This is a genomic window from Stenotrophomonas chelatiphaga, from assembly GCF_001431535.1.
Taxonomy (GTDB): Bacteria; Pseudomonadota; Gammaproteobacteria; order Xanthomonadales; family Xanthomonadaceae; genus Stenotrophomonas; species Stenotrophomonas chelatiphaga.
Genome location: NZ_LDJK01000009.1, coordinates 1 through 57,671, shown reverse-complemented (window position 1 = coordinate 57,671; position 57,671 = coordinate 1). Strand labels below are relative to the sequence as shown.

The 57,671-nt window shown below is 67.4% G+C and carries 49 protein-coding genes (1 of these 49 running past the window's edge); 33 read left to right on the top strand and 16 right to left on the bottom strand.

Annotated elements, in window-relative coordinates:
* The 3 genes from ABB28_RS03650 to ABB28_RS03640 form a co-directional block, all read left to right on the top strand.
* A protein-coding gene (locus tag ABB28_RS03650; protein WP_425479509.1) for a hybrid sensor histidine kinase/response regulator crosses the window boundary here: on the top strand, positions 1–1,096 show its 3' end. 1,826 nt of this gene lie to the left of the window's left edge; only the last 1,096 of its 2,922 coding nucleotides appear in the window; its start codon lies beyond the left edge, outside the window; it ends in the stop codon at positions 1,094–1,096.
* Between the two features lie 103 nt (positions 1,097–1,199).
* On the top strand, positions 1,200–1,562 hold the full coding sequence (locus ABB28_RS03645; protein ID WP_057507321.1) for a glycine zipper 2TM domain-containing protein: 363 nt from the start codon (positions 1,200–1,202) through the stop codon (positions 1,560–1,562).
* 106 nt (positions 1,563–1,668) lie between these two features.
* A complete protein-coding gene (locus ABB28_RS03640) occupies positions 1,669–3,033 on the top strand; it encodes a hypothetical protein (protein WP_152983371.1) in 1,365 nt (454 codons plus the stop codon).
* Between the two features lie 54 nt (positions 3,034–3,087).
* Here the strand turns inward: ABB28_RS03640 and ABB28_RS03635 are convergent, their stop codons facing one another.
* Entirely contained in the window at positions 3,088–4,143 is a 1,056-nt protein-coding gene (locus ABB28_RS03635; protein ID WP_057507338.1) for a threonine aldolase family protein, read from the bottom strand.
* Positions 4,144–4,548: 405 nt separating this feature from the next.
* Between ABB28_RS03635 and ABB28_RS03630 the strand changes: the two genes are divergently transcribed.
* Positions 4,549–7,146, top strand: coding sequence for a TonB-dependent receptor (locus tag ABB28_RS03630; protein WP_152983373.1), 2,598 nt, complete (start codon positions 4,549–4,551; stop codon positions 7,144–7,146).
* 178 nt (positions 7,147–7,324) lie between these two features.
* Here the strand turns inward: ABB28_RS03630 and ABB28_RS03625 are convergent, their stop codons facing one another.
* The 5 genes from ABB28_RS03625 to ABB28_RS03605 form a co-directional block, all read right to left on the bottom strand.
* A complete protein-coding gene (locus tag ABB28_RS03625; RefSeq protein WP_057507319.1) occupies positions 7,325–8,428 on the bottom strand; it encodes a metallophosphoesterase in 1,104 nt (367 codons plus the stop codon).
* A gap of 64 nt (positions 8,429–8,492) precedes the next feature.
* On the bottom strand, positions 8,493–10,751 hold the full coding sequence (locus ABB28_RS03620; protein ID WP_057507318.1) for a TonB-dependent siderophore receptor: 2,259 nt from the start codon (positions 10,749–10,751) through the stop codon (positions 8,493–8,495).
* Positions 10,752–10,767: 16 nt separating this feature from the next.
* Positions 10,768–11,064 carry a DUF3325 family protein gene (locus ABB28_RS03615; protein WP_057507317.1) on the bottom strand — a complete coding sequence of 99 codons (297 nt, stop codon included), beginning with the start codon at positions 11,062–11,064 and terminating at the stop codon, positions 10,768–10,770.
* Positions 11,061–12,638 (bottom strand): PepSY-associated TM helix domain-containing protein, encoded by a 1,578-nt coding sequence (locus tag ABB28_RS03610; protein ID WP_057507316.1) that lies wholly within the window; start codon positions 12,636–12,638, stop codon positions 11,061–11,063. Before ABB28_RS03610 ends, ABB28_RS03615 begins: the two co-directional genes overlap by 4 nt.
* Entirely contained in the window at positions 12,635–12,970 is a 336-nt protein-coding gene (locus ABB28_RS03605) for a hypothetical protein (protein WP_211260356.1), read from the bottom strand. The genes ABB28_RS03610 and ABB28_RS03605 overlap by 4 nt, the downstream gene beginning before the upstream one ends.
* 243 nt (positions 12,971–13,213) lie before the next feature.
* Between ABB28_RS03605 and ABB28_RS03600 the strand changes: the two genes are divergently transcribed.
* Together ABB28_RS03600 and gpmA are read left to right on the top strand one after the other, a co-directional pair.
* Entirely contained in the window at positions 13,214–14,185 is a 972-nt protein-coding gene (locus ABB28_RS03600) for a cation diffusion facilitator family transporter (protein WP_057507315.1), read from the top strand.
* Positions 14,186–14,251: 66 nt separating this feature from the next.
* Positions 14,252–15,001, top strand: coding sequence for a 2,3-diphosphoglycerate-dependent phosphoglycerate mutase (gene gpmA / locus ABB28_RS03595; RefSeq protein ID WP_057507314.1), 750 nt, complete (start codon positions 14,252–14,254; stop codon positions 14,999–15,001).
* Between the two features lie 30 nt (positions 15,002–15,031).
* Here gpmA and ABB28_RS03590 read toward each other — a convergent pair whose 3' ends face one another.
* Positions 15,032–15,472, bottom strand: a complete 441-nt coding sequence (locus tag ABB28_RS03590) for a DUF4262 domain-containing protein (RefSeq protein ID WP_057507313.1) — start codon at positions 15,470–15,472, stop codon at positions 15,032–15,034.
* A 171-nt stretch (positions 15,473–15,643) separates the two neighbouring features.
* Here ABB28_RS03590 and ABB28_RS03585 point away from each other — a divergent pair, with 171 nt between their 5' ends.
* Entirely contained in the window at positions 15,644–17,740 is a 2,097-nt protein-coding gene (locus ABB28_RS03585; protein WP_057507312.1) for a M13 family metallopeptidase, read from the top strand.
* Between the two features lie 186 nt (positions 17,741–17,926).
* Here ABB28_RS03585 and mfd read toward each other — a convergent pair whose 3' ends face one another.
* From mfd to ABB28_RS03570, 3 genes are all read right to left on the bottom strand, one after another.
* Positions 17,927–21,391: a transcription-repair coupling factor gene (gene mfd / locus ABB28_RS03580; RefSeq protein ID WP_057507311.1), complete on the bottom strand. Its 3,465-nt coding sequence runs from the start codon at positions 21,389–21,391 to the stop codon at positions 17,927–17,929.
* A gap of 151 nt (positions 21,392–21,542) precedes the next feature.
* A complete protein-coding gene (locus tag ABB28_RS03575; protein ID WP_057507310.1) occupies positions 21,543–22,088 on the bottom strand; it encodes a GNAT family N-acetyltransferase in 546 nt (181 codons plus the stop codon).
* 94 nt (positions 22,089–22,182) lie between these two features.
* Entirely contained in the window at positions 22,183–23,040 is an 858-nt protein-coding gene (locus tag ABB28_RS03570) for a 23S rRNA (adenine(2030)-N(6))-methyltransferase RlmJ (protein WP_057507309.1), read from the bottom strand.
* Positions 23,041–23,087: 47 nt separating this feature from the next.
* Here ABB28_RS03570 and creB point away from each other — a divergent pair, with 47 nt between their 5' ends.
* From creB to ABB28_RS03540, 6 genes are all read left to right on the top strand, one after another.
* Positions 23,088–23,807, top strand: coding sequence for a two-component system response regulator CreB (gene creB, locus ABB28_RS03565; RefSeq protein ID WP_211260354.1), 720 nt, complete (start codon positions 23,088–23,090; stop codon positions 23,805–23,807).
* Between the two features lie 2 nt (positions 23,808–23,809).
* On the top strand, positions 23,810–25,243 hold the full coding sequence (gene creC, locus ABB28_RS03560) for a two-component system sensor histidine kinase CreC (RefSeq protein ID WP_057507308.1): 1,434 nt from the start codon (positions 23,810–23,812) through the stop codon (positions 25,241–25,243).
* A gap of 87 nt (positions 25,244–25,330) precedes the next feature.
* The gene (creD, locus tag ABB28_RS03555; protein WP_057507307.1) at positions 25,331–26,686 is read left to right on the top strand and encodes a cell envelope integrity protein CreD; all 1,356 of its coding nucleotides are present in this window, start codon (positions 25,331–25,333) and stop codon (positions 26,684–26,686) included.
* A gap of 156 nt (positions 26,687–26,842) precedes the next feature.
* Complete coding sequence (locus tag ABB28_RS03550) at positions 26,843–28,459, top strand: M20/M25/M40 family metallo-hydrolase (RefSeq protein WP_057507306.1); 1,617 nt, start codon at positions 26,843–26,845, stop codon at positions 28,457–28,459.
* Between the two features lie 104 nt (positions 28,460–28,563).
* Entirely contained in the window at positions 28,564–29,970 is a 1,407-nt protein-coding gene (gltX, locus tag ABB28_RS03545) for a glutamate--tRNA ligase (RefSeq protein ID WP_057507305.1), read from the top strand.
* A 25-nt stretch (positions 29,971–29,995) separates the two neighbouring features.
* Positions 29,996–30,481 (top strand): Fur family transcriptional regulator, encoded by a 486-nt coding sequence (locus ABB28_RS03540; protein ID WP_042612667.1) that lies wholly within the window; start codon positions 29,996–29,998, stop codon positions 30,479–30,481.
* 520 nt (positions 30,482–31,001) lie between these two features.
* Here the strand turns inward: ABB28_RS03540 and ABB28_RS03535 are convergent.
* The 4 genes from ABB28_RS03535 to ABB28_RS03520 form a co-directional block, all read right to left on the bottom strand.
* Complete coding sequence (locus tag ABB28_RS03535; protein WP_057507304.1) at positions 31,002–32,195, bottom strand: HlyD family secretion protein; 1,194 nt, start codon at positions 32,193–32,195, stop codon at positions 31,002–31,004.
* A 9-nt stretch (positions 32,196–32,204) separates the two neighbouring features.
* Positions 32,205–33,887: an MFS transporter gene (locus ABB28_RS03530; RefSeq protein ID WP_057507335.1), complete on the bottom strand. Its 1,683-nt coding sequence runs from the start codon at positions 33,885–33,887 to the stop codon at positions 32,205–32,207.
* Positions 33,884–34,450 (bottom strand): TetR/AcrR family transcriptional regulator, encoded by a 567-nt coding sequence (locus tag ABB28_RS03525; protein ID WP_057507303.1) that lies wholly within the window; start codon positions 34,448–34,450, stop codon positions 33,884–33,886. Before ABB28_RS03525 ends, ABB28_RS03530 begins: the two co-directional genes overlap by 4 nt.
* Before the next feature lie 418 nt (positions 34,451–34,868).
* The gene (locus ABB28_RS03520) at positions 34,869–37,058 is read right to left on the bottom strand and encodes a TonB-dependent receptor (protein ID WP_057507302.1); all 2,190 of its coding nucleotides are present in this window, start codon (positions 37,056–37,058) and stop codon (positions 34,869–34,871) included.
* Positions 37,059–37,211: 153 nt separating this feature from the next.
* On the opposite strand from ABB28_RS03520, the gene ABB28_RS03515 reads away from it, so the two are divergent.
* Entirely contained in the window at positions 37,212–37,625 is a 414-nt protein-coding gene (locus ABB28_RS03515; protein ID WP_057507301.1) for a MerC domain-containing protein, read from the top strand.
* A gap of 111 nt (positions 37,626–37,736) precedes the next feature.
* Entirely contained in the window at positions 37,737–37,919 is a 183-nt protein-coding gene (locus ABB28_RS03510; RefSeq protein ID WP_042615275.1) for a 30S ribosomal protein THX, read from the top strand.
* 241 nt (positions 37,920–38,160) lie between these two features.
* Here the strand turns inward: ABB28_RS03510 and ABB28_RS03505 are convergent, their stop codons facing one another.
* Complete coding sequence (locus ABB28_RS03505; RefSeq protein WP_057507300.1) at positions 38,161–40,224, bottom strand: 3-hydroxyacyl-CoA dehydrogenase NAD-binding domain-containing protein; 2,064 nt, start codon at positions 40,222–40,224, stop codon at positions 38,161–38,163.
* Between the two features lie 235 nt (positions 40,225–40,459).
* On the opposite strand from ABB28_RS03505, the gene rpoE reads away from it, so the two are divergent.
* The 9 genes from rpoE (at position 40,460) to recO (ending at position 49,252) form a co-directional block, all read left to right on the top strand.
* Positions 40,460–41,080, top strand: a complete 621-nt coding sequence (gene rpoE, locus ABB28_RS03500; protein WP_057507299.1) for an RNA polymerase sigma factor RpoE — start codon at positions 40,460–40,462, stop codon at positions 41,078–41,080.
* Positions 41,077–41,925, top strand: coding sequence for a sigma-E factor negative regulatory protein (locus ABB28_RS03495; protein WP_057507298.1), 849 nt, complete (start codon positions 41,077–41,079; stop codon positions 41,923–41,925). Before rpoE ends, ABB28_RS03495 begins: the two co-directional genes overlap by 4 nt.
* Before the next feature lie 87 nt (positions 41,926–42,012).
* A complete protein-coding gene (locus ABB28_RS03490) occupies positions 42,013–43,572 on the top strand; it encodes a DegQ family serine endoprotease (protein WP_057507297.1) in 1,560 nt (519 codons plus the stop codon).
* A 306-nt stretch (positions 43,573–43,878) separates the two neighbouring features.
* Positions 43,879–45,672 (top strand): translation elongation factor 4, encoded by a 1,794-nt coding sequence (gene lepA, locus ABB28_RS03485; RefSeq protein WP_057507334.1) that lies wholly within the window; start codon positions 43,879–43,881, stop codon positions 45,670–45,672.
* Positions 45,673–45,730: 58 nt separating this feature from the next.
* A complete protein-coding gene (lepB, locus tag ABB28_RS03480; RefSeq protein ID WP_057507296.1) occupies positions 45,731–46,525 on the top strand; it encodes a signal peptidase I in 795 nt (264 codons plus the stop codon).
* A gap of 30 nt (positions 46,526–46,555) precedes the next feature.
* Positions 46,556–46,939 (top strand): DUF4845 domain-containing protein, encoded by a 384-nt coding sequence (locus ABB28_RS03475; RefSeq protein WP_042615281.1) that lies wholly within the window; start codon positions 46,556–46,558, stop codon positions 46,937–46,939.
* A complete protein-coding gene (gene rnc / locus ABB28_RS03470) occupies positions 46,929–47,612 on the top strand; it encodes a ribonuclease III (RefSeq protein ID WP_057507295.1) in 684 nt (227 codons plus the stop codon). The genes ABB28_RS03475 and rnc overlap by 11 nt, the downstream gene beginning before the upstream one ends.
* On the top strand, positions 47,609–48,505 hold the full coding sequence (gene era, locus ABB28_RS03465; protein WP_057507294.1) for a GTPase Era: 897 nt from the start codon (positions 47,609–47,611) through the stop codon (positions 48,503–48,505). The genes rnc and era overlap by 4 nt, the downstream gene beginning before the upstream one ends.
* Before the next feature lie 24 nt (positions 48,506–48,529).
* Complete coding sequence (gene recO / locus ABB28_RS03460; RefSeq protein WP_057507293.1) at positions 48,530–49,252, top strand: DNA repair protein RecO; 723 nt, start codon at positions 48,530–48,532, stop codon at positions 49,250–49,252.
* A 4-nt stretch (positions 49,253–49,256) separates the two neighbouring features.
* Here the strand turns inward: recO and ABB28_RS03455 are convergent, their stop codons facing one another.
* The gene (locus ABB28_RS03455; protein ID WP_057507292.1) at positions 49,257–49,991 is read right to left on the bottom strand and encodes an Hpt domain-containing response regulator; all 735 of its coding nucleotides are present in this window, start codon (positions 49,989–49,991) and stop codon (positions 49,257–49,259) included.
* 126 nt (positions 49,992–50,117) lie between these two features.
* Here ABB28_RS03455 and rlmD point away from each other — a divergent pair, with 126 nt between their 5' ends.
* The 9 genes from rlmD (at position 50,118) to ABB28_RS03410 (ending at position 57,351) form a co-directional block, all read left to right on the top strand.
* The gene (gene rlmD / locus ABB28_RS03450; RefSeq protein ID WP_057507291.1) at positions 50,118–51,452 is read left to right on the top strand and encodes a 23S rRNA (uracil(1939)-C(5))-methyltransferase RlmD; all 1,335 of its coding nucleotides are present in this window, start codon (positions 50,118–50,120) and stop codon (positions 51,450–51,452) included.
* 138 nt (positions 51,453–51,590) lie between these two features.
* Entirely contained in the window at positions 51,591–52,106 is a 516-nt protein-coding gene (locus ABB28_RS03445) for a CYTH domain-containing protein (protein ID WP_057507290.1), read from the top strand.
* Between the two features lie 88 nt (positions 52,107–52,194).
* Positions 52,195–52,896, top strand: coding sequence for a DsbA family oxidoreductase (locus tag ABB28_RS03440; protein ID WP_057507289.1), 702 nt, complete (start codon positions 52,195–52,197; stop codon positions 52,894–52,896).
* A gap of 67 nt (positions 52,897–52,963) precedes the next feature.
* Positions 52,964–53,971, top strand: coding sequence for a beta-N-acetylhexosaminidase (gene nagZ, locus ABB28_RS03435; protein WP_057507288.1), 1,008 nt, complete (start codon positions 52,964–52,966; stop codon positions 53,969–53,971).
* Positions 53,971–54,528: a hypoxanthine-guanine phosphoribosyltransferase gene (locus tag ABB28_RS03430; RefSeq protein WP_057507287.1), complete on the top strand. Its 558-nt coding sequence runs from the start codon at positions 53,971–53,973 to the stop codon at positions 54,526–54,528. The genes nagZ and ABB28_RS03430 overlap by 1 nt, the downstream gene beginning before the upstream one ends.
* Positions 54,528–55,274 carry an S-methyl-5'-thioinosine phosphorylase gene (locus ABB28_RS03425; protein WP_057507286.1) on the top strand — a complete coding sequence of 249 codons (747 nt, stop codon included), beginning with the start codon at positions 54,528–54,530 and terminating at the stop codon, positions 55,272–55,274. Before ABB28_RS03430 ends, ABB28_RS03425 begins: the two co-directional genes overlap by 1 nt.
* An 89-nt stretch (positions 55,275–55,363) precedes the next feature.
* Positions 55,364–55,567: a cold-shock protein gene (locus tag ABB28_RS03420; RefSeq protein WP_042614976.1), complete on the top strand. Its 204-nt coding sequence runs from the start codon at positions 55,364–55,366 to the stop codon at positions 55,565–55,567.
* Positions 55,568–55,648: 81 nt separating this feature from the next.
* Positions 55,649–56,911: an FAD-dependent oxidoreductase gene (locus ABB28_RS03415; protein WP_057507285.1), complete on the top strand. Its 1,263-nt coding sequence runs from the start codon at positions 55,649–55,651 to the stop codon at positions 56,909–56,911.
* A gap of 173 nt (positions 56,912–57,084) precedes the next feature.
* On the top strand, positions 57,085–57,351 hold the full coding sequence (locus ABB28_RS03410) for a hypothetical protein (RefSeq protein ID WP_042614974.1): 267 nt from the start codon (positions 57,085–57,087) through the stop codon (positions 57,349–57,351).
* The last annotated feature ends 320 nt before the right edge of the window (positions 57,352–57,671 follow it).

Genomic DNA, 57,671 nt, shown 5'->3' with positions numbered 1-57,671 from the left:
ACTGCTGGAGATGCGGGTTGCGCAGGGGCGTATCGACGACCTGGGCCGCTACGTGGAGATGGCGCGTTCCGGTGCCGACCGCGCCGCGGCGTTGACCCAGCGCCTGCTCGCGTTCTCGCGCCGGCAGACCCTGGCCCCTACCGGGGTGGTCGTGGAGCAGATGGTGCTGGGGATGATGGAGATCATCTCGCGCTCGCTGGGGCCGTCGATCACCATCGGCACCCACTTCGCCGATGGCAGTGCCGCCGTGCAGGTCGATGGGCCGCAGCTGGAGAACGCGCTGTTGAACCTGTGCATCAACGCGCGCGATGCGATGCCGGGCGGGGGTGCGCTGGATATCAGCAGCGACGTGGTAGAGCTGGCGGGCAGCGAGGCGGTGGCACTGGAGCTGCCGCCCGGGCCGTATGTGCGGCTGTCGGTGCGCGACACCGGCACCGGCATGGAAGCCGACGTGGTAGCGAAGGTGTTCGAGCCGTTCTTCACCACCAAGCCGATCGGCCAGGGAACCGGTCTGGGCCTGTCGATGATCTACGGATTCACCCGTCAGTCCGGCGGCCAGGTGCAGGTGGAGTCCCGGCCGGGCGAGGGCACCACGATGCACCTGTATCTGCCGCGGCTGGTCGAAGGCATGCAGGCAGCGGACGCTGCGCCGGCGGTGGCGCTGGACAGCGATGTCCTGCGCGGCCCGATGCGCACGGTGCTGCTGGTCGAAGACGAAACCGCGGTGCGCGTGCTGGTCAGCGAGGTGCTGGTGTCGGCGGGGTACCGGGTGATCGAAGCCTCCGAAGGTCCCCCCGCGCTGGATGTGCTGCGGTCCGTGGAAGCGATCGACCTGCTGGTGACCGATGTGGGACTGACCGGCCCGTTGAACGGCAGGCAGGTGGCCGACGCCGGGCGACAGTGCCGACCCGGCTTGCCGGTCCTGTTCATCACCGGCTACGCCGCTACCGCGGCGGTGGGCGCGGGGCATCTGGAAGCGGGCATGGAAGTGCTGGCCAAGCCGTTCGCCGCCGCCGAGCTGGTGCGACGCGCGAACGCGTTGCTGGACCCCCGCCAGCACGCCGGACGGCCGTCTGGTCAGCACACCGCTGGCTGAACGGGGCAGGCGACCTGCACGGTATCTCCACGCGAATTCACCCGGGTTTGCCATCGTCGCGGGAAGACTGGCGACATACACCCGGAACGCCAAGGAGTCCCCGATGAAGATGTCCATCCCCCTGCTCTGTGCTGGCGCCTTGTTGGCCGCCTCCTCGGCCGCGTCCGCACAGTCCTACGGCCCGCGCGATGAAGGCCGCCGCTTCGACGATGGCAGCCGCGTGGTGTGCCGCAACGTGGAAGTGCAGCGCAACAGCAAAGACTCCAACCGTATTGCCGGTACTGCCACCGGTGCAGTGGTCGGTGGCCTGCTCGGCAACCAGGTCGGCGGCGGCAACGGCAAGAAGCTGGCCACCGTGGCCGGTGCGGTAGCCGGCGGTGCGGCAGGCCGCAACATCCAGGGCCGCCACCAGCAGAAGACCGGTGATCGCGTGGTTGAACGCCGCTGCGAGCGCGAATACAGGTAACCGTAGGCCCTGCCGGCTCGCCCGGCAGTGGGCGCATCAGGAAGGCGGCTTCGGCCGCCTTCCTGCGTTTGTGGCATATTCCGGCGACTGCCAAGGATGACCCGCCGTGAACGAATCGCAAGCGCCTGCCACGCCGCCGCCGCACGCCATGGTCGATGGCAGCGAGCGCCTCTCCCGCGTCCGTGACCGTACCGACGAACTGGAGCTTTTCATCTCCGGCCTGCTGGCCTTCACCCTGCTCGCCGTGCCCGGGCGCATCTTCGATGCGTGGGCGACAAACACCGTGCATACCGAAGGCATCCATGCGCACGCGCTGTGGTTCGGCTTCAGCATCGCCGTCGGCCTGTGCTACGTGGTGGCCATCGCCCTGATCGCGCATCTGGCGATCCGCGGCTACTGGGTCGGCCTGATCGGATTGAAGACCCACTTCCCGCAGGGCATCCGCTGGGACCGCATTCCGCTGCTGGGCGGGGTGTCCCGCGACCACTACCAGCGCATGGTGTCCACCCTGGAGCAGTCCATCGCCGGTGCTGATCGGCTGGCGTCGGTGCTGTTTTCGACCACGCTGCTGTTCGCCTTGACGATGGTCTGGACCGGGCTGCTGACCGCCGTGCTGCTGGCGATCGCAGGCGTGGTCGGCGCACTGCTGGGGGCTCCGGACCAGGTCGCCCTCACCGTACTGGGCGTGGCCTACGTTCTGTTCACGGTGACCAGCGTGCTGCCGCTGGTGCTGGAACGCGCGGTGCTGCGCCGGCGTGCGCGCGGGCTTCCAAGCGAACGGCTGGAGCGCGCGGTGCGCGTGGTGCTGCGCGGCATGGGCTTCGTGCTGCCCTTGCGCCTGCTGCTTCCGGTGCAGCTGACCCTGCAGAGCAATCTCTACGCGCGCAATTTCTACGTGGTCTACTTCGGCGCGGTGATGCTGGCGATGGTGATCGGCGGGGTGCAGACCTTCAACTCGACCCGCTTCGCCCTGTTCAACCGCTACGCCGTCGTCACCGACGAAGCCGTGGACCATGGCATGGCCAGCGCGCACTACGAATCCCTGCGCTCCGAACATGATCGGCTGCTGCGCTACCCGATGATCCCCGCCGACCAGATCAGCGAATCACAGCTGCGGCTGTTCATCCCGCATCAGCCACAGCGCGACAATTCGGTGGCACGCCGGCTGTGTACCGATACCTTGCCCAAGGGCGCCAACGTGGCCGAAGGTGAGCAGGCCGCGCGCACGGCGGTGGCCTGCCTGGCGCGGCTGTGGACGATTACCCTCGACGGCGCGCCGGTCGCGCTGGATGCCTTCGTGCCGATGGAGCGACGCGACCTGGAAATGCGCGGGCTGGTCGGCTATCTGCCGCTGCAGGGACTCCCGCCCGGACGCCACGACCTGCGCCTGGTGTGGAATGCGCAGAGCACGGCCAAGGGACGGGAGCGACGTCGCGAGTTCCAGATTCCGTTCTGGTACGCGCCGGACTGACGGCGCGGCGATCCCGGATCGTCCGCTCCGCCACCTCCGGCCTCGTGGCTGGCCTCAGCGGCCCAGCACCGCGGCGAACGCATCCAGCTGCTGGTCGCTGCTCGACCACGCCGTGACGAAGCGCACCGGCACCTCATCAGCGCCCAGCGGCATCGACGCAGGCAGGCTGTCCGGGTACCAGTCGTAACACTGCACGCCGGCAGCGAGCAGGCGCTCCAGCAGCGCCTTGGGCATCACCACGAACACTTCGTTGGCCTGCACCGGCCAGGCCAGGCGGATGTCCGCATGCGCCTGCAGGGTGGCGGCCAGCACCTGCGCGGCGTGGTTGGCCTGGCCGGCGAGTTCCAGCCAGTGGTCGTCCTGCAGCCATGCGTTGAACTGGGCGCCGAACAAGCGTCCCTTGGACACCAGCTGGCCCGCGCGCTTGCGCCGGTAGTCGAAACCTTCGGCGAGCGCCGGCGTGAAGAAGACCACCGCCTCGGCGGCCAGCGCGCCGTCCTTGGAGGCGCCGAAGGACAGCACGTCGATGCCAGCGTGCACGGTCATTTCGGCCGGCGTGCAGCCCAGCGCCGCCACCGCGTTGGCGAAGCGCGCGCCGTCCATGTGCACGTGCAGGCCATGCTCATGGGCCACCTCGGACAGTGCCTTCAGTTCGGCGGGCGTGTAGACCAGGCCGTTCTCCGTGGCCTGTGCCAGCGACAATGCCGAAGGCTTGACGCTGTGCGGCCGCGCATCGGGCAGCCGCTTGAGCGTAGCGCGCAGCGCCGCTGGGGTGATCTTGCCGCTGTCGGTGGCGATCGGCAGCAGGCGCGCACCCCCGGTGAAGAATTCCGGTGCAGTGGATTCATCGCTGATCAGGTGCGCCTGTGCGTGGCACAGGATGGCATTCCACGGCTGCGCCAGTGCGGACAACGCCAAGCAGTTGGCGGCGGTACCGGTGGCCACGAAGAAGGCCTTGACGTCGTGGTCGAACACGCGCGCGATGGCCTGTTCGGCCTGTTGTGTCCAGGTGTCGTTGCCGTACGGCGCGGCGGTTCCCGAGGACGCTGCCACCAGCGCGTCGAGGATGCGTGGCGATACGCCGGACTGGTTGTCGCTGCCGAAATTCATGTGCTGCCCTGCGATGGATGACATCGTCCAAGCGTACATCCTGCGGCCGCGCGCCGGCGCTTTTGTGCACGCAATGCGCTGGATCTGAAAGCAGCGGCCGGGCGCGCCGAACAATTCGATCACCCATGCAGAACGGAAAATTAAGTTTTCGATTGCTCTAATGCGCACGACCGATCTGTCGTGATCGGCACACAATTCGCACCCTCTGCCAGCGCCGCCGCGTTGCGCGTGTTCCCCCTGGATTGACCTGTGCGCCGCTCGGCTGCGGGCTGGGCAGGTGCATGCCTTCGTCCGGCGGCGCGTCTCCCAAGGACCACCCCCTGCATGCTCCAGCCTGCCACGTCGATCCGCCCGCGCCACCGCGTTGCTGCCTCCCTCCTGCTGCGCCGCGCGCTGCTTCCTTCGATGATCGCCGGCATGGTGGGCGTGGCCCAGGCACAGGATCCTTCACCGGCGCCAGCGCCAGCGCCGGCCGCGCCGGCGGCCACCCAGGAACTGGATTCAGTGCAGGTGCGTGGCGTGCGCGGCAGCGCAACCGGGGCCGTGGATGCCAAACAGGCGAAGGCGGAAATCAGTGATTCGGTGGTCGCCGAAGACATCGGAAAGCTGCCTGACAACAGCGTGGCCGCCGCACTGCAGCGGGTCACCGGCGTGCAGGTGGCGCGCGGCGGCGCGGAAGTCGGCACGGTGCTGGTGCGCGGGCTGCCGGACGTGGTGACCACCTTCGATGGCCGCAATGTGTTCACTGCCAGCGGACGCGGCATTGCCCTGCAGGATATACCCGCCGACCTGCTGCAGAGCGTGGACGTGTACAAGACCGGCAGCGCGAAGTTCCTGGAAGGCGGCATCGGCGGCAGCATCGACGTGCACCTGCGCAAGCCCTTCGACCTGGACAAGGACACCACGCTGGCCGGCAGCATCAGCGCCGTGCAGGGCGACCAGGCCGGTGAAACCAAGCCCAATGGAAGCCTGACCGCCGCGCACAACTGGGACAGCGGACACGGGCGGATGGGCGTGCTGGGCAGCATCTCGTTGCAGCAGCGCCCGTACCAGGAAAGCAACAGTTTCCATGGCACCTACGACCGTGTCGCCAATCCGGCTGATCCCTCGCAGGAGATCTTCGTGCCGTACAACGCCGGCGGGCTGGTGGCCAACAACACGCACAAGCGCCGCTCGGCCAACTTCACCTTCCAATGGGCGCCCACGGACAACAGCGAGGTGTACCTCGATACGTTCTACGTCAATTACGAGGGCCGCAACAACGTCAACTACTGGATGCCGTTCCCCGGCCTGGTGAACCCGGACAACGTGGACACTGTCAGCCTGCGCCCCGGCAGCAACGTGATGGACGGTTTCGTGGCGCGCGACCTGTACACGCTGTCCAGCACGCAGGCCCACAAGCAGACCTCCGATACCTTCCAGGCCGCGTTGGGCGGCAAGTGGCACAACGACACCGTCAGCCTGTCCACCGAACTGGCTTATACGTGGAGCACCAACAAGCACCGTGCCATGACCCTGGACATGGGCATGGACGCGCCGTTGATGCACATGCGCGATGCCGGTGGCGTGCCCGATACCTGGGTCACCCAGGCCGATGGTTCGGCCTACGATGTGACCAACCCGGCCAACTGGTACCTCAGCCAGTACTACGACAGCTGGGATGAGCAGAAGGGCGAGGAGTGGGCGTGGCGCGGCGACAGCACGTTCCAGTTCGACGCCGGTCCGTTCAGTTCACTCGATGCGGGCCTGCGGCTGAGCCGTCGCACCGCGTCCAACCATGGCGGCGGTCCGGGAGCGATGGACAACATCAGCGGCCGCCGCGTGCTTGCCAGCGATGTCCCCGGGCTGGCCGCGGTATCACCGGGTGGGATGCTCGATGGTGCGCGCGCGTTCTCCACCGACCGCTGGGCCGTCGCCAACGCGGCCTACCTGCTGCAGCAGACCGCGCAGCTGCGCCAGGTCATGGGCCAGTCACCGGATGCACCGCCCGAGCTGGCCTCGCTGTTCTTCGACAACCGCGAAGACAACTACGCCGCCTACCTGCAGCTCAACTGGGGCACCACGCTGGGCAGCATCCCGGTGGATGGCCGCATCGGCGTGCGCGCCACGCGGCTGGAGTCCGAGCTCAGTGGTACGCGCAGCGTCGATGGGCTGGACGTGCCCAGCCAGATCGAGACATCGCAGACCAGGTTCCTGCCCAATGCCAGCGCCAACGTCTCGTTGCGCGAAGACCTGATCCTGCGGCTGTCCGGCAGCCAGACCATCGCTCGACCGAACTTCGCCGACCTCAATCCACAGCTGAGCCTGTATGAGTCCACCGACAGCCTGCCGGCGCGTGGAAACGGCGGTAATCCGGACCTGCAGGCGGTGGAATCGAAGAACCTCGATGCGTCGCTGGAGTGGTATTTCCAGCCCGGCTCGCTGCTGTCGGCCGCGGTGTTCCATCGCAGGCTGGACGGCTACGTGCAGAGCTATGCCGATGACGAAGTGATCGCTGGCACCACGTATTCGATCACCCGCCCGCGCAATACCGGCGAAGGTACCCTGAAGGGATTCGAGGTGGGCTACAGCCAGTTCTACGACTTCCTGCCGGGCTGGTTGTCCGGCTTCGGCACCCAGCTCAACTACACCCGCATCAGTGCCGAAGCCGAATCGCCGACAGGTCAACTGCAGCCGCTGACCAACGTATCCAAGCATGCGTTCAACGCGGTGCTGATGTACCAGTACGAGCGCTTCTCCGCGCGGCTGGCGTGGAACCGACGCACCGATTACGCGACCAGCTTCAACAGTTCCGGCGACCAGCCCAGCGATATCCGCCAGGGCGACGAGGACTGGCTGGACGTGGCGCTGAACTACGACATCAACGAGCACATCACCGTGTTCGCCGAAGCGACCAACCTGCTCGGCGGTTCGACCCGCAACTACTTCGGCAGTCCTGCGTTCCCGCGCGACTTCGCCTCACCCGAGCGCACCTACACGGTGGGGGCGCGCTTCCGCCTGTAACCGCCGCCGCAATCGTTGCTGAGTACGTGTGATGCGCCTCTCAGCTGGGCCGTCGACGGCGCGGCGCGTTTTGCGTTGACCGGTGACAGCGGGCGGTTCGCCAGCCATGGCGGCTGGCGGCATTCGCGGATACGCCGCGAAGAGGGCTGAACAGGCCGGCCGCGCCGGATGGGATGACTCAGTCGTCCCGTCCGGTCACACCCGCTGCCAGCGCTACGCGGGTGCCATCCAGCAGGCCACGGCTCAGCCGGCCCTCTTCGATGAACAGCAGTTCGCCGTTCTCGCCGTTCTTGATGCTGCTGTCCACCGCGATGATGCGGTCGCCATGGAAGCTGCTGACGTGCGGCATCGAGGTGTGGCCGACCACGATGCGTTTCAGCCCGAGGCGATCGAGCACCGCCTGCACGCCATCGGTATCCAGCCGGCCGTCGAAGTAGCCGCGGTACCAGATCGGGCTGGTCTTGCCGTCATACAGGGGTGCGGTGGCCGGGTCGGCTTTCACCTGGTCGCGCGGGGTGCCCAGCGATGCGCGGTAGGCCGCGTTGGTGGCCGCCGGGTCCAGTGCCAGCGCGAGCGCGTCCGGTGAGATGCCGCCGTGCAGGAACAGGGCGTCTCCGATGCGCAGCAGCACCGGCCGGGTGCGCAGCCATTGGCCTATCACCGAGTCCGGACCGTACAGCTGCGGGTAGCTGCGACCGAGCAGCTGCGCACTGCGCAGGTACTTCGGATTGACGTAACGCAGGTCGTCGTACAGCACCATTGTTTCGTGGTTGCCCAGTACGAAGTGCACCGCGCCGCCGGCGGCGCTGGCCTGTTGCTGCAGGCCGTACAGCAGCCAGAACGCTTCGGTCACCTTCGGCCCGCGATCGAACACATCGCCTGCCACGACCAGCGTATCGGTGCCCCGAGCCCAGCGGTCCTGTGCATCGATGATGCCGTTGGCGCGCAGCAACCGTACCAGCAGGTCGTACTGGCCGTGGATGTCGGACAGCACGACGATGCGCGGCGCGGCGGGCAGCACGTCCATCGGCGGGACTGCCGCGGGGGCGATGTCCACGGGATGCGGATAGCCACAGACCGGCGCGATGCGGCGGGCCGTCTGCTCGTGGCTGACCACCTTGTCATCGCAGATCCAGCGCGCCTGCAACGTCTCGCCGTCACGCACCACGTAGGGGCCGTCGGCATCGACGTGGGCGGCCGGAGCGGGCACATCGCGTGCACCGGATGCGCTGCTGGCCAGCAGGCCGACCAGCAGCAGGAAGGGCAGGGAGCGGTGGATCATGGCAGTGGGTCCGGAAGGAGACGGGCGGGGCGCCGTGGCCCCGACCGTGATCCTACGCGCCCGGTCAGAACTTCGCGCGGACGTTGAACAACACCCGCCGCGGCTCGCCCCAGTAACCTGAGTTGAAGAAACCGACGTTGCGGTAATAGACCTTGTCCAGCAGGTTGGTGACGGTCACCCCGACGCTGACGTTGTCGTTGATGCGATAGCGGCCCATCAGGTCGAACAGCACATAGCCCCCCTGGCGGACCTGGCCCTCGGCGGTGATCGGCGTGCCAGTGGCGTTGAAACGGCCGGTGGGAATCGGCTGGGCCTGGGAAATATCGCTCTGCACGGTGAAGCCACCGCCAACGGTCCAGTCGCCCAGGCGGTACGTGGTGTTGAAGCGCGCCAGGTGCATCGGGCTGGTGGAGGCGAAGCGGCTTCCATCCGGATTGCTGCTGTAGGCGTAGGTGTAGCCGCCGGTCATGTTCCAGCGCTCGCTGAGGGATCCGGAGACTTCGAACTCGCCGCCCTGGGTCCTGATGCCCGCGCGCGCAATGTACGGCGTGCTGCCATCGGGCAACCTGATGTCACCGGCCGCCGGATCGTTCTCCGATACGTTGTCCTGCTCCATGTAGAAACCATTGAGCGCGGCGTACAAACGGCCGCCGAAGAACTCGCCCTTGAGGCCGTATTCGTAGTTGCCGCCGGTGGTCGGGTCCAGCAACCGGTTGTCGATGTCGCGCCGCGCGGTGGCCTGGAACACATCCGAATAGCTGGCGAAGGCGCTGATGCTCGAGCTGAGGTCATGGATGACGCCCACGTACGGGGTGGCGACGTGCGCGGTGGTGCGTGCGGTCTGGCCGGTGAACACCCCATCCACGTTGTAGCCGTCGGTGGTGGTTTCATAGTCGGAGTAGCGCACGCCGGCGATGACCTTCAACGGGTCGATCGGGTTCAGGCGCACGGCGGCGTAGTAGCCGGTTTCGGTGGTGTTGGTGATGCTGGAGGGGATGCCGGCATTGAAGGTGGTTGGCTTGCCGATGTTGCCGTCCCACGTGAAGATGCTGGGGAAGGCGGTGGTGCTGTACGGACGCGAGGTGATGCCGGCGCGGATGGTATCCAGGTCGCGATCGTAGTGGTTCACGCCGAGTACCAGCTCATGCTGGCGGCCGAACAGCTGGAACGGGCCCGAGGCGTAGAGGTCGAAGGCGTCTTCGCGGGTTTCCGACACCGAATAGGTATCCGACACCGCCAGGCCCAGGCCGGTGATGGGATCGGCAAAGCCGGTGCCACGCGCGGCGTTGTAGCTGTTCGACCCGGCCAGCAGCAGCGAATCGGTATCGGTGGCACGGTGGTTGTAGGCGATGCGGCCGCTCCAGCCCGCCCCCATCTGCTGTTCCAGCGTGGCGAAGTAGTTGGTGCTCTCCCGGTTCCACTCGTTCCAGCGCGCCGCAGCGCTGTAGGAGCGCGGCAGCTTCGCGCGCGTGCCATCGCGGAAGAACAGCGGTGATGCGCTCCACGCGCCACCGTCTGATCCGGTCTTCAGGTAGTCGATGCCGGCGCGCAGGCGGGTGCTGTCGGTCAGGTCGGCCTCGACCACGCCATACAGGCTGGGAGAGGTGTCGTTCTGGAAGCGCACCCAGCTTTCCTTGTCGGTGTAGGCGCCGACCAGTCGGCCGCGCACGCGGCCGCCCTTCGTCAGCGGGCCGGATACATCCAGCTCGGCGCGCTTGTAGTCCCACGAACCGGCACTCAGGCTGGTGCTGGCCTGGAAGGTATCGGTCGGACGCTTGCGCACCATGTTGACCGTGGCCGACGGATTGCCCGAACCGGTGACCAGCCCACTGGCGCCGCGCACGATCTCGATCCGTTCGTATACCGAGGTATCGCTGAGGATGGAGTTGCCGCCGGCACCGGTGGTGTAGTTGGTGGGAATGCCATCGAACATGAAGTTGTTGATGGTGAAGCCGCGTGCGTTGAACAGCGTGCGGTTGCTGTCGTAGGACTGCACGGTGACGCCGGGGGTCTGCTGCAGCACCTCGGCGATGGTGATCAGGTTGAAGTCTTCGATGCGCTGGCGGGTGAAGACGGTGAGCGACTGTGGCGTCTCACGCAGGGTCAGCGGCAGCTTGGTGGCAGTGTTGGTGCCATACACCTGATAGCCCTCGGTGCGCTGGGTGACCAGCACCCGGTCCAGGTCGGTGGCATCGGTGGCGCCGTTGGTGGCCGCAGTGGCGTTTGCCTGTGCGCAGGCCAGTGGCGCAGCCAGCAGCCAGGCGACGGCCATCGACACGGCAAGGGCGTTCCGGCACGGGGCGCCGGAGGACAGCATTTTCATCAGCGGGATCTCGGTATCAGGAACGGGAAGACGGGCGTGCCGGCATGGCCGGGCTGCGGAAACTGAGCCAGAGCACCACTGCCCCGGCGGCGGCGGCGAGCACGCCGCACCCGCCGACCACGCCCCACGCCACGCCCCAGGCGCCGATGCTGGCCGTCAGGCTGGCGACGAGGCCAGCGCAGCCCAGCAGGCGCAGAAGGCGCCGACGCGCCATGGCAGGCGCCTGCCCGGTGACATCGCGGTGGTGGCGTTCCATCGCCAGCGCCAGGCAGGCGAAGGCAGCGATGGCCAGCAGCAGGGCGAGCACGATCACGGGTTGGCTCCGGCGGTCGATGAAGTGCGTTGCGTGCGCGGCCTGCGCGCGCCGGGGACGAAGCGATGGACCTTGCGTGCGCTCCACAGCAGGCCGCCGCCGATCAGCAGCAGACCGATGTCGATGCCCGCCTTGGCGCCGTCACCGTCGGCCGCTGCGCTGAACATACCGCCGTTCCAGGCGATGAGGTTGTAGAGCGGAAGCCCCAGCGCGAGCACGCCGGCAAGCGACAGCTGTTCCACCCAGCCGCGGCGTGGCAGGCGCAGCATCGCGTGCAGCAGGCAGGCCGCCCAGGCACAGAAGAACACCCGGACTTCGGCATCGCTGCGGTTGCCGATGTCCAGTGGCAGCAGCCGGTTGCCCCACAGGAAGGCCAGCATCGCCACGGGCAGGCCGGCCACGAAGCCGATGTTGAGGCATTCGACGATACGGAAACCGAGGTGCGGACGTGCTGGATCGGGCAGTTGCGCGCGCCGCTTGACCGTCCACAGCACCAGGCCGGTGGCGACCATCAGCGTGCCGGCGATGCCTGACAGGAAGAACAGCCAGCGCATCGCCACCGGCGCGAACCGCCCCGCATGCAGGCCGATCATGCCGTCGCGGGTGACAACGGCGGCCGAGCGCGCGCCGGGCTGGTCGACCAGGCGGCCACTCACGTCGAAGGTGAGCGGCTGGTCGGCATCGGCGATGCGATCACCCGATTGGCGGCGCACCGTGATGCGCATCGCCGCATCCGCGGGGTTGTCCACCTGTACCGCACCGCCGCGGCCATCGCGCCACTGCAGTTCCGCGCGACGCAACACCTGCTTCAGCTCCGGCGGGGCGGCGATGACGTGGCTGGGCTGTACCTTCTGCGCACGCGGGAACAGCTCGGCGAAGAAGGCATCGCGACCGCCGCTGAAATTGGCGTCCACCGCCCACGGCATGTACAGCGTCATCAAGGTGATCAGGCCGGTATAGGTGATCATCAGGTGGAAGGGCAGGGACAGCACGGCCAACGCATTGTGGCCGTCCAGCCAGCTGCGTTGTCCCTTGCCGCGGCGCAGGCTGAAGAAGTCGGTGAAGATCTTCTTGTGGGTGATCACGCCGCTGACGATCGCCACCAGCATGAACATCGTGCAGAAGCAGACGAACCAGCGTGCCCACAGCACGGGGACGTAATGCAGGTCGAAATGCAGCCGATAGAAGAAATCGCCACCGCGGGTTTCGCGGACCTGGACCGGATTGCCGTCGGCACCCAGCGTGGCCTGGTAAGGGTTGCGCTGGCCACGCCGGCGTTCAGGCGCGTCCTGCGGCTGCCAGCTGACGGTGGTGGCGCTGCTGCGGTGGCCGGGCAGTTCGATGGACCAGCGCTGGGCATCCGGCGCGGTGCGCGCCAGGAAGCGCTGCGCCTGCTCCAGCGCAACCGGCGCGGTGGCGGGCAGCCCGGCTTCGGGTTGCATCCAGCGCGTGAGTTCAACGCGCCAATAGGCGGCGGTGCCGGCGATGAAGATAAGGAACAGCACCCAGCCGACCAGCAGGCCGGACCAGGTGTGCAGCACCGATTGCGATTGGCGGAGTCCGCCCAGGCTCATGCCGCGCCTCCGCGCAGCAGCCAGGCGATGGTTAGCCCGAGTGCTCCCGCGATCAGCAGCCCGAATGCGGCGCGTGCGCTGCTGCGCGCGGCGAACGACCAGATCGCCGCCCCGGTGTAGACCACGAAGGAGAGCATCGTGGCGACCAGCGCGGTGTCAGCGGCCGCCCCGGGCAGCAGGCGTGCCAACGCCGCTGCCCACGCCGCAGCGACCGCATAGCCGGCGAGCAGGGCCAGCCCGCCACGCAGCCACAGCACGCCGTGGCCGCCGCCCCGCGTTGAGCGCTTGGCCGCCACGCTGACCGGCGGAGAGGAAGAAGAAGGCGTCGGCATTCGAAAGATGAATGAGAACCGTATGCAATTGCGAGCAGATGCTATTTGACCGCATCGACGCTGTCGACCCCTCGATCGGGGGATGCGGATCAGCCCGGATCGAGCTTGACCACCGTGCTGTCGGCGGTAACCGTGGCGCTGCGCTGCGCTGCAGCTGAGCGCGAAGAAGGCGATGTTATAACCGGTGTGATGGTATCCCCCGCACGCGCGGCGTAGCCTGCGGGCACCACACAGGAGACCCCGATGGGCCACGACCACAACCATCTTCCCGCAGAAATCCGCCACGAAAAGCCGCTGTGGTGGGCGCTGGGGCTGACCGCCGCGTTCCTGCTGGTGGAAATCGTCGGCGCGTTCGTCACCAACAGCCTGGCGCTGCTGTCCGATGCCGCGCACATGGCCACCGACACCTTGGCGCTGATGATCGCGCTGGTCGCGGTGCGGCTGAGCCGGCGTCCGCCGGATGCGCGCCGCACCTACGGCTACGCACGGCTGGAAGCACTCGGCGCGATGTTCAACGGCGGCATGCTGTTCGTGGTGGCCGGCTACATCCTGTGGGAGGCCGTCGCCCGGTTCCGCCAGCCGCAGGAGATCGCGTCCACCGGCATGCTGGTGATCGCCGCGGTGGGGCTGGCGGTGAACCTGGTATCGATGCGCCTGCTGAAGGCTGGCAGCGGCGAAAGCCTCAACGTGAAAGGTGCCTACCTGGAGGTCTGGGCGGACATGCTGGGATCAGTGGCGGTGATCATCGGTGCGCTGCTGATCCGCTGGACCGGCTGGAAGGTGATCGATCCGATCCTGGCCGTGCTGATCGGCCTGTGGGTGCTGCCGCGCACCTGGGTGCTGATGCGCGAGGCGATCAACGTGCTGCTGGAGGGCGTGCCGAAAGGCATCGTGCTGGCCGACGTGCGCAGCAGCCTGTGCAGCCACGCGGCGGTGGTGGACGTGCATGACCTGCACGTGTGGGCGCTGGCCTCCAGCACGCCGGCGCTGAGCGCCCACGTGGTGCTGCGCGACGGGGCCGACGCGGACCAGGTGCGGCGCGCGCTGGCCGATGCCCTGCATGAGCGCCACGACATCGACCATGTGACCCTGCAACTGGAGGCAGAGCATTGTGGCGATGCCTGTGCGGTGGGGCCGGCGCCGGCGGCACACGACCACGACCGGCACGGCCACGAACGGGACCGGCACGGCCACCACGGCCACGTCCACCACTGAGCCGGCATCCGGCGTTCCTTCGCCGCTACAATGACCGCCTGCCTTCCCGATGTTGGAGACCCTGCAGTGACTCGTAAACTCGTACTGTTGCGCCACGGCCAGAGCCAGTGGAACCTGGACAACCGCTTCACCGGTTGGGTCGACGTGGAGCTCACCGACAAGGGGCGCCAGGAAGCGGCTGCCGCCGGTCGCCTGATGCGCGAAGAAGGCCTGCAGTTCGATGTGGCGCACACCTCGGTGCTCAAGCGCGCCATCCACACCCTGCAGGGTGCGCTGGCCGAAATGGACCAGGACTGGCTGCCGGTCAGCAAGAGCTGGCGCTTGAACGAACGCCATTACGGCGGCCTGCAGGGCCTGGACAAGGCGGAAACCGCGGCCAAGCACGGCGAGGACCAGGTCAAGATCTGGCGCCGTTCCTACGACATCCCGCCGCCGGCGATGGACATCGAGGATCCGGGCCACCCGATCCACGACCGTCGCTATGCCACGCTGGACCGCAACGCGCTGCCGGGTACCGAATCACTGGCTACCACGCTGGACCGCGTGCTGCCGTACTGGTTCGATTCGATCGCCCCGCAGTTGAAGGATGGCAAGACCGTGCTGGTCACCGCGCATGGCAATTCGCTGCGCGCGCTGTACAAGTACCTCAACAACGTATCGCGCGAGCAGATCCTCGAACTGAACATCCCGACCGGCATCCCGTTGCTGTTCGAGCTCAACGATGACCTGACCGTGCAGTCGTTCCGCTACCTGGGCGACCCGGAAGCGGCGCGCAAGGCTGCCGAAGCGGTGGCCAACCAGGGCAAGGCGAAGTAACGCCGAAGCGGCTGCCGACGAGGGTCGGTGCTACGGGGCGCTGGTCAGCACGATGGCCAGCGCTTCATCGGACGGCGCATCGTCGTAACCGGGGTGCCAGGCGAAGCGGTGTGCTTTGTCCGGCAGGAACATCACCACGGCATGCAGGGGCTGTTCGCCGTAATGGCGCACCGCCGTGCCCAGGTAATCGTCATGGCAGTCCGTACGCACCGGTCGGAAGATCACCTTGTAGCCGCCATCGAGCACATCGGCATCCTCCACGTCGGTATGGATCTGGTGGCCGCCGGCCAGCAACTGCGCGCATTCACTGAGCAGCGCCTGGGCCTTGGACCGCTGCAGGCCGAACACCATCACTTCCGGCGCGTTGTAGGTCGCCTGGAAGCCGATCGAGTAGGAGAAGCCAGCCTCGCCATCCGGTCCGGGCAGCACGTGCAGGCAATGCCAGCCGTGGTCGCGGATATCGTCGATCACGCGGCGGTCCTGGGGTCTATCCGCTGTTGTCATATGAACACGCTGGCCAGTTGATCGGGAGGGACACCCGCAGTGTCACACGTGTGGGGATCGCGCGCGCGGCGTGACCTTTGGCGGTCCCCTGCGCCCTGCGTCCGGGCTACGCTCGGGGATTACCTGTCGGAGAGTCCCATGAACTTGCGCACCCTGGCCCCGTTGGGCCTGACCGTTGCCATCGCCGCCTCGCTGGCGGCCTGCGGCAAGACTGAAACCGCGCCGGCGGCCAGCGCCGATGCCGCCAAGCCGGCCTTCGACCCGTCGCTGATCAAGACGCCGCTGATTTCGCTCAACAGCGCCGACCTGGATACCGCCATCTCGGCCTGTACCGACCTCAATGGCTTCGTCAACAGCAAGTGGTTGAAGGCCAACCCGGTGCCGGGCGACCAGACCACCTGGGGCAGCTTCGAGATCCTGCGCGAGCGTTCGCTGGAAGTGCAGCACGCACTGGTTCAGCAGGCCGCTGCCAGCGAGGCCAAGGCCGGCAGCGTGGAAGCCAAGATCGGTGACATCTGGAAGACCGGCAGCGACGAAGCGAAGATCGATGCCGCCGGGCTGGCGCCGCTGCAGCCGCAGCTGGACAAGATCGCCGCGCTGGCCGACACCGCCGCCATCACCCAGTACCTGCGCGACAGCCAGGCGCAGGGCCAGGGCGTGCTGTTCTCGCTGTTTGCCAACGCCGACTACAAGGATTCGGCCAACGTCATCGCCTACGTCGGCCAGGGTGGCCTGGGCCTGCCGGAAAAGGGCTACTACTTCGATGCATCGCAGGCCAAGATCCGCGATGCCTACGTCGCTTACATTGCCCAGGTGTTGACCCTGTCCGGTGTGGACGCTGCGCAGGCGGCCGACCAGGCCAAGGCTGTGCTGGCCTTCGAAACCCGCCTGGCCAACGCCTCGCTTTCGCGGATCGAAATGCGTGATCCGTCCAAGCGCTACAACCCGGTCAGCGCGGCAGATGCGGACAAGCTGACGCCGAACTTCAGCTGGACCGCGCTGTTCGACACGCTGAAGGTGCCGGCCGCGCAGAAGTTCTCGCTGGCCCAGCCGCAGTTCTTCACCGAAGTGGACAAGATGCTGGCCGATGTCCCGGCCGCCACCTGGCAGGCCTACCTGCGCTTCCACACCATCGACGATGCCGCGCCGTACCTGAGCAGCAACGTGGAGAAGGCCAACTTCGATTTCTATGGCAAGACCCTGCGCGGCCAGCAGGAGATGCAGCCGCGCTGGAAGCGTGTGCTGGATTCGGTCAACAACGGCATGGGTGAAGCGCTCGGACAGCTGTACGTGGACGCGGTGTTCCCGGCTGAAAGCAAGGAGCAGATGCAGCACCTGGTGGAGAACCTGTCCGAAGCGCTCAAGGCCCGCCTGGAGAAGCTGGAGTGGATGGGCGAAGACACCCGCAAGAAAGCGCTGGAGAAGTGGGCCAGCTTCACCCCGAAGATCGGCTACCCGGACAAGTGGCGTGACTGGTCGGGCCTGCAGACCAATGGCGACAGCTTCCTGGGCAACATGCAGGCCGCGCGTGCGTACAACTACCGCTACATGCTGGACAAGATCGGCAAGCCGGTGGACAAGACCGAGTGGGGCATGACCCCGCAGACCGTCAACGCGTACTACAACGCCACCAAGAACGAGATCGTGTTCCCGGCGGCGATCCTGCAGGCGCCGTTCTTCGACGCCAAGGCCGATCCGGCGCTGAACTACGGCGGCATCGGTGCGGTGATCGGCCACGAGATGATGCACGGCTACGACGACTCGGGCAGCCAGTTCGCCGCCAACGGCAACTTCGACAACTGGTGGACCGACGCGGACCGCAGTGCCTTCACCCAGCGCACCGACCAGCTGGTGGCGCAGTTCGATGGCTACGAGGCAGTGCCGGGCGTCAACGTGAAGGGCAAGCTGACGTTGGGCGAGAACATCGGCGACCTGGGTGGGCTGACCGTGGCCTACGACGCGCTGCAGATGGCGCTGAAGGAAGAACCGTCGAAGAACGTGCCGGTGGATGGCTACACGCAGGACCAGCGCTTCTTCATGAACTGGGCCACCGTGTGGCGCCGCAACTTCACCGATGGTGAACTGCGCGTGCGCCTGAACACCGACCCGCATGCCCCGGCGAACTTCCGTGCCAACGGCGCGCCGTCGAACATGCCGTCCTTCGCGGCGGCGTTCGAGTGCAAGGCCGGCCAGCCGATGGTGCGTGCCGACGACAAGCGCGTCGTGATCTGGTGATCGCCCGCAGCTGGTGAGTACTGAAAAACCCGGCGCCAGCCGGGTTTTTTTTTGCCCCGGTAGCGCCGACCCATGGTCGGCGAGCGCAGCCGTGCGTGCGGCCAGGGAGCCCGCCGAGCATGGCTCGGCGCTACCGAGAGCAGGAGGCCCGTGGTAGCGCCGACCCAGGGTCGGCGAGCGCAGCGGTCAGCCCGGCGCCAGCGTCGTCAGCAGCGCACGCGCCGCATTGAAACGGTCCTCAGGCAGCGGCAGCGGGTGCTTGATGCGCAGCTTGTCCGGGCCGTCCATGCTGTACAGGTTCGACTGCTTCTGGATCAGCTGGATCACCGACATCGGATCGATGTTCGGCTTGGCCTCGAACACGATGCGGCCACCGGCCTCGCCGAGGTCGACCTTGCGGATGCCCAGCTCGTTGGCCTGCAGCTTCAGTTCGGCGATCGCGAACAGATGCTTGGCCGCGTCCGGCAGCAGGCCGAAGCGGTCGATCATCTCCACCTGCAGCTCGCGCAGGGACGCACTGTCGCGCGCGCTGGAAATGCGCTTGTACAGCGTCAGGCGGGTGTGCACGTCGGGCAGGTAGTCGTTGGGGATCAGCGAGGGCACGTGCAGCTCCACTTCGGCCCCGCGGGCTTCCTCGCCGGCATCCAGGTCGGGCAGCTTGCCCAGCCGGATGCTGCGCACGGCACGCTCCAGCAGTTCGGTGTACAGGCTGAAGCCCACTTCGGCCATCTGCCCGCTCTGGTCTTCGCCCAGCAGTTCGCCGGCGCCGCGGATTTCCAGGTCGTGGGTGGCCAGGGTGAAGCCCGCGCCCAGTTCATCCATCGAGGCGATGGCTTCCAGGCGCTTCTCCGCATCCGGGGTGATCGAGCGGCGGTCCGGTACCACCAGATAGGCGTAGGCACGATGGTGCGAACGTCCCACGCGTCCACGCAGCTGGTGCAGCTGGGCCAGGCCGAAACGGTCGGCGCGGTTGATGATGATGGTGTTGGCGTTGGGGATGTCGATGCCCGATTCGATGATCGTGGTCGACAGCAGCACGTTGAAGCGCTGCTTCTGGAACTCCAGCATCACCCGTTCCAGCTCGCGCTCGGGCATCTGTCCGTGGGCGATGCCGATGCGGGCTTCGGGGACCAGCTCGGACAGCTCGCGCTGCATGCGGCCGATGCTTTCCACGTCGTTGTGCAGGAAGTAGAGCTGGCCGCCGCGGGCCAGTTCGCGCTGGAAGGCTTCGCGCAGCAGGGCATCGTCCCACTGGCTGATGAAGGTCTGCACCGCCAGTCGGTTCGGCGGCGGCGTGGCGATGATCGACAGGTCGCGCAGCCCGGCCATGGCCATGTTGAGCGTGCGCGGAATCGGCGTCGCGGTCAGGGTCAGCAGGTGCACGTTGGCACGCATCGCCTTCAGCGCCTCTTTCTGGCGCACGCCGAAACGCTGCTCCTCATCGACCACGACCAGGCCGAGGTCCTTGAATTTCACGTCCGGCTGCAGCAGCCGGTGGGTGCCGATGATGACGTCGATGGTGCCATCGGCGACCTTCTCCAGCTCGGCCTTGATCTCCTTGGTGGACTTGAAGCGCGACAGCACTTCCACCTTCATCGGGTAATCGGCGAAGCGGTCGCGGAAGTTGCGGTAATGCTGTTCGGCCAGCAGCGTGGTCGGCACCAGCACGGCGACCTGCTTGCCGGCACTGGCCGCAGCGAACGCCGCGCGGACGGCCACTTCGGTCTTGCCGAAGCCGACGTCACCACAGACCACGCGGTCCATCGGCTGGCTGCTGGCAAGGTCGCGCAGGGTCGCATCGATCGCGGCCAGCTGGTCCTGGGTTTCCTCGAACGGGAAACCGGCGGCGAACGGTTCGTACATCGCCCGGTCCACGTCCAGCGCCAGCCCGGCGCGGGCGCGACGGCGCGCCTGGATTTCCAGCAATTCGGCGGCCACGTCGCGGACTTTTTCGGCGGCCTTGCGCTTGGCCTTGGTCCACTGCTCGCCACCCAGCGAATGCAGCGGAGCGGTTTCCGCCGATGCGCCGGAGTAGCGGCTGATCAGGTGCAACTGGGCCACCGGCACGTACAGCCGGTCACCCTTGGCGTATTCGATTTCAAGGAACTCGCCGGGCATGCCGCCGACATCCATCGCGATCAGGCCGCGGTAACGGCCCACGCCATGGTCTTCATGGACGATCGGCGCGCCTTCGGTCAGTTCGCCGAGGTCGCGGATGATCGCCTCGGGCTCGCGACCGGCACGGCGCGAGCGCCGCTGGTGCGCTGCGCGTTCGGGGAACAACTGGCGTTCGGTCAGCACCGCGATGCGCGGATCGTCCAGCGCGAAGCCGTCTTCCAGCGGCGCCACGGTGATCGCGAAGCGCTCGCTGCCGGCCAGGAATGTCGGCAGGTCGGCCACCACCGGCGGGCGCAGGGAGGCGGCCTGCAGGACTTCCAGCAGCGCCTCACGGCGACCGGCGGTATCGGCGGCGATCAGCACGCGGCCGGGATACTGTTCGATGAACGTGGCCAGCGCCTGGCCTGCGGCGGCATCGCGCGCAGCCACCGGCAGTGGCGGCAACGCGGTGTCTCCCAGCGCGTGGGCCTGTTCGATGCGCGCATGCCCGGGCGGCCAGACTTCCACGCGGGGCAGGTCGTTGAGGCGCTCGCGCAGCAGTTCCGGCGACAGGTACAGCTGCCCCGGCGGCAGCAGCGGCCGTTCGACGTCGTGTCGGCGCTGTTCGTAGCGCTGGCCGGTCTGCGCCCAGAACGCCGCGGCGGCTTCGCCGACGCCTGCAGCCATCACCGGCAGCACGTCGGCGGAAAAGTAATCGAACAGCGTGGCGGTGTGGTCGAAGAACAAGGGCAGGTAGTACTCGATGCCCGCCGGTGCCAGCCGCGATTTCAGGTCCTGGTACAGCGAACTGCGGCGCGTGTCGACATCGAAGCGTTCGCGCAGGGCGTCCATCACCCGCGAGATGCTGGCATCGTCCATCGGGACTTCGCGACCGGGCAGCATGTGCACGGCCTGTACCTTCTCCAGTGAACGCTGGGTTTCCGGATCGAAGGCGCGGATGGTATCGATGTCCTGGTCCAGCAGTTCCACGCGCAGTGGTTCGCTGGCACCCATCGGGTACACATCCAGCAGGCCGCCGCGCACGGCGAAATCACCCGGGTCCATCACCTGTGGCACGTTGCGGTAGCCGGCGCTTTCCAGTCGCCGCTTTTCTGCATCCAGGTCCAGGCGCTGGCCGACTTCCAGATCGAAACTGCCACCGATCACATACTGTTTCGGCGCCAGCTGCTGCATCAGCGTCTGCACCGGCACCACCACCAGCCCACGCTTCAGGCCGGGCAGGCGATGCAGGGCGGAAAGGCGTTGGGAAATGATGTCCGGGTGCGGACTGAAGCGATCGTAGGGCAGGGTTTCCCAGTCCGGGAACGCCACCACCGGCAGCGACGGATCATCGCCAAGCAGGGTGCGCAGATCGGATTCGATCTGGTTGGCACCGTGGTTGTCCGGCGCGACGACCAGCACCGGGCCATCGTGTGCCTGCGCCGCGCGGGCGAGGTACCAGGCCAGCGCGGTGGGCGAGCTGGGAGCGCGCCACCAGGCGCGGAGCTGGCCGGGACGGGGCAGCGGCGGAAGGGGATAAGGAGAGCGCGACATTGGCCGACGATTCTACCAGAGCCGCCTGTGCAGGCCCGGACAACGATCCGTCAAGCGAGGCGGGCGCGGCACCACGCCGGGTAGCGCCGAGCCATGCTCGGCGAGCGCAGCGGCCAGGCAAGCATCGCCGGGCAGCGCCCGGCGCATCCGCTCAGTTATCCAGTTCCAGCACCATGCGCACCAGCCCGGGCGTACCCTGCGGATGCGGCACCGGCTTGAAGCCCAGCGAGTCTGCCAGCTGCTTCATCGGTTCGTTTTCTTCGGCGATGTCGCCGTACAGGCGATCCAGGTACTTGCCGCGTGCCCACTTCACCAGCTTGCGCATCAGCTGCCGGCCAAGGCCCTGGCCGATCAGGAAGCGGCTGATCAGGATCGCGTACTCCGCTTCGCGTGTGCCCTGGATGATCGAGGCACGCGCGACAGCACCGACCACCGCTTCGCCGGCCGGCAGCGACTCGGCGGCGACCAGGGTGATCTCGGTCTTGGGATTGGGATGGGTCAGCCGCTGGGTGGTCTCCGGCGACAGTTCAGTCACCGCCTGCAGGAAGCGGTCGCGGATCTCTTCCGGGCCGAACAGGCTGAAGGCCGCCTGCAACGGCGGGCCGTCTTCGGGCCGGATGGGACGGATCAGCAGTTCATGGCCACTGGGGGCCTTGAAGATCTCGTGCCAGGGCGGCATGCGGTTGCGAGTGGCCATACCGGGTAGTTCCTTGGTGGTCCAGCGATTGTGGCATCCCCATGGGTGCATTCCGTGAACGGAAGGTTCACGGGACGCAGTGGCCACGGGGGCCTTATTCGGCGGTCTTCAACCAGTCCAGGCGGGTGCTGGCGCCGGGCTCGCCCAGGTGCTGCTTGAGCGCGGGCAGGGCCGGGCCGATCACCCGGTCGAACTGGAACGGGGCGTTGAGGATCAGCATCCCGCTGCCATTGAGGCGCAGGGGCGACTCATCCGGCCGCACCAGCAGCTCGATGGTCATCGCCGACTTGTAGGGCAGGGCGGTGGCCTTGCGCAGGAAATGCAGGATGGTGCGGCGCTGCTTGATCGGGAACCAGACCGCGCAGGTGGCCTGCGGCCAGCGCTCGAAGGTTTCCTTCAGGGCAGCAAGGATGCGGATGTACTCGGCGTCCTGGCCCTCGTAAGGCGGATCGATCAACACCAGGCCGCGGCCGATCTTGGCACCGTTTGCCTTCGGTGGGACCAGCGCCCGTATTTTTTCGTAGCCGTCGCCTTCATACACGCCGACCCGGGCATCACCGGCGAACAGCTTCTTCAGCGCGGCGGCTTCTTCGGGCTGCAGCTCACAGGCGGCCAGGCGGTCCTGCGGGCGCATCGCCTGGGCGGTCAGCAGCGGCGAGCCGGGGTAGGTGATCATCGCCCCGACCGGATTGTCGGCCTGCACGGCCTTGAGGTAGCGCTCCACCACTTCGGGCAGCTTGGGCTGGGACATCAGCTTCATGACCCCGTCCTCGGCTTCCAGGGTCTTGCGGCTCTCTTCGCTGGCCAGCAGGTAGCGGCCGCGGCCGGCATGGGTGTCCAGCACGAAGAACGGGCTGTCCTTGCGCTTGAAGCTGTCGATCAGGGCCAGCTGCACGATGTGCTTGAGGACATCGGCATGGTTGCCGGCATGGAAGGCGTGGCGGTAGTTCATGGGGCGCAGTGTACGGGTCGGCAGGCGCAGCGGCTATCGCAGCGGCTATGCTGCCGCCCATGACAGAACCCGTTGCCCGCGTGCTGGTGGTCGAAGACGAGGCCGCCATCGCTGAAACCGTGCTGTATGCGCTGCGCAGCGAAGGCTTCGCGGCCACCCATTGCCTGCTCGGCGGGCAGGCCCTGCAGCAGCTGCAGGACGGCGCGTTCGATCTGGTGATGCTCGATGTGGGCCTGCCCGACCTGGGCGGCTTCGAGGTCTGCCGTCGCCTGCGCGCGCTGCCGGGCGCCGTGGGGCAGCTGCCGGTGATCTTCCTGACCGCGCGCAACGACGAGGTCGACCGGGTGATGGGGCTGGAACTGGGCGCCGATGATTACGTCACCAAGCCGTTCTCGCCGCGCGAACTGGTGGCGCGCGTGCGGGCCCGGCTGCGCCGCAGCGGCGTGGCCGGGGCCACGTCCGATGGCCGCTGGCAGCAGCAGGGTAGGTTCCATATCGATCGGCAGGGCCACCGCATCCGCTATGGCGAACAGCTGCTCGACCTGACGCGCTACGAATATGCGCTGCTGGCTGCCCTGCTGCAGCGCCCCGGTGCCATCCTCAGCCGTGCCCAGTTGATGGATCGCGGCTGGGACGCCAGCGCCGACAGCGCCGACCGCACCGTGGACACCCACATCAAGACGCTGCGTGCCAAGCTGCGCAGTGCCGGTGCCACCGATGACCCGATCCGCACCCATCGCGGTGTCGGCTATGCGCTGGAGGCCTGAGCATGCGGCTGGGACTGAAACTGTTCCTGGGCTTTTTCCTGATCGTCGGGCTGGCCGCCTTCTTCGTGATGCGTGTGTTCGTGGAGGAAGTGAAGCCGGGGGTACGCCAGGCGATGGAATCCACCTTGGTGGATGCAGCGAACGTGCTGGCCGAACTGGCCGCGCCGGAGCTCAAGGCCGGCACCCTGGCCCGCGGTGGCTTCACCGCCAGCCTGGCCCGTGCGCAGCGCCGCGACCCCAAGGCGATGGTCTGGCGCTTCCCCAAGCGCGCGCTGGACTACCGGGTGACCATCACCGATGCCAAGGGCATCGTGCTGTACGACTCGCTGGGCCGTGACGTCGGCCGCGACAACTCGCGCTGGAACGATGTCCATCGCACCCTGCGCGGCGAGTACGGCGCGCGCTCCAGCCCGGAAGTGCCCGGCGATGCCACCCACACGGTGATGCACGTGGCGGCGCCGGTGTACGACCCGGCCGATGGCCGCACCCTGATCGGCGTGTTGTCGCTGTCCCAGCCCAACCGCAGCATCGATCCTTTCATCACCGCCAGCCAGCGCCAGATCATGCTTCGCGGTGCGTGGCTGATCGGCCTGTCGGCGCTGATCGGCATCCTGATGACGGCGTGGCTGATGACCGGTGTGCGGCGGCTCAACCGCTATGCGCAGGCGGTCAGTGCCGGTGAGCCGGTGGCCCCGCCGAAGCCGCGGCGCGATGAGATCGGCGACCTCGGCCGCGCGCTGGAAACCATGCGTCGCAAGCTGGAAGGCAAGGCCTACGTGGAGCAGTACGTACAGTCGCTGACCCATGAAATGAAGAGCCCGCTGGCGGCGATCCGCGGCGCGGCCGAGCTGTTGCAGGAGCCGATGCCGGCCGAAGACCGCGAGCGCTTCGCGCGCAGCATCGTCGACCAGCAGCAGCGGCTGACCCAGACCATCGACAAGCTGCTGGCGCTGGCCGAAGTGGAGCAGCACGGCTGGCTGCAGTCGCGTGACACGTTGTCGGTGGCCACGTTGTTGGCCGCGGTGGAGCAGGACGTGCAGCTGCGTGCGCAGGCCGCCGGCGTAGAGCTGCAGGTGCAGCCCGCCGGCACGATGACGCTGCAGGGCGATGGCTACCTGCTGCGCCAGGCGCTGGGCAACCTGCTGGACAACGCAATCGATTTTTCGCCGGCCGGCAGCCGCATCCAGCTGGTCGCCGGCGCGGAGGGCGCCGGCATCGCGCTGCAGGTGATCGACCAGGGCACCGGCATTCCGGAGTTCGCGCGCGGGCGCGTGTTCGAACGCTTCTATTCGCTGGCACGCCCGGCCACCGGCGCACGAAGCTCCGGTCTGGGCCTGCCGTTCGTTGGTGAGGTGGCACGCCTGCACGGTGGGCGCGCCCGCGTGGAAGCGGGTGCGTCCGGCGGTACCCGCGCGGTGCTGTGGCTGCCGCGCTAGCGGCCACTTCACATTCGCTTCAAACTCGCCTCAAACCCCGCACATCCGGGGTGTCCATCCTGCAGGCCTCTCCAACGAGGATGGACCATGAAATCCCTGCACCTGTTCCTGCGCTTCGCCATTGTCGGCGGGCTGATCCTGCTGTTGCTGGTTCCACTGATGCTGATCCGTGGCGTCATCACCGACCGCAGCGAGTACCGCGAAGAAGCATTCCGCCGGGTGGCCGAAAGCCGTGCCGGCACCCAGCAGCTGGTCGGCCCGGTGCGGGTGGTGCCGTGGATCGAGCGCACCACCGTGGCGGTGGTCGACAAAGCCGGCAAGACCAGCACCGAAGTGCAGACCACGCAGGGTCACTGGCTGCAGATGCCGCAGCAGCTGAGCGTGGACGGACGGCTGCTGCCGGACCAGCGCTCGGTCGGCCTGTTCAAGGTGCCGGTCTACAGCTGGCAGGGCAACATCAGCGCGGCGTTCGCTGCCGATGACTATCCGGTAAAGGAAGGACGCAGCTACGGCACGCCGTACCTGGCGATCGGCCTGAGTGACGTACGCGGGCTGGTGGGGACGCCGGACCTGCGCGTCAATGGCGCACCGTTGCGGCTGCAGCCGGGCGTCGGCGTGGCCGATGAACTGGGCCGCGGACTGCATGCCGACCTCGGCGGATTCGCCGATGCCCGCGGTGGCGTGCTGGCCGCCAGCCGGATCGAGCTGGACCTGCAGGTGGATGGCAGCCGCTCGCTGGCGGTGGTACCGGTAGGTGATGACAACCAGATCGCCCTGCGGTCGCGCTGGCCGCATCCTTCCTTCGCCGGCGCCTTCCTGCCCAACGAGCGCCGCGTCGACGCGCAGGGCTTCGAAGCACGCTGGGCGGTGTCCTCGCTGGCCTCCGATGCCCAGCGCCAGCTGCGCGCCGGGGATCCGTCCACGCAGGCGGTGCAGGTCTCGCTGGTGGATCCGGTGGACGTGTATACCCAGGCCGATCGTGCGTCCAAGTACGGCGTGCTGTTCGTGCTGCTCACCTTCGTCGGCTTCCTGTTGTTCGAACTGATCCGCCAGCTGCGCATCCATCCGCTGCAGTACCTGATGGTCGGCCTGGCGCTGGCGATCTTCTTCCTGCTGCTGATCAGCCTGTCCGAGCACATCGCCTTCTGGCAGGCCTACCTGGTATCGGCGCTGGCCTGCATCGGCCTGCAGGCGGTGTACCTGGCCAACGTGCTGGGCCACTGGAAGCGCGGCGCGGGCTTCGCGCTGATGCTGACGGTGCTGTACGGGGCGCTGTATGGCCTGCTGGTGTCGGAGAACAACGCACTGCTGATGGGCTCGCTGCTGCTGTTCGGGATCCTCGCGCTGGTGATGTGGGTGACCCGCCGGGTGGACTGGTATGCGCTGGGCATGGGTACGCCGCCCGCGCTGCCCACCGACGGCCAGCCGCGCACCCTGGGCTGACCTGCTCCGGCATGCTCCGGCATGCATGCCGAGGCGCCACATTCCCGATCGGAATGTGGCGCCGTTGCGTTGTGTGACCTTAGGCATCTGTCGTGCGCGGCCCTTCGCCCTACACTCGGGGATTGATCTGTGACGGCGCGAGCCGGAGGCTGGACGATGGGGAAGTGGGGTGTGCTGGCAATCGCGCTGGCGTTGAGCAATCCGGCATGGGCGCAGCGCGCCGAGCCGGTCGACCTGGACATGGTCAGCAAGATCCGCCAGGAAGCGTTCCATCGCTCGCAGGTGATGGATACCTTCAGCCATCTCACCGAAAGCATCGGCCCCCGGCTGACCAATTCGCCGGCGATGGCCCAGGCCAACGCGTGGACGCGCGGCAAGTTCAACGAATGGGGCCTGGTCAACGTGCACGATGAAGCGTTCGAGGACTTCGGGCGCGGCTGGGAGTTCACTTCGGCATCGGTGCTGATGCTGGGCAGCGGTACCCAGGGCGATCGCATGCAGCCGCTGCACGCGCTGCCCAAGGCCTGGACCCCGGGCACCCATGGCCCGGTGGAGGGCGAGCTGGTGCAGGTGGACATCAAGAAGCTGGCCGACCTGGAAAAGTACAAGGGCAAGCTGCGCGGCAAGATCCTGCTGCTGGGCGAAGCGCGGGAGTACAAGCGTGGCACCGAGCCGGATTCGCATCGCCACGATGCCACCTCGCTGGAGGGCCTGCAGGCGTTCACGGTGCCGAAGAACGCGGCGGCCGACAAGGAAAAGCGGGTCAAGGAATACACCGAGCGGCAGGAGCTGGCCAAGGCGGTCAATGCCTTCTTCGTGGAAGAGGGCGCATTGGCGGCGATCAGCATCAGCGGCTGGGACAACGGCATCATCCGGGTGGCCGGCGGCGGTTCGCGCAGGGCCGGCGAATCAGCCGGCATCCCGGAGCTGGCGATGATCTCCGAACACTTCAATCCGCTGGTGCGCGCACTGGCGGCCAAGCAGCCGGTGAAGCTGCGCGTGGACGTGGCTGCGCGCTTCACCGATGACGGCAACCAGCCCGGTTACAACACGCTGGCCGAAATCCGCGGCAGCGGCAAGGCCGATGAAGTGGTGATGCTCGGCGCGCACATGGATTCCTGGCATACCGGCACCGGCGCAGCCGACAATGCCGCCGGCGTGGCGGTGATGATGGAAGCCATGCGCATCCTCAAGGCGGTGGGTGCCAAGCCCAAGCGCACCATCCGGGTCGCGCTGTGGAGCGGTGAGGAACAGGGGTTGATCGGCTCGCAGGCCTACGTGGCCAAGCACTTCGCACAGTTCCCCGAACCCACCGATGCGGCGCAGAAGGCGTTGCCAGCGTCGCTGCGCGAGCCAACCGGTGCCCTGGTCAAGCGCCGCGATTACGAAAAGTTCTCGGTGTACTTCAACATGGACAACGGCTCGGGTCGTTTCCGCGGCATCCATGCCCAGGAAAACCTGGCGGCAATGCCGCTGTTCGAGGCCTGGCTGAAGCCGTTCAACGACGTCGGCGCGACCACCGTGGCCACCCGCAACACCGGCTCCACCGACCACATCAGCTTCGACCGCGTCGGCCTGCCGGGCTTCCAGTTCATCCAGGACAAGCTGGACTACTTCAGCAACGTCCACCACAGCCACCTGGACACCTGGGACCACGCCGAACCGGAGGACCTGAAGCAGGCCGCCGCGATCGTGGCCTCGTTCGTCTACAACGCCGCCACCCGCGACGCCCTGTTCCCGCGCAAGGCGCTGGATGGCGACGGCGGGGAGTAAGTCGTAGACGGCGCCGCAGGGGCGTGAAGGGGCGGGGGGGCGCGACGTCATCCCCTCCGCCCCCTTTTGCTAAAATCGGCGGATATTCGTTCCCCGAGCGTCCCATGACCTGCCGCACCCGCTTTGCCCCCAGTCCTACCGGCTACCTGCACATCGGCGGCGCCCGCACGGCGCTGTACTGCTGGCTGGAGGCCCGTCACCGTGGCGGCGAGTTCGTGCTGCGCATCGAAGACACCGACCGCGAGCGCAGCACGCAGGGCGCCATCGACGCGATCCTGGAGGCGATGGAGTGGTTGGGACTGGACTACGACGAAGGTCCGATCTACCAGACCCAGCGCGTGGCCCGCTACCTGGAAGTGGCCCAACAGCTGGTCGCCGACGGCAAGGCCTACTACGCCTACGAGACCCGCGAAGAGCTGGACGCGATGCGCGAGGCGGCCATGGCAAAGCAGGAAAAGCCGCGTTACAACGGTGCCGCGCGCGAGCAGAACCTGCCTTATCGCGATGACCCGAACCGGGTGATCCGCTTCAAGAACCCGCTCGACGGTACGGTGGTGTTCGATGACCTGATCAAGGGTCCCATCGAGATCGCCAACAGCGAGCTCGATGACATGGTGATCTTCCGCCCGGACGGCTACCCGACCTACAACTTCGCCGTGGTGGTGGACGACTGGGACATGGGCATCACCGAGGTGATCCGCGGCGATGACCACATCAACAACACCCCGCGCCAGATCAACCTGTATCTGGGCATCGGCGCACCGGTGCCGAAGTTCGGCCACATGCCGATGATCCTGGACGAGCAGGGCGCCAAGCTGTCCAAGCGCACCGGCGCGGCCGACGTGATGCAGTACAAGGACGCCGGCTACCTGCCGGAGGCGCTGCTGAGCTACCTGGCCCGTCTGGGCTGGTCGCACGGTGACCAGGAGATCTTCAGCCGCCAGGAGCTGATCGACCTGTTCGACGTGACCAACTGTAATTCCAAGGCGGCCCGCCTGGACATGGCCAAGCTGGGCTGGGTCAACCAGCATTTCCTGAAGACCGAAGCCGCTGCGTCCATCGCGCCGGCGCTGGTGTACCAGCTGGAGAAGCTGGGCCTGGACCTGAACGCTGGCCCGTCGGCGGAAGATGTCGTGGTCGCCCTGCGCGAGCGCGTGCAGACGCTGAAGGAAATGGCCGAGAAGGCGGTGGTCTGGTACCAGCCGCTGGAAACCTACGACGAAGCGGCCGTGGCCAAGCACCTGAAGCCCGGCGCCGAACTGCCGCTGGGCAAGGCGCGCGAGCTGCTGGCGGCATTGCCGGCGTGGACCGCTGAAAGCGTGGGGGTGGCGCTGCATGATGCCGCCGCGGCGCTGGAGATCGGCATGGGCAAGGTCGCCCAGCCGCTGCGCGTGGCCATCACCGGTACCCAGGTGAGCCCGGACATTTCGCAGACGGTGTACCTTGCCGGTCGCGATGAGGCCTTGAAACGCATCGATGTTGCCATTACCAAGGTAGTGGCAGCGGCCTGAAATCCGCCCGAACTGGAGAACCCGCATGTCCGCCAAGCACGCCTGCACGGCCCCGCACCACCACGTCCACGACGCGTCGGACTTCGTGGGGGTGGTCGAGCGCGTGTGCCGCGAGCGCGGACTGCGGCTCACGCCCATCCGCGCCAACGTGCTGCGGCTGATCGCCGAGGCCGGCAAGCCGGTCAAGGCGTATGAGCTGCTGGAATGGGTACGCAGCGGCAAGGGCGTGGGCGCCGACGCCCCGCCGACGGTGTACCGCGCGCTGGACTTCCTGATGGCCAACGGGTTCGTGCACAAACTGGAATCGGTGAATGCCTTCGTGGCCTGCCACCATCCCAGCAGCGCGGCGCATTCGGTGCCGTTCCTGATCTGCAACAGCTGCCACAGCGCGGTGGAGCTGGAAGACCGCGAGATCGTCAGCCAGCTGGAAAAGCGCGCCAAGGAACTGGGGTTCCAGCCGCAGGCGCAGACGCTGGAAGTACACGGACTCTGCGCCCGCTGCGCGGGCTGAGTTGTTTTTGTTGCCGGGCCTGCGGCCCGGCGGCCTGCTTTTTTTCAATCAACGGCAACGGCAACGGCAACGGCAACAGCTGCGGGGCTGCGTGTTGGCGGGGCGGGGTGGCTGTGCAGGACACGCCGTGAATCCGTCCATGGAGGCTCGCTTTTCGCATCCATGCGAAAAGACGGTCCTGCACAGCCACCCTGCCCCCCCTTCGACAAATCCATGACCATCCTGGTAGCGCCGACCCATGGTCGGCGGATGTTTGGGGAAGTAGGGGGCTGATGGATCCCGCCGACCATGGGTCGGCGCTACCGCTTTTCTTTGTCTTTTTTGCGCGGGTGGCGGCCACCGGAACCTGTCAGGGGCCGGGCGGTGGGGCTGTGCGGGGGCGTTGAGCGCCATGGATGGCGCGAAACGAGGCCCGCATGGACGCAGCTTCTGCCGTCCCCCGCACAGCCCCACCGCCCGGCCCAAAGCACGTAGCCACAAACCAAGCCACCCGCGAGGAGGTCTCACCCGTTCGACCCACTCACCGCTCGCGCGGCGTGGACGCAGGCTCAACCGACGTATCCACTTTGGCCACCACCGACATCCCCGGCCGCAGCCGCGCCGCCAGCGGTTGATCGGCATCGATCGCAATCCGTACCGGCAACCGCTGCACCACCTTGGTGAAGTTGCCGCTGGCATTGTCCGGCCGCAGCACGCTGAACTCCGAACCGGTGGCCGGGGCGATCTCCTCTACGTGGCCGCGCAGTACTTCGCCCTGGAATGCATCCACCGCGAACGTGGCCGGCTGGCCGATGCGCATCTGCCAGGTCTGGCCTTCCTTGAAGTTGGCCACCACCCACAGCGCATCGGGCACCAGGAACAGCAGCTGCGAACCGGCCGTCACGTACTGGCCGACACGCGCGCTGGCTTCGCTGACCTGACCGTCGCGCGGGGCATGCACCACCGTGTTGGCCAGGTCGATGCGCGCCAGCTCCAGCGCCGCCTGCGCACTTTCCACCTGGGCTTCCAGCCCTTTGCGCGCCACCCGGGTGGAGACCAGGGTTTCCTCGGCAATCTGGATCTGCGCCTGCGACTGCTGCACGCCGGCCTGCGCGGAGGCCTGGCTGGTGCGGAACTTGTCACGGTCGTTCAACGCTACCAGCCGCTGTTCGGCCAGCTGCTCGTAGCGCGCCAGCTCCGCACGCGAACGCTGCAGTTCGGATTGCCCGGCCGACAGCGTGGCCTTGGCCGAAGCGATCTGCGCGCGGTTCTGCGCCTGCGACTGGTCCGAATTGGCCAGCGCGGCCTTCGCGCTGTCCAGCGCGGCCTCGGCCTGCGCCACGCGCTGGTGGTAGATGCGATCGTCGATGCGCAGCAGTACATCGCCCTGTTTGACGTGCTGGAAATCCTTGACCCGCACGTCGGTGACATAGCCATTGACCTGCGGCGCCAGCACGGTGATCTGCCCGCGCACATAGGCGTTGTCGGTGCTGGCGATGGCGCTGGTGAACGGCCACAGCTGCCAGCCGCGCAGGATCAGCGCGATGCCCACCAGGGCGACCACCACCATGATCACCACCGCCCGGTTGCTGGGCTTGAGGTACTTCGGCGCGCCCGTGGGCGTCACCGGGGCGGCCGCCGGCGGAGGCGGCGCAGGGGCGGGTGCGGCATCGGTGGGAGGCGCCGGATTGACGTTGTCGGGGGCGTCGTCATCACGGGGAGGTTGCTGGGACATGGGGTCTACTCAACGCGGTGCGGCAGCCGCATCGGGCGCCGCGGGGGAGGAAGGGGAGGGACGGCGCTTGCGCCATTGCTTCATCGCGGCGATCCACACCTGCAGCGACAGCAGCCAGCCCAGGAAGCCCAGCGCCAGCCAGCCGCTGAGCGTGAATACATCGTTGAAGCCGCGCACGTTGGCTTCGCGGCGCGCGATCTGCGCCAGCTGCGCGGTGCCCTGCGCGCTGCGCTGTACCGGGTCGGTGATCTGTGCGGCATAGAGCTGCTGCTGCAGGCGCAGCCGCTGCGCCACCACCGGATCCGCCGGGTCCAGCTGGCTGACCAGTGCGCTGGAATACAGCTGCTCGCGATGCAGCTGCACCGTGCCCAGCACGGCCGAACCGGCCAGCCCGCCCAGCGTCTGGGTGATCGACAGGGTGACCAGGAAGGTGATCATGTGGTCCACGCCCTGCTTCAGCACGGCGGTGATGCCGAGCATGATCAGCGGCCCCATGAACATGCCCGAGCCGACCGAGGCCAGGAACTGGCTGACGTAGAAATCGTGCGGCCGGTCCAGGCTGGTGCGGTGCTGGTCGAGCAGGGCGGCGCTGCCCAGCAGCAGGATCGCCATCAGCACCTGCGGGATCAGCCGCTTCGGCCCGAAGGTCAGCGAGCTGGCGGCGATGCCGGTGACCACCCCGGCCAGGATCACCGCGAACAGCGGCCGCATCTGGTCCGGGCCCATGCCGAGCGTGCGCATCAGCCCGACCACGCCGTACGACTGTTCGGTGGTGAGGAAGCGCAGCAGGAAGGCGCCGACGATGAAGTGCAGCACCGGCAGGCTGGCCAGCCAGCGCACCTGCAGCAGCGGATTGCGCCGGTAGTGTTCAATCACGAAGGCTGCCGTGGCCAGGGTGATCGAGGCGACCAGTGCCCATCCCAGCCACGGGGTGTCGGTCCACCAGCGCACGTAGCCCTGCGCCAGCACCACCACCAGCAGGCCAACGGCCGGTGCCAGCAGCGCGAAGGTGAGGAAATCCAGCGGTTCGAACGCCTTGATCTGCACGCCCGGTGGCAGCTTCAGCAGCACCACCGCCGCGAACGCACACAGCGCCAGTCCGGCTTCGAAGAAGTACAGCAGATGCCATTGGCCGGTACCCACCAGGCTCGGCGAAACCACCCAGGCCAGCGGCACCGCCAGCTGGGACAGGCCCACGCCGATCACCAGCAGGTTGCCGGTGTAGCGGCGCGGCAACGACTGCAGCATGTACAGCGTGCCCAACGTGGAGCAGGCCGCGCCGGCAAAACCGCTGGCCGCACGCAGCAGCACGGTGGTTTCGAAACTGCCGACGGCCAGGTGCAACAGGGCCAGTGCGGCGTACAACCCCAGACCGATTTCGGCGAACAGGCGGATGCCGTACTGCTGGCGGAACTTGAAGGCGAGCAGGTTGGCGGTGACGTTGACCATCACGTAGGACGCCACCAGCCAGGTGCCCTGCACCGGGGTCAGCCCGAGCTGTCCCTGCAGGAAGGGCAGGTTGGCGGTGACCAGCGCGGTGCCGAGGCCGCCGGTGATGGCGACCAGCACCGACACCAGCGCATAGGCCGCGCGCCGGTGCGGCGGATGCCAGGGCATCGACGCCGAGCCGGGGAGGGTGGGCTTTTCGTGTTCCTCCCAGTCCGGGATGGGCTTGAGGTACTGCGACATCAGGCCTCCGTGGCGCCGGTTCCCTGCAGGCCTGCGCGCAGCAGCTGCAACGCGCGGCCCGCCAGTGCGCTGCGCTCTTCGCGGTTCTTGCCGCGCAGGGCCGCACCCAGCATGCCCGAGATCAGTGAAATATCCGTGGAGGTCAGGTCCGGCCGGCACAGCCCCGCGGCGATGGCGCGCTGGATGGGGGCTTCCATCAGGGTGCGCACGCGTTCGCGCGCGCCGCGTACGGTGGGGTCATCCGGATGCACCGCGCGCCAGTAGTCGGCCAGCGCAGGCGAATCGATGATGCGGCGGGCCATGCCGTCCAGCAGCACGAACAGTGCGTCGTCACGCGTGCCCAGTTCGGCTACCTGGCGCGCGATACGGTCGACGGTCCGCAGCAGCAGGGCTTCGATGAGCGCGCTGCGGTCGGGGAAGTTGCGGTAAAGCGTCGCCCGTCCCACCTGTGCGCGCTCCACCACCAGATCCAGCGGGGCGGTCACGCCATGGTTGCCGAACACGTGGTCGGCCGCATCGAGGATCAGGGCGCGGCGGGCGGCCGCGTCGGCACGGAGAGAAGGCATGCGCTATTTTCGGACACAAATGTCCGTTCGGCCAGTGGTCGATTGCGCCACGGGGGCGCAGTGTCAGGCCGCAGTCGCATTGGTGATGAGGTGGTGAAGAGCCGCCGTGCGGCGGTTGGGGTGGCAGGCGCGCCTGGCGCCTGTCCACGTCGCGGAACGTGACGACCAACGGTCGTCACCCACCAGGGGTAGGTCACCCACCAGGGGTAGGTCACCCACCAGGGGTAGGTCACCCACCAGGGATAGGTCACCCACCAGGGATAGGTCACCCACCAGGGCTAGGCCACCCACCAGGGATAGGTCACCCACCAGGGGTAGGTCACCCACCATGGGCAGGTCACCCACCATACGTAGGTGACCCACCATGGGTGGGGGCCACCCACCACGGCTGGCCGTGGGCCGGCCAGCCGGCCAGCCGTCAGAAGTACGCGCGGATGCCGAACGCCACGCCACGGCCCGGCAGCGGAGCGTAGTCGCGCAGCAGCGAGGTGTGCGGACGTACTTCGCGGTTGGTCAGGTTGCTGCCGTCCACGAATACTTCGTAGCTGTTGCTGTCACTGCGGTCCCAGCGATACGCCAGGTGCGCATCCACCAGCGTGTAGCCGTTGGTCGGTTCTTCGTTCTGCGCGGTGTCCTTCTGGCTGCTGTAACGCACCGCACCGACCGATGCGCGCCAGCCGTCCTTGGCCCAGCGCAGGTCGGCGCCCACGCGTGCCGGCGAAATGCGCGGCAGGTAGCCACCGTTGGCCAGGTCCACGGTGTAGTTGTGGTTGTGGTCGCCATGCGGCACGGCGATGTCCACGCTGCGGCTGCCACTGCCATCCAGTTCGGCCTTGACGTAGTCACCGAACACCCGCAGGTCCCAGTCACCGGCATTGCCTTCGAACAGATGCACCAGCGCCTCGGCTTCGGCGCCCTTGAAGGTGGCGTCCTGCTGCGCCCACAAGCGCACCGGCAGGTCTTCCACCACGCCGGTGTCAGCCAGGTAGATGAAGTCCTTGAACTTGGTCTGGTACACCGACGCGGAGAAATCCAGGCGCTCGCTGTGTGTGTGGATGCCCAGTTCGATGCGCTGTCCGCGCTCGGTCTTCAGCTGCGCATCGCCCAGTTCGATCGAACGCGTGGCGATGTGTGCACCGGCCGCGTACAGCTCTTCATTGGTCGGTGCACGCTCGGAGCTGTCCACGCCAAAGCGCAGGTCCACTGCATCATTCAGCGTCCAGATGCCGGCGGCAGACAGGTTGGTGGCATCGAACTTGCGGCGCTGGTAATCACCGGTCGGTTCCAGCTTGACCTGGTCATGGCGCGCGCCCAGTTCCAGCTTGAACGGGCCGAACTGCTTTTCCTGCAGCACGAACAGGCCGAGGTTTTCGGTCGTGGTATCCGGCACGAACGCCTCTTCGCCCTTGGCGCCGAAATCGCTGTTGCCGAACTGCAGGCCGAAGGCACCGTTCCAGCCGGCGATCTCGTTCTGCACCGCTTCCAACCGGCCTTCAATGCCCTGGTTGGTGAAGCGGGTTGCCGGGGTGCCGGCTTCCAGTTCGGTGTGCTCGTAGTCGGTGTAGCCGGCGCGCAGGGTGACGTTCTTCAGGAACGAGGTCGGGTTGTAGATGCCGCCTTTGACGTCGAAGCGGTTCTGCACCATGTCGATGCGCACGTCGTGCTCGTCGCCGCCTTCCTCCTCGCCGCCGTGGTCATGGTCATGGTCGTGGTCATGGTCATCGCCGTCGGCATGCACGTGCGCGCCGTTGGGAATGCCGTAGTTGGTGCGGTAGGTGCCCGCCGACAGGCCGAAGAAGCCGCCGTCGCCGAGCCAGGTGGCACCGACACCGCCGGCGCGGGTGCGGATGGAGCTGTTGTCCAGGGTCCCGCGACGCGGTTCATCGGCATCGCCGCCAGCGTGTGCATGGTCGTGCTCTTCCAGCGCGTCGACCACCGCGTAGCCGGGGATGCGGTAATCATCGCCGTTGCGCACCAGGCCATCCACGTGCAGCACCCAGTTGCCGTTGACGCCGTCCAGCCGGAACATGCCGCTGCGTTCGTCGTTGACACTGTTGCCGCGCACCTCGGCGCGACCGCTCAGCGGGCGCTCCGGCAGTTCGCTGGCGATGCGGCCATCGACCACGTTGACCGCGCCGCCGATCGCACCGCTGCCGAACAGCAGGGTGGCCGGTCCCTTAAGCACTTCGATCTGGTCGGCCAGGAACGGTTCGATGCTGGTGGCATGGTCGGCACTGACGGTGGATGCATCCATGTTGCCCACGCCGTTGGACAGCACGGCCACGCGCGGGCCTTCCTGTCCGCGGATGATCGGGCGGCCGACGCCGGGGCCGAAGTACGAGCTCTGCACGCCCGGCAGCTTGGCCACCGTGTCGCCCAAGGTGCCCGCCTTGGCTTCATCCAGGCGTTCCCCGGCGAGTACCTCGACCGGCCGCGCCAGCGATTCGGCATCGCCCTGCAGCGGCGAGGCGGTGACCTTCACTTCGGACAGTTCGGTCAGGTGGCGGTCGGCCGGGGCGTCGGCGGCCATCGCCATCGCAGGCAGCAGGGCAGCCGCCAGGGCCAGGGTGAGGGTGTGCGGACGGGGCCGGGTACGCAGAGCAGTCATGGGGCTTCCAATGAATTGTTATAACGTATCAACAAGGGGGCGCACGAATCCCATGGCGGACAGCGGGAGAGAGTCGCTGGGCGAAACAGGCCGTGCGGGTACAGGAGGGATGTTATATTATTCCATAACGCTTCGCCGACCCTGCTGGAAGTCATGCCCCTGATCCCACGCCTGCGCCATCTGATTGACCGCTTCGGTGCCACCGGTTCACTGCTGTGCGCGGTGCACTGCGCGGTCATCCCCGTGGCCTTGGCCGCTGCGCCCTCGCTGGGCCTGTCGGTGTGGCTGGGCGATGGCGTGGAGCAGGCGCTGGTGGTGTTCGTCACCTTGCTGGGGTTGTTCAGCCTGGTCTGGGGTTATCGGCGTCACGGTGCGCTGCGTGCGCTGGCCTTCCTGATTCCCGGTCTGGTCGCATTGTGGACGGGCGTGCTGTACGACCCGCTGCACCACGATCCGGTGCCGCATGCGGTGGTGATGACCCTCGGTGGGCTGCTGGTGGGCGTGGCCCACCTGGTCAACCTGCGCCTCAACCACGGCCACGTACACGACGCCAGCTGCGCGCATTGAGGTCGTCGTGGTAGGCTTTCCGATCGTGCGCGGGGGCGTCCAGCAAGACGGCCCCGCCAAACCCGTGTCAGCACGGGGTAATCAGAATCAACATAGCCAGGAGTTCAAGACATGGGTAAGGGTGACCGCAAGACCGCCAAGGGCAAGCGCTACAACGCCAGCTACGGCAACGCCCGTTCGCACACCGTGAGCAAGGCCGCCGTCGGCGCCGCCGCTCCGGTCGCCAAGAAGACCGTGGCCAAGGCCCCGGCAAAGAAGGCCGTTGCCAAGAAGGCCGTCGCCAAGGCCAGCTGATCCGCTGACCGGCAGAACACGAAAAAACGCGGCGCCCAGCGCCGCGTTTTTTTTGTGCGTTGATGTTGCCCTTGTCTCTACTTCCCGGGCCGCCGGATGCCAAGAGACTGTCCGGAGGCACGGGGAGCTGCCGCGCAGGACCGTTGGAGCCCCGGACGGGCGGAAACGAGCCCCCATGGATGGGTTTACGGCGTGTCCTGCGCCGCAGCTCCCCGTGCCGGGCGCATCAAAGCAGACGCGGTCAAACCACCGCTTCGCGCAGGATCGGATTGTCCCAGCCCGGCCGCGGCGAGAACCGGTCGCCATGCCGCTGCTGCAGCACCTTCAGCCGCTCCACCAGCGCATCGGCCCCGGTCGCCCGGATGTACTGCACCGGTCCCCCGCGGAACGGCGCGAACCCGGTGCCGAAGATCACCCCCGCATCCAGCAGGTCCGCGTCGGCCACCACGCCCTCGTGCAGGCAGGCCACCGCCTCGTTGAGCAGCGGCAGGATCAGCCGGTCTTCCAGGTCGCCCGGCGCCTGGTAACCCTTGGGCACTTCCGGCTTCTTCGCGCGGCCGTTTTCCCAGGCATAGATGCCCTGGCCATCCTTCTTGCCGCGCTTGCCCGGCTCGACGGTCTGCAGCGCCGCCGGAATCTGCAGGCCCAGGAACGGGGCCAGTTCCTCGCCCACCCCGGCGGCCACGTCCAGCCCGACCGTATCGAGCAGTTCGATCGGCCCCATCGGCATCCCGAACTTCACCGCGGCTTTGTCGATCACCGGACCCGGGATGCCTTCGGCATAGGCGGTTGCCGCTTCGAGCATGTACGGGAACAGCACGCGGTTGACCAGGAAGCCGGGGGTGCCGGCGACCGGCACCGGGAACTTGCCCAGCGCCTTGCAGAAGGCGGCCAGGCGGCGCTCGGTCTCCGGTGCCATGCCGTCGTGGTGGATGATTTCCACCAGCGGCATCTGCGCGACCGGATTGAAATAATGCAGGCCGGCGAACTGCGCCGGACGCTGGATGTGGTCACGCAGTTCGATCAGCGGGATCGAGGAGGTGTTGGTGGTCAGCAGCGCATCGGCCTTCATCTTCGGCTCCAGCGTCTGGTACAGGTCACGCTTGGCCTGCGGATTCTCGATGATCGCCTCGATCACCAGATCGGCCTGTGCAGCGCCCGCGCCGGCCAGGTCGGCCTGCAGGCGCGCCGCCACCGCCGGCCGCTTGCTCTCGTCACGGACTTTCTTTTCGAACAGGGTCTGCGCGCGCTGCATGGCCGGGTCGATGAAGCGCTGCTCGCGGTCCTGCAGGGTCACGTTGAAGCCCTTGTAGGCCGACCAGGCGGCGATGTCGCCGCCCATCACGCCCGCGCCGACCACGTGCACGTGGTGGATGCCGTGGTCGCCGCTGCCGAGCGCCTTCAGGCGTTCGGTCAGGAAGAAGATGCGGATCAGGTTGCGCGCGGTCGGCGTGCTGGCCAGTTTCACCACCGCGCGCCGCTCAGCGTCCAGCCGCGCCTGCACCGGCTTGCCGCCGCTGCGTTCCCAGGTATTGATCAGTGCGTACGGGGCAGGGTAGTGCTCCTTGCGGGCCTTGCGCGCGACCTGCTTGGCCATCTGCGGGGCCAGCAGCTTGCGCGCCGGCCAGGTATTGGTCGCCCAGGCGGTCGCACGCTGCTTGAACGGACGCACGGTGCCTTTCAGCGCCAGCGCCACGGCCGTGTCCAGCAGCAGGGCCGGGGCCACCACCTTGTCCACCAGGCCGATGTTGCGCGCCGCCGACGCCGACAGGGTGCGCCCGGTCAACATCATGTCCATCGCAGCGGGGGCGCCGACCAGCTGCGGCAGGCGTGCACTGCCGCCCCAGCCCGGGAAGATGCCCAGCTGGGTTTCCGGCAGCCCGATGCGCGTGCTGCTGTCGTTGGAGGCGACACGGTAGCGGCAGGCCAGGGCCAGTTCGGTACCGCCGCCCAGGCAGTGGCCGTGGATCGCGGCCACGGTCGGGCAGGGCAGCTCGGCCAGCTTCTGGTAGGTCACCTGGCCGCGGCGGATGGCGTCATTGACGGTGCCACGGCGGTCGAATTCCTGGAACTCCTTCAGGTCCGCGCCGGCGATGAAGCCCGCCTTCTTGGCCGATTGGATCACCACGCCCTTGGGCGGATCGATGGCGATGCGCTCGATCAGGTCGCCCAGTTCCAGCAGGACATCCTGGGACATCGCATTGACGTTGGCGTCCTGGCGGTCGAGATTGAGCACCACGACACCGTCGTCGCGGATCTCCGGGTGCCAGTGCGCGAGGCGAAGCCCATCGAAGCCTGAGAGCATGGACGTTCCATCCGGTTGTGTATGGAGAAGGCGGCTATGATCCAGAGGTTGTTTCCCTTCCGTCAAATCCCAATAGCTGGGGTAGCGTTGACGGAGGTTCATAGCATGGACCGCTACGTTAACGGAACGTTGGTTAAAAGCTGGTGCGGTGCCCGGTCAGATGGCGCTGAACTTTTCCCGGGATTGGCAGTCTCATTGCCTGACGTCGGTTGGGCTGACAGGAGTTCGGTCCCCAATGACCGAGGTTGAAACACCACAGGAGCTGGACCTGGAGCTGGTCCGGCGCGTGCAGCGCGGCGAAAGCGCGGCATTCGATGTCCTGGTGCGCAAGCACCAGCATTGGGTCGTGTCGCTCGTCGGACGCTACATCGCCGACTGGAGTGAGTGCCAGGACGTTGCCCAGGACACGTTCATCCGCGCCTACCGCGCGATCAACAGTTTCCGCGGCGACGCCCAATTTTCGACCTGGTTGCACAGGATTGCCGTGAATACCGCCAAGAACCACCTTGCTGCAAGCAATCGTCGCCCGCCGACCGATGACATCGAAATCGGCGATGCCGAACAGTTCGATTCGGGAACGCGCCTGCGCGATACCGATACGCCGGAACGCCAGCTGATGCGCCAAGAGCTGGAAACCACGGTGATGAAGGCCGTTGCCTCGCTGCCGGAGGAGCTGCGCCTGGCCATTTCCCTGCGCGAGGTGGAAGGCCTGAGTTACGAGGACATCGCGCAGAAGATGGGGTGCCCGATCGGCACCGTGCGCTCGCGGATCTTCCGCGCCCGCGAGGCGATCGACACTGAACTCCGGCCGCTGCTGGACACCGGCAGCGCCACCCGTGAGAAGAGCCGCTTATGAGCAAGTACGACCAACCCGAAGACAAGATCGACGTGCATAACCGCCAGCAGTTGTCTGCGCTGGTCGATGGCGAGCTGGCCTCCGACGAGGCCCGTTTCCTGCTGCGCCGCCTGCAGCACGATCCCGAGCTGCAGGCCTGCCAGGAGCGCTGGGCGTTGCTGGGCGAGGTGATGCGCGGCAAGGCCGTGGCGCCGGCGCCGCTGGATTTCGCCGCGCGCGTGTCCGCGGCGGTGGCGCAGGAACCGGTGCCCCGGGCCGAGCCGCGGCGCGAGCTGCGCAGCGGCTGGCGGCGCTGGAGCGGCGGTGCCGCGCTGGCCGCGTCGGTCGCCGCAGTGGCCTTCTTCATGGGTCGCCAATCGCTGGATGAAGGCGCGCCGCCGGCAGACCTGCCGGTGCAGGTGATCGCCAGCCAGGCCGAGCTTGCGCTGCCGGCGTCCGCAGCGGTGCAGGAACCGGCGGCGGCGCAGGCCGGCGCTGCGCTCGTGGCCAGTGTCCCGGCCGCTGCGGTGGCCGCCGCGGCGCGTCGCCAGGATGCCAGCGTCCGCCGCGCCAGTGCCACGCGCAGCCAGCAGGTGGCGCGCGCCGCGCAGCGTAATGACGAGCCGCAGCGTGCGCTCGCGGCCGGCCAGCCGGTGCTGTCGCCCGCGCTGTCCACCGGCGCCCAGCACGAGCTGTCGTTCGGCAACGTGGGGGCGCTGCAGGCCCGGCCGTGGCCGCGCTCCAGCGTGGGCCCGGCGGCTGGGGCCGCCCTCAATGCCAGTTTCCCCGGCAATACGCCAGGCACGTTCTATCCGTTCGACCCGCGGCTGCAGGACGCGCCGCCGGTCCAGGGCCCGCGCGACTGACCGCGCATGGCCTGCGCGCGCCGTACCGTCGGCGCGCCCCCTTTCCCCGTTGTGCTGTCCGATGACCTGTCCGGAGGTTGTAGTCCGATGATCCCGCTTACCCGTTCGTTCCGTACCCAGGCCCTGGGCCTGCTGGCGATGACCCTGCCACTGGCCGCCTGCGCCCAGTCACCGTCGCCGGCACCGCAGGCCGCCACGGCGCAGTCCGCTGCCGCCGCGCCGCGCGCGCCTGCGCAGCCGTTGGTGACGGGCCTGCCGGATTTCACCAACCTGGTGGACCAGGTGGGGCCGGGCGTGGTCAACATCGAAACCACCATCGTGCGCGGCGGCAGCCGCCAGGCACGCGGCGGTGGCATGGGGCCGAGCCAGGACGAAATCCCGGAAATCTTCCGCCGCTTCTTCGGCCCCGAATTCGGCATGCCCGGTCCGGGCGGCCCCGGCGGCGACCCGGATGGCGGCCCCAGCATCAAAGGCCGCGGCATGGGCTCGGGCTTCATCATTTCCGCCGATGGCTACGTGCTGACCAACCACCACGTGGTGGCGGATGCGTCCGAAGTGAAGGTGAAACTCGGTGACAACCGCGAGTTCATCGCCAAGGTGGTCGGCAGTGACCAGCAGTACGACGTGGCCCTGCTCAAGATCGAAGGCAGCGGGCTGCCGACCGTGCGCGTCGGCGATTCGCGCACGCTGAAGCCGGGTCAGTGGGTGGTTGCGATCGGCTCGCCGTTCGGCCTGGACCACTCGGTGACCGCCGGCGTGGTCAGTGCCGTGGGCCGCAGCACCGGCGGCGCCGACCAGCGCTATGTTCCGTTCATCCAGACCGACGTGGCGATCAACCAGGGCAACTCCGGTGGCCCGCTGTTGAACACCCGCGGCGAAGTGGTCGGCATCAATTCGCAGATTTTCTCCGCCTCCGGCGGCTACATGGGCATCAGCTTCGCGATCCCGATCGACCTGGCGATGGGCGCGGTCGAGCAGATCAAGAAGACCGGCCGGGTCAGCCGTGGCCAGCTCGGCGCGGTGGTGCAGCAGATCGATTCGCTGAACGCCCAGGCACTGGGCCTGAAGGACAGCCGTGGCGCACTGGTCAATGAGATTGTTGCCGGCAGCGCCGCGGCCAAGGCCGGCGTGCAGGTCGGCGATGTGATCCGCTCGGTGAACGGCAGCCCGGTGAACTCCTTCAGCGACCTGCCGCCGTTGATCGGCGCCCTGCCGCCCGGCAGCAAGGTCAGCATCGGCCTGGTCCGGGATGGCCGCGAGCGCGAGCTCAGTGCCACCCTGACCGAGCTGGCCGAAGATGCCCAGGCGGCGGCAAACCGTCCGGCGGCAGCCAATGAGGACGCGGCGCCGCAGACCGGTGCCAACGCATTGCTGGGCCTGGAAGTGGCCGACCTGACCGCCGCGCAGCGCAAGCAGCTGGGGCTGGACGCAGGCGAGGGCGTGCGGGTGACCCGGGTCAACGGCCAGGCGGCCCGCGACGCACGGCTGTCGCCGGGGATGGTGATCCTGCAGGCCGGGCGTACCGCCGTCGGCAGCGTGGACGCCCTGAATCGTGCGCTGGCCGGTTACAAGAAGGGTGACGTGGTGATGTTGCTGGTGCGCAGTGGCGGCAACAGTGCCTTCGTGGCGGTGAAGACCGGCAGCTGACCGGGACCGGAGGGTGACGGCCAGCGGCCGTCACTACCGCGGTAGCGGCGAAGGTGGCAGGAGGCAGGGGCGTGACGACCAACGGTCGTCACCCACCCGGGCCAGGCGCTGACGGCCAGCGGCCGTCACTACCCGGGCCAGGCGCTGACGTCCAGCGGCCGTCACTACCGGGGCCAGGCGCTGACGACCAGCGGCCGTCACTACCCGAAGCGGTGCTCACCCACCGGCGGCCGTCGTCCCGTGCGATAATCCGACGTTACCCTGACGACGCCCGGCGCCGCCGCCACCTCTATGTCCTCTGATTCGATGCGGAACATCCGCAACTTCTCCATCATCGCCCACGTCGACCACGGCAAGTCCACCCTGGCTGACCGCATCATCCAGCTGTGTGGCGGCCTGCAGGCCCGCGAGATGGAAGCGCAGGTGCTCGATTCGAACCCGATCGAGCGCGAGCGTGGCATCACCATCAAAGCGCAGTCGGTTTCGCTGCCCTACGTGGCGGACGACGGCCAGACCTACCACCTGAACTTCATCGACACCCCCGGGCACGTGGACTTCTCCTATGAAGTCAGCCGCTCGCTGGCCGCCTGCGAAGGCGCGCTGCTGGTGGTCGATGCGGCCCAGGGCGTGGAAGCGCAGTCGGTGGCCAACTGCTACACCGCCGTGGAGCAGGGCCTGGAAGTGGTGCCGGTGATCAACAAGATCGACCTGCCCACCGCCGACATCGAGCGCGCCAAGGCCGAGATCGAGGCCGTGATCGGCATCGATGCCGAAGATGCCGTGCCGGTCAGCGCCAAGACCGGCCTGAACGTGCGCGACGTGCTGGAAGCGATCGTCAAGCGCATTCCGCCGCCGGTGCCGCGCGATACCGACAAGCTGCAGGCGCTGATCATCGATTCCTGGTTCGACAACTACCTCGGCGTGGTGTCGCTGGTGCGGGTCATGCAGGGCGAGATCAAGGCCGGCGACAAGCTGCAGGTGATGTCCACCGGCCGCAACCACCAGGTCGACAACGTCGGCGTGTTCACCCCCAAGCGCAAGGTGCTGCCGGCCCTGCGTGCGGGCGAGGTGGGCTGGGTGACGGCCAGCATCAAGGACGTGCACGGCGCACCGGTCGGCGACACGCTGACCATGGCCGGCGATCCGGCCCCCACGCCGCTGCCGGGCTTCCAGGAAATGCAGCCGCGCGTGTTCGCCGGCTTGTTCCCGGTCGATGCCGAAGACTACCCGGACCTGCGCGAAGCGCTGGACAAGCTGCGCCTGAACGATGCCGCGCTGCGCTTCGAGCCGGAAAGCTCCGAAGCGATGGGCTTTGGTTTCCGCTGCGGCTTCCTTGGCATGCTGCACATGGAAATCGTGCAGGAACGCCTGGAGCGCGAGTACAACCTGGACCTGATCAGCACCGCGCCGACGGTGGTCTATGAAGTGCTCAAGACCGACGGCAGCATCGTCAACATGGACAACCCGGCCAAGCTGCCGCCGGTGAACCAGGTGCAGGAAGTCCGCGAGCCGATCATCCGCGCCAACATCCTCACCCCCGAGGAATACATCGGCAACATCATCAAGCTGTGCGAGGAAAAGCGCGGCAGCCAGCTCGGCATCAACTACCTGGGCAGCCAGGTGCAGATCAGCTACGAGCTGCCGATGGCGGAAGTGGTGCTGGACTTCTTCGACAAGTTGAAGTCGGTCAGCCGCGGCTATGCGTCGCTGGATTACGCCTTCGTCCGCTTCGACGCCGGTCCCTTCGTGCGCGTGGACGTGCTGATCAATGGCGACAAGGTCGATGCGCTGTCGCTTATCGTCCATCGTTCGCACTCCGATCGTCGCGGCCGCGAGCTGTGCGAGAAGATGAAGGAACTGATTCCCCGGCAGATGTTCGACGTGGCCATCCAGGCCGCGATCGGCTCGCAGGTGATTGCCCGCACCACCGTCAAGGCCATGCGCAAGAACGTTCTTGCCAAGTGCTACGGCGGCGACGTGTCGCGCAAGAAGAAGCTGCTGGAGAAGCAGAAGGAAGGCAAGAAGCGCATGAAGCAGGTGGGCCGCGTGGAAATTCCGCAGGAAGCCTTCCTGGCCGTGCTGCAGATGGACAACAAGTAACGGTACAGTCGGCCCCTTACCGGGCCGGTTGGCCCCGAGACGCTGCAAAGGACATTGAATGAAAGCGTTTGAGTTCCTCCTGGTTGCCTTGACCCTGGCCTCCGGCCTGATCCTGCTTGCCGACAAGCTGTATTTCGCCCGCCGCCGCGCCCGTCGCGCCGGCCTGCTGGACACCGAACCGGCGCTGGTGGACTACTCGCGCGCGTTCTTCCCGGTGCTGGCGATCGTGCTGGTGGTGCGCAGCTTCATCGCCGAACCGTACAAGATCCCGTCCAGTTCGATGATGCCGAACCTGCTGATCGGCGATTTCATCCTGGTCAACAAGTTCGCCTATGGCCTGCGCCTGCCGCTGACCAACACCAAGTTCGTGCCGATCAGCGAACCGGAACGTGGCGATGTGGTGGTGTTCCATTTCCCGGGCCACGACGACCAGGACCCGAACAAGGGCGAGAATTTCATCAAGCGCGTGATCGGCGTGCCGGGTGACCAGATCACCTTCGAAGGCAACGGCCTGATCCTCAACGGCCAGCCGGTGGAGTACGAAGACAAGGGCATCTACGCCGGCCATCGTGGGCATGGCGAAGGGTCCAGCCTGCTGGTCGAAAAGCTGCCGGGCCGCACCCACACCGTGCTGGAGACGGCGTATCCTGCCGGCCAGGGGGAATGGACCGTTCCGGCGGGCCGCTACCTGGTGATGGGCGACAACCGTGACAACAGCGATGACGGCCGTTTCTGGGGCCTGCTGCCGGAGCAGAACCTGCGCGGCAAGGCGTTCCTGATCTGGCTCAACTGCTCCGGCTGGTTCTGCAAGGACGGCTTCGAACCGTCGCGGATCGGCTCGGGCGTCAATTGATTCATCCACGCGTATCTGGGGAGAAACGCAATGAACAGCATGAAGGCGCAACGTGGCATCACCCTGACCTCCTTCCTGGTGGTCCTGATCGTGGTCGGCTTTTTCCTTTACGTGGGCATGAAGCTGTTCCCCATGTACCAGGAAAACTATGCGGTCCGTTCGGCAATGAAGAGCCTGGCCAATGAGCCCGGCATCGGCAGCATGCAGCCGGCCAACATCCAGAAACTGCTGTTCAAGCGCCTGTACATCAACTACTCCGAGAACGTGAAGCCCGCCAACGTGAAGTTCGACCGCAAGGACAATGGCTGGACCATGCGCGTGAACTACGAAGTGCGGCGTCCGTTGATCGGCAACATCGACGTGGTCGGCAAGTTCGACTCAACCCAGGACCTCAGCCGTAGCGGTGTCGAATAAAACTTTCCAACGTGGTGACCTGATCGGCCACCCCTTCGCCAATGCGGACCTGCTCACGCAGGCCCTGCGGCACCGGTCTGCCGGCGTACCGAACAACGAGCGCCTGGAGTTCCTCGGCGACAGCATCGTCAACATGCTGGTGGCCCAGGCGCTGTACGCGCGCTGGCCGAAGGCCGACGAGGGCGCGCTCACCCGCGGCCGCGCCGAACTGGTGCGCGAAGGCGCGCTGGCCGAGCGCGCCCGCGAACTCAAACTGGGCGAGCGCCTGGTGCTGGGCGCCGGCGAAATGAAGACCGGCGGCCACCGGCGCGATTCGATCCTCGCCGATGCCTTTGAGGCGGTGGTGGCGGCGATCTACCTGGACGCGGGCTTCGACGCCTGCCGCGCGGTGGTGCTGCCCTGGTTCGAAGCGGCCATGGACGCCCTGCCGGCGACCGGACGGCCGGAAAAAGACCCCAAGACCCGGCTGCAGGAATGGCTGCAGGGCCGACAGAAGGCGCTTCCGGCGTACGAACTGGTGTCAGAATCCGGTGACGACCACGCCAAGACCTTCCGGGTACGCTGCAACCTGACAGAACCGGCCGTGTGCACCGAGGGCGAAGGCTCCTCGCGGCGGCTGGCCGAACAACAGGCGGCTGCGGCCGCGCTTGACCTACTGGTGGATTCAAAGTGACCGAACAGACCCCTCATCGTTGCGGCAGCGTTGCTGTCATCGGCCGCCCCAACGTGGGCAAATCGACCCTGACCAATGCATTGGTAGGGGCCAAGGTCAGCATTGTCTCCAACCGGCCGCAGACCACGCGCCACCGGCTGCTGGGCATTGCCACCTATCCGGAAGGCCAGCTGGTGCTGGTGGACACGCCCGGCCTGCATAAAGTGCAGAAGCGGGCGATGAACCGGGTGATGAACCGTGCCGCGCGCGGATCGCTGGAGGGCGTCGACGCCGGCCTGCTGGTCATCGAAGCCGGCCGCTGGGACGAGGAAGACAGCCTGGCCTTCAACGTGCTGCGTGATTCGGGCATCCCGGTGGTGCTGGTGGTCAACAAGGTCGACCGCATGAAGGAAAAGGCCGCACTGCTGCCGTTCCTGCAACAGATCACCGAAGGCCGCGAGTTCGCTTCGGTGCATCCGATTTCCGCGCAGAAGCGCAACGGCCTGGAAGCACTGGTGCGTGACGTGCTGGCGCTGGTGCCGGAAGCCCCGCCGATGTTCGGCGAAGACGAAATCACCGACCGCAGCCAGCGTTTCCTGGCCGGCGAACTGGTGCGCGAGCAGCTGATGCGCCAGCTCGGCGAAGAGCTGCCGTACGCCACCACCGTAGAGATCGAGCGCTTCACCGAAGACGGCAACCTGCTGCGCATCGGTGCGGTGATCTGGGTCGAACGCGAAGGGCAGAAGGCCATCGTGATCGGCAAGGGCGGTACCCGCCTGAAGGATATCGGGGCCAAGTCGCGCATGCAGATGGAGCGCTTGTTCGGCGCCAAGGTGTTCCTGGAAACCTGGGTGCGCGTGCGCGAGGGCTGGTCCGACGACGAGGCCGCGCTGAAGGCCTTCGGTTACGAATAAGCAGCGCCTGCGGGGCTGGCCCTGATGCAGATCGCGTCCGAACCGGGCTTTGTCCTGCACGCGCGGCCCTACCGCGAGACCAGCCTGCTGGTGGAGGTGCTGAGCGCCTCGCACGGGCGGCTGGGCCTGCTTGCCCGCGGCGTTTCCAGTGCGAAGGGGCAGGTGCTGCGCGCGGCCCTGCAGCCGCTGCAGTGGATCCGTTTCGACGCGGTCCAGCGCGGTGACCTGGCACAACTGCGTGGCGCCGAGGCGCTGGACGCCGCCCCCCGCCTTGCCGGCAATGACATGCTGGCCGGCTTCTACCTGAATGAGCTGGTGATGCGGCTGGCCCCGCGGCACGACCCGCTGCCGGACCTGTACCGGGCCTACGGCGAGGTGCGCGCCCGCCTGAGCCTGGAGCTTTCATTGGCGTGGAGCCTGCGCCGCTTCGAACGCGACCTGCTGGAGGCGCTGGGGGTCGGTTTCGACTTGGCCTGCGCCAGCGATGGCAGCGCCGTGGATCCGGCCGCGCGCTACCTGCTGGATCCACAGGAAGGCCCGCGCCGGCTGCTCAGCGAGCGCGATGGGGAAGGGCGGCGCGGTACCGCCACCGGCGCTGCGCTGCTGGCGCTGGGGCGCGATGAAGAACCCGGCGCCGAGGACCTGGCCAGCCTGCGCCTGCCGATGCGGGTCGTGCTGGCCTACCACCTGGGCTCGCGCGGGCTGAAATCCTGGGAACTGCTGGACGACCTGGCACGCCGCCGCTGAGGGGTCAGTGCAGCAGCGCGGCGACGGCGTCGCGGAAGCTGGCCTGCGCCATGTGCGAGGCCGGCATCTGGTGCAGGGTGCGCACCGCGCGGCTGAGGCGGGCAGCACCGACGAAACCACAGCTGGCCTGCAGCCGGTGCAGCTGGTTGCGCAGCGCCGGCTCGTCATGGCGGTCCACCGCCTGGTCGACCGCGTCACGCACGCTCGGCAGCTCGGCCAGGAACAGCTCGCGCAGCGCCACCAGGTGGTTGCGTTGCCCGTTGAGCGCGGCCAGCGCGGTGATCTCGTCCCAGTCCTGGGCCTCGTTCAGCATGATGGGCTGGATCGGCGCGCTGTCCACCCGGTAACGGGCGCCTTGGCCCAAGGCGCGACGCACGCCCTTGAGCAGGGCATCGCGGCCCAGCGGCTTGACCAGGATGTCGCCGAATCCGGCATCCCGCAGGCGCCCATGCGCGGACGCGTCGCGATCGGCGGTATGCGCCAGCGCCGGGGTGTCCGGGTGCTGCCGGCGCAACTGCTGCAGCAACTCGCTGCCATGGCCATCAGGCAGGTTCGCATCGATCAGCCACAGGTCGTAGTGGCGGACCTGGGCACGGGCGAGCGCGGCGTTGAGCGAGTCGGCGGTATCCACGTCCGCTGGCAAGGTTTCCAGCGCGGCCTTGAGGAAACCACACGTGATGATGTCGTCCTCGACCAGCAGGAAACGGGGTCGCGCGGGGCGCGGCGTATTCGTCTGCATAAGGCTGCCTCCATGTCAGCTACGCTGCATATTAAACACCGCGCGCCGCCTTGCAAGGGTGGAGAAGCGATTTTCGCCCTGTTCTGAGACAATACGCGCCCTTTTTCACACGCAGCCCCTCGCCACGTGGCCCGTCAACGTTCCCGCATCGACCGCACCCTCTTCAGAACCGACATCCTCGACCTGAGCCACGACGGCCGCGGCGTCGCACGCCGTGATGGCGAAGGGGGCAAGGTCACCTTCATCACCGGCGCGCTGCCGGGTGAAGTGGTGATGGCCGAACAGACCGCGCGCAGCAAGCATTTCGACCAGGCGCGCACCGTCGAAGTGGTGGAAGCCTCGCCGCTGCGCGTGCAGCCGAAGTGTCCGCATTTCGGCGTCTGTGCCGGCTGCGTGCTGCAGCACCTGGAAGAAAGCGAGCAGATCGTGGCCAAGCAGCGGGTGCTGATGGACAACCTGCAGCGCATCGGCCACGTGCAGCCGCAGCAGGTGCTGCCGCCGCTGGTCGGCGACAGCTGGGGCTACCGCCGCAAGGGGCGCTTCTCGGTGCGTCGGGTCGAGAAGAAGGACAAGACCCTGGTCGGCTTCCGTGAGCTGGATCCGCGCTTCGTGGCAGACCTGTCGCTGTGCCTGACGGTGATTCCGGAGATCGGCACCAAGGTGTCGGTGCTGTCGGCTTTCGTCGAATCGCTGGATGGCCGACGCGACATCCCGCAGATCGAGTTCATCGCCGGTGACGAGGCGATCGCGCTGACCATCCGCCACATGCAGCCGCTCAGCGAGGCCGATCGCGCGGCCTGGATCGCGTTCGGGCAGGAACACGGATTCGCCATTTTCCTGCAGCCCGACGGGGTCGACTCGGTCCACCCGCTGTGGCCGCAGGAGGTTCCTTTGTCGTTCCGGCTGGCGCCGTGGGACGTGGAGCTGGCGTTCCGCCCGCTGGACTTCATCCAGGTCAACGCCAACCTCAATGTGAAGATGATCGAGCACGCACTGGCGCTGCTGGATGCCGGCCCGCAGGAGCGCGTGCTGGACCTGTTCTGCGGCCTGGGCAACTTCACCCTGCCGCTGGCCCGCGGCGTGCGCGAAGTGGTCGGCGTGGAAGGCGATGCCGGGCTGGTGGCGCGCGCGAAGGAGAACGCGCAGCGCAACGGGCTGGGCAACGCCAGCTTCCATGCCGCCGACCTGACCCAGGACCAGCGCCAGGCCCCGTGGATGCTGGAAGGCTTCGACAAGCTGCTGCTGGATCCGCCGCGTTCGGGCGCCATCGAGGTGCTGCAGCAGCTGCCGCTGGAGCAGTTCAAGCGCATCGTCTACGTCAGCTGCCATCCGGGTTCGCTGGCGCGCGATGCCGGCTACCTGGTCAACGAGCGCGGCTTCACCCTGGTCAGTGCCGGGGCGATGGACATGTTCCCGCATACCGCACACGTGGAAAGCATCGCGGTATTCGAAAAAGCCTGATCGGGGCGGGTGACCCTCGGTCGCGGTGGGTGAACGCTGGTCGTGGTGGGTGACCACCGTCGGTCATGGTAAGTGACCACCGTCGGTCATGGTGGGTGACGACCGTTGGTCGTCACGCGCTTCCCGCATAATCACCCCATGGGCATTGAAATCGAACGGAAATTCCTCGTCGCCGGTGACGGTTGGCGGGCGGCGGCGCACGCGGTCATCCCGATGGCGCAGGGCTATATCAACGACATGGGCGCGCTGGACCGCGGGGACCAGAACGCCTCGGTGCGGGTACGCATCGAAGGCGACGGTGCCGCACTGAACCTCAAGTCACGCACGCTGGGCCGCAGCCGGCAGGAGTTCGAATATCCGATTCCGGTAGCGGACGCACGTGAGCTGCTGGCGCTGTGCGTGGGCGGCCTGATCGACAAGCGCCGGCACCTGGTGCAGCACGAAGGCCTGCTGTGGGAGGTCGACGAATTCCTCGGCGACAACGCCGGGCTGGTGGTCGCCGAAGTGGAGCTGGAAGACCCGGACCAGGCGATCAGCCTGCCGGCCTGGGCCGGCCGCGAAGTCACCGACCAGGCGCGCTACTACAACGTCGCACTGGCCTCCCACCCGTACGCCCGCTGGTCTCCCGGCGAGAAGGGTGCCGGCGGGGAGTGAGTCGCTGCCGACGCGTCCCGCCGTGCCAGAAACGAGGTGGTCGCCTGCGTCCCCTTTATCGCCGGGCGGTCGTCCCCATGTCGGGGGGATGAAGATCGACATTTATTCCGACGTGGTGTGTCCGTGGTGCTGGATCGGCAAGCACCGCTTCGCGCAGGGTCTTGCGCTGCTGGGCGATGCGGTGCCCGCGCTGCAGGTGCAGTGGCAGCCGTTCCAGCTGGATCCGGACGCCGATGCCACGCCGGTGCCGCTGCGTGAGGCCTATGCGCGCAAGTTCGGTGGTGCCGAGCGCACCGAGCAGTTGCTGGGCCAGACGCAGGCCACCGCACGCGCCGAAGGGCTGCCGATGGATTTCAGTCGTGGCCAGGTCCGCGTGACCACGCTGCAGGCGCACCGCCTGCTATGGCTCGCTGGCCAGCACGGGGTCCAGGATGCGGTGGGCGAAGCGCTGTTCCGTGCGCATTTCGAACACGGGCGCAATCTCGCCGATCCGCAGGTGCTGGCCGGGGCCGGGATCGAGGGCGGACTTGCCGCTGACGACATCCAGGCGATGCTGGGCTCGGACCTGGGGCTGGCCGAGGTGCAGCAAGGCCTGCAGCACGCCCACGCCATCGGCATCACCTCGGTGCCGACCTTCGTCATCGACGGCCGTTGGGCAATCCAGGGTGCGCAGTCGCCGGAAGCGATCGCCCAGGCGCTGCGCCAGATCGCCGCCGAACGCAGCGAAGCCGGCGCTTCCGACGCGCTGGACGCTGAAGACGGATGTGGCCCGGACGGGTGCAGGGTCTGACGCTGGGCCACGCTTCTGCGACAATGCGGCGCTGCGCCATCGTGGCGCCCGTCGTGGAGACCTGAACATGCTGCTGATCGGCGTTGCCGGTACCGAACTGACCGCCCAGGAGCGTGACTGGCTGCAGCACGATGCCGTGGCCGGCGTGGTGCTGTTCAAGCGCAATTTCGCATCCCGCCAGCAGATCGCCGAATTGTCCGCCGCCATCCGCGAGGCAGCACCGCGTCCGCAGTTGATCTGCGTGGACCAGGAAGGCGGACGCGTGCAGCGCTTCCGCGAGGGCTTCACCGATCTGCCGCCGCTGCAGCAGATCGGCCTGGGCCATGCGCAGGATCCGCAGGCCGCGCTGGCCGCTGCCGAGCAGCACGCCTGGCTGATGGCCAGCGAGGTGCGCGCCAGCGGCGTGGACCTGAGCTTTGCGCCGGTGGTGGACCTGGGCCATGGCAACCGCGCCATCGGCGATCGCGCATTCAGTGAAGATCCCCAGGTGGTGGCCGCATTTACCGCCGCCTACGTGCGCGGCATGCACAGCGCCGGCATGGCCGCCACGCTCAAGCATTTCCCCGGCCACGGCAGCGTGCTGGAAGACACCCACGTCGATACCGCGATCGACCCGCGTGGGCTGGATGAACTGCAGCAGCGCGACCTGGTGCCTTTCGTGGCCGGGATCGCCGCCGGCGCCGATGCGGTGATGATGGCCCACGTCATCTACCCGCAGGTCGCCCCTGAACCGGCCGGCTACTCGCGGCGCTGGGTGCAGGACATCCTGCGTGGACAGCTCGGCTTCCGCGGCGTGGTGTTTTCCGATGACATCGGCATGGCCGCCTCGTTCAGCGCCGGTGGCGTGAAGGCCCGCGTCGATGCGCACCTGGATGCCGGCTGCGACGTGGTATTGGTCTGCCATCCCGAGCTGGTGGACGATGCGCTGCAGGCCATGCAGCATCGCACCTCGAACACTGCCGCGCTGCTTGGCCTGATCGGCCGCGGCGCACTTGGCTGGGACGGCCTGCTGGCCGATGCCCGGCATGGCGACACCCGAACCCGTTTTCTCGAATCCTCTGGAAGAACCGTCTGATGCCCAACCTCACCATTTCCCAGGCCCTGGAACAGGCTGACCTGCTGGTCGACCGCCCCACCATCGACCAGGCCATCGGCCGCATCGCCGACGCCATCGCCAGCGATTACAAGGGCGAAGTGCCGTTGTTCCTGTCGATCATGCATGGCGCGCTGCCGTTCGCCGGCCAGCTGGCGCTGGAACTGGGCGCACGCGGCCAGGACGTGCAGTTCGACTACCTGCACGCCACGCGTTATCGCGGCGAAACCACCGGCGGCGACCTGGTGTGGAAGCACAAGCCGGCCACTGCATTGTTCGGCCGCCGCGTGCTGCTGGTGGACGACATCCTGGACGAGGGCTACACCCTGCAAGGCGTGCGCACCTGGTGCCTGGAGCAGGGCGCCACCGACGTGCGCATCGCCGCGCTGACGGTGAAGAAGCACGACCGCGCGCTGGCCGACGTGCACGCCGATTACGCCGGCGTGGAACTGCCGGACCGCTATGTGTTCGGCTTCGGCATGGACGTCAACGAGACCCTGCGCTGCGTGCCGGCGATCTACGCGATGAAGGAAGGCTGATGCAGCCCATCGCCCTGGCGGTCATCGGCGGAACCGGCGTCTACAACCTCGCCACGCTCGATGACGTGCAGACCCACGAGGTCGAAACCCGCTTTGGTACGCCCTCCGGTCCGATCCGGGTCGGCAGCCTGCTGGGCCACCGGGTGGCTTTCCTGGCCCGCCATGGCGAGGGCCATTCACTGCCCCCGCACAAGATCAACTACCGTGCCAACCTTGCTGCACTGCAGCAGATCGGCGCGTCGCGCGTGCTGGCGCTGAATACGGTCGGCGGCATCGGCGATGACTTCGGTCCGCGCGTCCTGGCCTGCCCGGACCAGATCATCGACTACACCTGGGGCCGGATCTCCACCCTGTGTGAGGAAGCGGGCAGTGACGTCCTGCACGTGGACTTCGGGCATCCCTACACGCCCATGCTGCGAAGCAAAATTCTTGCGGCCGCAAAGGTGACGGGCGTCACAGTGCGGGACGGTGGTTGTTATGCTGCAACGCAAGGTCCGCGCCTGGAAACCATTGCGGAAATCGCGCGTCTGCGCCGTGATGGCTGTGACCTGGTCGGCATGACCGGCATGCCCGAGGCGGCCCTGGCGCGTGAGCTCGGGCTTGACTACGCCTGCCTTGCGATCGTGGCCAACTGGGCCGCCGGCTGTGGCGATGGGGAAGAAATCACGATGGCCGAAGTACTCTCCAACGTGCAGGCCGCGTCCAACGGATTGCCCGAACTGATCGGGGAATTGGCACGGGGGTGATTGTCATCCTCGGGCAAGGTTTGCATACTCGCCCCGTGCGCAGGGTTTTTGCGCACACCACCCATTCATTGCAAAGGTCTCGCATCAACATGGCAACAGGTACCGTGAAGTGGTTCAACGACGCCAAGGGATTTGGCTTTATTACTCCGGACGACGGCGGCGCTGATCTGTTCGCGCACTTCTCCGCCATCCAGGGCAATGGCTTCAAGTCCCTGCAGGAAGGCCAGAAAGTCACCTTCGAAAAGACCCAGGGCCCGAAGGGCGACCAGGCATCCAACATCCAGCCCGCCTGATCCATTCAGTCGCGTGTTGGAAGAACCCCGCTTCGGCGGGGTTTTTTTTTGCCTGCCGCGCCGATCAGGCACAATCGCAGGATGGATCCCCGCATGCGCATCGCCGTCATCGGCTACGGCACCGCTGGCCAGGCATTGGCCATTCTGTTGTCCCGCGACGAACACCACGTCGACATCTTCGAGCGCGCGCCCCGCCCTGGGCCGGTCGGCGCCGGCTTCCTGCTGCAGCCCAGCGGCCTGCAGGTGCTGTGGCAGATGGGCCTGCTGGATGCGGTGCGCGCGCATGCCGCACCGGTGCACCGGTTGCACGGCGATACCCCCTGCGGGCGGGCGGTGATGGACATGGGCTACGACGGCCTGGATGCGCGTCTGCACGGCCTGGGCATGCAGCGTGGCGCGCTGTTCCAGCTGCTGGACCAGGCGCGTGACGGCCTCGGACAGCTGCATGCAGGCGTCACCATCGCATCGGTCGACCACGAGCGCGGGCTGCTGCACGACGGCGAAGGGCGCCAGCACGGGCCGTATGACCTGGTGATCGCTGCCGACGGCTCCGCATCGGCCCTGCGTGCGCAGGTCGGGGGGACGTCGCTGGACCGGGTGTACCCGTGGGGCGCCCTGTGGTGCCTGCTGCCGGCCGAGGATTGGCCGCATGTGAGCGAACTGCGCCAGCGCTACGTGGCGGCGCGCAAGATGATCGGGCTGCTGCCGGTCGGCACGCGCCCCGGGGATGCCACGCCGCGGCTGAGCTTCTTCTGGAGCCTGCCGCGCGAGGACTTCGCGCGCTGGGAGGCCGATGGCCTGCAACCGTGGCTGGATGAGCTGCACGCGCTGTGGCCGGAGGCCAGCCCGCGCTTCGCGCACCTGCAGCAGGCGGGGCAGTTGGCGCGCGCCTCCTACCGCGACGCGGTGATGCGGCGCTGGCACAACGGTCGGCTGGTGCTGGCCGGCGATGCGGCGCACTCCATGAGCCCGCAGCTGGGGCAGGGCGTGAACATGGCGCTGCTTGACGCGCTGGCCCTGCGTGACGCGCTGCGCGTGCATGGCAAGGGCGAGGCCGCCCTGCAGGCGTACCAGGCGCAGCGACGCGCGCACGTGGCCGTGTACCACTACTGGAGCCGCTGGCTGACGCCGTTGTTCCAGTCCGACCGCGATGCCTGGTCGAAGGCCCGTGACGTGCTGCTGGGGCCGATGGGGCGCTTGCCGGGGGGAAGGGGCCACATGCTGCGCGTGCTCAGTGGCACCCAGCGCGGCTGGCTGGGGAAACTGCCGCTGGACCCGGCGTTCATCGACGCACTGGGCACGCCACCGGCCACGGCGGATGGGGGCGCGTTGAGCGTTGCGTGAACGCTGCGGTGGGCGGAGTTGACGGCCGGCTCACCTCGTTCATGGCAAAACAGGGGGGAACGCACGCACCGCGTGGCCCCCGCACTGTTCCGTGATCCTGCATCGCGCCCCGGCGGGCGGCCTGCCGCTGCTGCCCCCTCTGGCTCGGGCGAGCCGCATGCAAGGAGTCCCCCATGTTGTTCTCGGCTGAAGCGCTGGAATCGGAAATCTGCAAACTGCGCGGGTTGCTGCAGATGCTGCACGAAGACCAGCCTGACGTGCTGGAAGATGTCTTCGAGTTCCATGTTGGCAGCCTGATCAGTCATTCATCTCCGGAGCAGCACGGTTACATCCGTACGTGTGCGCAGGAAATGCTGGCCACGATCCGGGCGCTGCCCCGGCGGGTAGAGAGCCGTGGGCCGGATTTCCGCCTGATGCCGGAGATGCTGGCGGTCGCGTGAGTTTCTCGCGCTGCGCGCGGGCTTGAAGCCAGAGCCAGAGGCCAGAGCCAGAGCCAGAGCCAGAGCCAGAGCAAAAGCTGCATGGCTGGTTGGTGGTGGGGCGGGGCGGCTGTGCAGGACACGCCGCAAGTACGTCCATGTAGGCTCGCTTTTCGCATCCATGCGAAAAGCGAGCCTACATGGACGTACTTGCGGCGTGTCCCTCTGTCTTCTACCCATCTGAAGCTGCCGACGACGCTTTACGTCGAGATTTCGGTGGTAGACGTCTCATTTCAAACAAAAAACAAATAGCACATAGACAATGAACAACAAAATCAACA

Coding starts and splice junctions, on each gene's coding strand:
- ABB28_RS03505 (WP_057507300.1), bottom strand. CDS start 40,224: ATGCTCTCAGGCTTCGATGGGCTTCGCCTCGCGCACTGGCACCCGGAG.
- ABB28_RS03410 (WP_042614974.1), top strand. CDS start 57,085: ATGTTGTTCTCGGCTGAAGCGCTGGAATCGGAAATCTGCAAACTGCGC.
- ABB28_RS03625 (WP_057507319.1), bottom strand. CDS start 8,428: ATGATCCACCGCTCCCTGCCCTTCCTGCTGCTGGTCGGCCTGCTGGCC.
- ABB28_RS03455 (WP_057507292.1), bottom strand. CDS start 49,991: ATGCAGACGAATACGCCGCGCCCCGCGCGACCCCGTTTCCTGCTGGTC.
- ABB28_RS03540 (WP_042612667.1), top strand. CDS start 29,996: ATGTCCGCCAAGCACGCCTGCACGGCCCCGCACCACCACGTCCACGAC.
- ABB28_RS03585 (WP_057507312.1), top strand. CDS start 15,644: ATGAACTTGCGCACCCTGGCCCCGTTGGGCCTGACCGTTGCCATCGCC.
- ABB28_RS03525 (WP_057507303.1), bottom strand. CDS start 34,450: ATGCCTTCTCTCCGTGCCGACGCGGCCGCCCGCCGCGCCCTGATCCTC.
- ABB28_RS03645 (WP_057507321.1), top strand. CDS start 1,200: ATGAAGATGTCCATCCCCCTGCTCTGTGCTGGCGCCTTGTTGGCCGCC.
- ABB28_RS03430 (WP_057507287.1), top strand. CDS start 53,971: ATGCCCAACCTCACCATTTCCCAGGCCCTGGAACAGGCTGACCTGCTG.
- ABB28_RS03515 (WP_057507301.1), top strand. CDS start 37,212: ATGCCCCTGATCCCACGCCTGCGCCATCTGATTGACCGCTTCGGTGCC.
- ABB28_RS03535 (WP_057507304.1), bottom strand. CDS start 32,195: ATGTCCCAGCAACCTCCCCGTGATGACGACGCCCCCGACAACGTCAAT.
- lepA (WP_057507334.1), top strand. CDS start 43,879: ATGCGGAACATCCGCAACTTCTCCATCATCGCCCACGTCGACCACGGC.
- creC (WP_057507308.1), top strand. CDS start 23,810: ATGCGGCTGGGACTGAAACTGTTCCTGGGCTTTTTCCTGATCGTCGGG.
- lepB (WP_057507296.1), top strand. CDS start 45,731: ATGAAAGCGTTTGAGTTCCTCCTGGTTGCCTTGACCCTGGCCTCCGGC.
- ABB28_RS03475 (WP_042615281.1), top strand. CDS start 46,556: ATGAACAGCATGAAGGCGCAACGTGGCATCACCCTGACCTCCTTCCTG.
- ABB28_RS03420 (WP_042614976.1), top strand. CDS start 55,364: ATGGCAACAGGTACCGTGAAGTGGTTCAACGACGCCAAGGGATTTGGC.
- ABB28_RS03510 (WP_042615275.1), top strand. CDS start 37,737: ATGGGTAAGGGTGACCGCAAGACCGCCAAGGGCAAGCGCTACAACGCC.
- ABB28_RS03520 (WP_057507302.1), bottom strand. CDS start 37,058: ATGACTGCTCTGCGTACCCGGCCCCGTCCGCACACCCTCACCCTGGCC.
- ABB28_RS03605 (WP_211260356.1), bottom strand. CDS start 12,970: ATGCCGACGCCTTCTTCTTCCTCTCCGCCGGTCAGCGTGGCGGCCAAG.
- ABB28_RS03610 (WP_057507316.1), bottom strand. CDS start 12,638: ATGAGCCTGGGCGGACTCCGCCAATCGCAATCGGTGCTGCACACCTGG.
- ABB28_RS03635 (WP_057507338.1), bottom strand. CDS start 4,143: ATGAATTTCGGCAGCGACAACCAGTCCGGCGTATCGCCACGCATCCTC.
- nagZ (WP_057507288.1), top strand. CDS start 52,964: ATGCTGCTGATCGGCGTTGCCGGTACCGAACTGACCGCCCAGGAGCGT.
- ABB28_RS03490 (WP_057507297.1), top strand. CDS start 42,013: ATGATCCCGCTTACCCGTTCGTTCCGTACCCAGGCCCTGGGCCTGCTG.
- creD (WP_057507307.1), top strand. CDS start 25,331: ATGAAATCCCTGCACCTGTTCCTGCGCTTCGCCATTGTCGGCGGGCTG.
- ABB28_RS03600 (WP_057507315.1), top strand. CDS start 13,214: ATGGGCCACGACCACAACCATCTTCCCGCAGAAATCCGCCACGAAAAG.
- ABB28_RS03445 (WP_057507290.1), top strand. CDS start 51,591: ATGGGCATTGAAATCGAACGGAAATTCCTCGTCGCCGGTGACGGTTGG.
- ABB28_RS03415 (WP_057507285.1), top strand. CDS start 55,649: ATGGATCCCCGCATGCGCATCGCCGTCATCGGCTACGGCACCGCTGGC.
- rpoE (WP_057507299.1), top strand. CDS start 40,460: ATGACCGAGGTTGAAACACCACAGGAGCTGGACCTGGAGCTGGTCCGG.
- recO (WP_057507293.1), top strand. CDS start 48,530: ATGCAGATCGCGTCCGAACCGGGCTTTGTCCTGCACGCGCGGCCCTAC.
- creB (WP_211260354.1), top strand. CDS start 23,088: ATGCTGCCGCCCATGACAGAACCCGTTGCCCGCGTGCTGGTGGTCGAA.
- ABB28_RS03620 (WP_057507318.1), bottom strand. CDS start 10,751: ATGAAAATGCTGTCCTCCGGCGCCCCGTGCCGGAACGCCCTTGCCGTG.
- ABB28_RS03550 (WP_057507306.1), top strand. CDS start 26,843: ATGGGGAAGTGGGGTGTGCTGGCAATCGCGCTGGCGTTGAGCAATCCG.
- mfd (WP_057507311.1), bottom strand. CDS start 21,391: ATGTCGCGCTCTCCTTATCCCCTTCCGCCGCTGCCCCGTCCCGGCCAG.
- gltX (WP_057507305.1), top strand. CDS start 28,564: ATGACCTGCCGCACCCGCTTTGCCCCCAGTCCTACCGGCTACCTGCAC.
- ABB28_RS03440 (WP_057507289.1), top strand. CDS start 52,195: ATGAAGATCGACATTTATTCCGACGTGGTGTGTCCGTGGTGCTGGATC.
- ABB28_RS03425 (WP_057507286.1), top strand. CDS start 54,528: ATGCAGCCCATCGCCCTGGCGGTCATCGGCGGAACCGGCGTCTACAAC.
- ABB28_RS03575 (WP_057507310.1), bottom strand. CDS start 22,088: ATGGCCACTCGCAACCGCATGCCGCCCTGGCACGAGATCTTCAAGGCC.
- ABB28_RS03630 (WP_152983373.1), top strand. CDS start 4,549: ATGATCGCCGGCATGGTGGGCGTGGCCCAGGCACAGGATCCTTCACCG.
- ABB28_RS03570 (WP_057507309.1), bottom strand. CDS start 23,040: ATGAACTACCGCCACGCCTTCCATGCCGGCAACCATGCCGATGTCCTC.
- ABB28_RS03495 (WP_057507298.1), top strand. CDS start 41,077: ATGAGCAAGTACGACCAACCCGAAGACAAGATCGACGTGCATAACCGC.